At 60.8% G+C, this 57,671-nt stretch carries 47 protein-coding genes (2 of these 47 cut by a window edge); 36 read left to right on the top strand and 11 right to left on the bottom strand.

Annotated features, from left to right (window positions below):
• The 5 genes from tssI to F8N43_RS05505 all read left to right on the top strand — a co-directional run.
• Nucleotides 1–1,291, top strand: partial view of a type VI secretion system tip protein TssI/VgrG gene (tssI, locus tag F8N43_RS05525; RefSeq protein ID WP_150653350.1) — the 3' portion only. It extends 710 nt beyond the left edge of the window; only the last 1,291 of its 2,001 coding nucleotides appear in the window; its start codon lies beyond the left edge, outside the window; its stop codon occupies nt 1,289–1,291.
• Nucleotides 1,288–2,154 (top strand): DUF4123 domain-containing protein, encoded by an 867-nt coding sequence (locus F8N43_RS05520; RefSeq protein WP_150653349.1) that lies wholly within the window; start codon nt 1,288–1,290, stop codon nt 2,152–2,154. The genes tssI and F8N43_RS05520 overlap by 4 nt, the downstream gene beginning before the upstream one ends.
• Complete coding sequence (locus F8N43_RS05515; RefSeq protein WP_150653348.1) at nt 2,151–5,786, top strand: toxin VasX; 3,636 nt, start codon at nt 2,151–2,153, stop codon at nt 5,784–5,786. Before F8N43_RS05520 ends, F8N43_RS05515 begins: the two co-directional genes overlap by 4 nt.
• Nucleotides 5,787–6,150: 364 nt before the next feature.
• Complete coding sequence (locus F8N43_RS05510; protein ID WP_224787785.1) at nt 6,151–6,909, top strand: hypothetical protein; 759 nt, start codon at nt 6,151–6,153, stop codon at nt 6,907–6,909.
• Nucleotides 6,910–7,003: 94 nt separating this feature from the next.
• Entirely contained in the window at nt 7,004–7,564 is a 561-nt protein-coding gene (locus F8N43_RS05505; protein ID WP_150634345.1) for a GNAT family N-acetyltransferase, read from the top strand.
• On the opposite strand, the gene F8N43_RS05500 is transcribed toward F8N43_RS05505, so the two are convergent.
• Nucleotides 7,509–8,480, bottom strand: coding sequence for a LysR family transcriptional regulator (locus tag F8N43_RS05500; protein ID WP_150634344.1), 972 nt, complete (start codon nt 8,478–8,480; stop codon nt 7,509–7,511). The two genes, F8N43_RS05505 and F8N43_RS05500, sit on opposite strands and share 56 nt — an antisense overlap.
• Before the next feature lie 307 nt (nt 8,481–8,787).
• Here F8N43_RS05500 and argH point away from each other — a divergent pair, with 307 nt between their 5' ends.
• From argH to F8N43_RS05445, 11 genes are all read left to right on the top strand, one after another.
• Nucleotides 8,788–10,215, top strand: a complete 1,428-nt coding sequence (argH, locus tag F8N43_RS05495) for an argininosuccinate lyase (protein WP_150653346.1) — start codon at nt 8,788–8,790, stop codon at nt 10,213–10,215.
• A gap of 149 nt (nt 10,216–10,364) precedes the next feature.
• A complete protein-coding gene (locus tag F8N43_RS05490; RefSeq protein WP_150634342.1) occupies nt 10,365–11,243 on the top strand; it encodes an amino acid ABC transporter permease in 879 nt (292 codons plus the stop codon).
• Between the two features lie 10 nt (nt 11,244–11,253).
• Nucleotides 11,254–12,018: an amino acid ABC transporter ATP-binding protein gene (locus F8N43_RS05485; protein ID WP_150634341.1), complete on the top strand. Its 765-nt coding sequence runs from the start codon at nt 11,254–11,256 to the stop codon at nt 12,016–12,018.
• Nucleotides 12,019–12,056: 38 nt separating this feature from the next.
• On the top strand, nt 12,057–12,881 hold the full coding sequence (locus F8N43_RS05480; protein WP_150653345.1) for an ABC transporter substrate-binding protein: 825 nt from the start codon (nt 12,057–12,059) through the stop codon (nt 12,879–12,881).
• Nucleotides 12,882–13,092: 211 nt separating this feature from the next.
• Entirely contained in the window at nt 13,093–13,941 is an 849-nt protein-coding gene (locus F8N43_RS05475; RefSeq protein ID WP_150653344.1) for a polysaccharide deacetylase family protein, read from the top strand.
• Complete coding sequence (locus F8N43_RS05470; protein ID WP_150634338.1) at nt 13,934–14,821, top strand: polysaccharide deacetylase family protein; 888 nt, start codon at nt 13,934–13,936, stop codon at nt 14,819–14,821. Before F8N43_RS05475 ends, F8N43_RS05470 begins: the two co-directional genes overlap by 8 nt.
• Nucleotides 14,818–16,167: an MmgE/PrpD family protein gene (locus F8N43_RS05465; protein ID WP_150653343.1), complete on the top strand. Its 1,350-nt coding sequence runs from the start codon at nt 14,818–14,820 to the stop codon at nt 16,165–16,167. The genes F8N43_RS05470 and F8N43_RS05465 overlap by 4 nt, the downstream gene beginning before the upstream one ends.
• Nucleotides 16,168–16,322: 155 nt before the next feature.
• Nucleotides 16,323–17,501, top strand: coding sequence for an MFS transporter (locus F8N43_RS05460; protein WP_150653342.1), 1,179 nt, complete (start codon nt 16,323–16,325; stop codon nt 17,499–17,501).
• A gap of 159 nt (nt 17,502–17,660) precedes the next feature.
• Nucleotides 17,661–18,368, top strand: coding sequence for an HPP family protein (locus F8N43_RS05455; protein ID WP_150653341.1), 708 nt, complete (start codon nt 17,661–17,663; stop codon nt 18,366–18,368).
• Between the two features lie 149 nt (nt 18,369–18,517).
• On the top strand, nt 18,518–19,624 hold the full coding sequence (locus F8N43_RS05450; RefSeq protein WP_150634334.1) for an enoyl-CoA hydratase/isomerase family protein: 1,107 nt from the start codon (nt 18,518–18,520) through the stop codon (nt 19,622–19,624).
• Nucleotides 19,625–19,627: 3 nt separating this feature from the next.
• Nucleotides 19,628–20,779: an acyl-CoA dehydrogenase family protein gene (locus tag F8N43_RS05445; protein WP_150653340.1), complete on the top strand. Its 1,152-nt coding sequence runs from the start codon at nt 19,628–19,630 to the stop codon at nt 20,777–20,779.
• Nucleotides 20,780–21,423: 644 nt separating this feature from the next.
• Here F8N43_RS05445 and F8N43_RS05440 read toward each other — a convergent pair.
• The 6 genes from F8N43_RS05440 to F8N43_RS05415 all read right to left on the bottom strand — a co-directional run bounded on the left by F8N43_RS05440 (nt 21,424) and on the right by F8N43_RS05415 (nt 28,419).
• Nucleotides 21,424–22,197: an enoyl-CoA hydratase gene (locus F8N43_RS05440; RefSeq protein ID WP_150634332.1), complete on the bottom strand. Its 774-nt coding sequence runs from the start codon at nt 22,195–22,197 to the stop codon at nt 21,424–21,426.
• A gap of 14 nt (nt 22,198–22,211) precedes the next feature.
• Complete coding sequence (locus F8N43_RS05435; protein ID WP_150634331.1) at nt 22,212–23,339, bottom strand: acyl-CoA dehydrogenase; 1,128 nt, start codon at nt 23,337–23,339, stop codon at nt 22,212–22,214.
• Between the two features lie 139 nt (nt 23,340–23,478).
• Complete coding sequence (locus tag F8N43_RS05430; protein WP_150653339.1) at nt 23,479–24,672, bottom strand: acetyl-CoA C-acyltransferase; 1,194 nt, start codon at nt 24,670–24,672, stop codon at nt 23,479–23,481.
• Nucleotides 24,673–24,684: 12 nt separating this feature from the next.
• Nucleotides 24,685–25,446 carry an SDR family NAD(P)-dependent oxidoreductase gene (locus F8N43_RS05425; protein ID WP_150634329.1) on the bottom strand — a complete coding sequence of 254 codons (762 nt, stop codon included), beginning with the start codon at nt 25,444–25,446 and terminating at the stop codon, nt 24,685–24,687.
• 16 nt (nt 25,447–25,462) lie between these two features.
• Nucleotides 25,463–27,127: an AMP-binding protein gene (locus tag F8N43_RS05420; protein WP_150634328.1), complete on the bottom strand. Its 1,665-nt coding sequence runs from the start codon at nt 27,125–27,127 to the stop codon at nt 25,463–25,465.
• Nucleotides 27,128–27,402: 275 nt separating this feature from the next.
• Nucleotides 27,403–28,419, bottom strand: coding sequence for an AraC family transcriptional regulator (locus tag F8N43_RS05415; RefSeq protein ID WP_150653338.1), 1,017 nt, complete (start codon nt 28,417–28,419; stop codon nt 27,403–27,405).
• 285 nt (nt 28,420–28,704) lie between these two features.
• Between F8N43_RS05415 and efeU the strand changes: the two genes are divergently transcribed.
• The 5 genes from efeU (at nt 28,705) to F8N43_RS05390 (ending at nt 34,280) form a co-directional block, all read left to right on the top strand.
• Nucleotides 28,705–29,544, top strand: coding sequence for an iron uptake transporter permease EfeU (gene efeU, locus F8N43_RS05410; protein ID WP_150653337.1), 840 nt, complete (start codon nt 28,705–28,707; stop codon nt 29,542–29,544).
• A gap of 8 nt (nt 29,545–29,552) precedes the next feature.
• Nucleotides 29,553–30,752, top strand: a complete 1,200-nt coding sequence (gene efeO / locus F8N43_RS05405; protein WP_150653336.1) for an iron uptake system protein EfeO — start codon at nt 29,553–29,555, stop codon at nt 30,750–30,752.
• Nucleotides 30,753–30,771: 19 nt separating this feature from the next.
• Nucleotides 30,772–32,070, top strand: coding sequence for an iron uptake transporter deferrochelatase/peroxidase subunit (gene efeB / locus F8N43_RS05400; protein WP_150653335.1), 1,299 nt, complete (start codon nt 30,772–30,774; stop codon nt 32,068–32,070).
• A gap of 26 nt (nt 32,071–32,096) precedes the next feature.
• Nucleotides 32,097–32,921 (top strand): iron uptake system protein EfeO, encoded by an 825-nt coding sequence (gene efeO / locus F8N43_RS05395; protein ID WP_150653334.1) that lies wholly within the window; start codon nt 32,097–32,099, stop codon nt 32,919–32,921.
• 186 nt (nt 32,922–33,107) lie between these two features.
• Complete coding sequence (locus tag F8N43_RS05390; protein WP_150653333.1) at nt 33,108–34,280, top strand: MFS transporter; 1,173 nt, start codon at nt 33,108–33,110, stop codon at nt 34,278–34,280.
• Here F8N43_RS05390 and pssA read toward each other — a convergent pair.
• On the bottom strand, nt 34,275–35,618 hold the full coding sequence (gene pssA / locus F8N43_RS05385; RefSeq protein WP_150634321.1) for a CDP-diacylglycerol--serine O-phosphatidyltransferase: 1,344 nt from the start codon (nt 35,616–35,618) through the stop codon (nt 34,275–34,277). The genes F8N43_RS05390 and pssA overlap by 6 nt on opposite strands.
• A gap of 217 nt (nt 35,619–35,835) precedes the next feature.
• On the opposite strand from pssA, the gene F8N43_RS05380 reads away from it, so the two are divergent.
• Nucleotides 35,836–36,399, top strand: coding sequence for a TetR/AcrR family transcriptional regulator (locus F8N43_RS05380; RefSeq protein ID WP_150634320.1), 564 nt, complete (start codon nt 35,836–35,838; stop codon nt 36,397–36,399).
• A 56-nt stretch (nt 36,400–36,455) separates the two neighbouring features.
• A complete protein-coding gene (locus F8N43_RS05375; RefSeq protein ID WP_010460010.1) occupies nt 36,456–36,932 on the top strand; it encodes a DUF1348 family protein in 477 nt (158 codons plus the stop codon).
• Nucleotides 36,933–37,072: 140 nt separating this feature from the next.
• On the opposite strand, the gene sfnG is transcribed toward F8N43_RS05375, so the two are convergent.
• Entirely contained in the window at nt 37,073–38,164 is a 1,092-nt protein-coding gene (sfnG, locus tag F8N43_RS05370; protein ID WP_150653332.1) for a dimethylsulfone monooxygenase SfnG, read from the bottom strand.
• Between the two features lie 344 nt (nt 38,165–38,508).
• On the opposite strand from sfnG, the gene F8N43_RS05365 reads away from it, so the two are divergent.
• Both F8N43_RS05365 and F8N43_RS05360 read left to right on the top strand, forming a co-directional pair.
• Nucleotides 38,509–39,747: an acyl-CoA dehydrogenase family protein gene (locus tag F8N43_RS05365; RefSeq protein ID WP_150653331.1), complete on the top strand. Its 1,239-nt coding sequence runs from the start codon at nt 38,509–38,511 to the stop codon at nt 39,745–39,747.
• A 205-nt stretch (nt 39,748–39,952) separates the two neighbouring features.
• Entirely contained in the window at nt 39,953–40,732 is a 780-nt protein-coding gene (locus tag F8N43_RS05360; RefSeq protein WP_150633673.1) for a TSUP family transporter, read from the top strand.
• On the opposite strand, the gene nudC is transcribed toward F8N43_RS05360, so the two are convergent.
• Nucleotides 40,700–41,530, bottom strand: a complete 831-nt coding sequence (gene nudC, locus F8N43_RS05355; protein WP_150639155.1) for an NAD(+) diphosphatase — start codon at nt 41,528–41,530, stop codon at nt 40,700–40,702. The two genes, F8N43_RS05360 and nudC, sit on opposite strands and share 33 nt — an antisense overlap.
• A gap of 7 nt (nt 41,531–41,537) precedes the next feature.
• Nucleotides 41,538–42,350 (bottom strand): crotonase/enoyl-CoA hydratase family protein, encoded by an 813-nt coding sequence (locus tag F8N43_RS05350; RefSeq protein WP_150633671.1) that lies wholly within the window; start codon nt 42,348–42,350, stop codon nt 41,538–41,540.
• Nucleotides 42,351–42,905: 555 nt separating this feature from the next.
• Between F8N43_RS05350 and glgA the strand changes: the two genes are divergently transcribed.
• The 11 genes from glgA to F8N43_RS05295 all read left to right on the top strand — a co-directional run.
• Nucleotides 42,906–44,492: a glycogen synthase GlgA gene (gene glgA, locus F8N43_RS05345; protein WP_150633670.1), complete on the top strand. Its 1,587-nt coding sequence runs from the start codon at nt 42,906–42,908 to the stop codon at nt 44,490–44,492.
• Between the two features lie 14 nt (nt 44,493–44,506).
• On the top strand, nt 44,507–46,303 hold the full coding sequence (gene treZ / locus F8N43_RS05340; RefSeq protein WP_150633669.1) for a malto-oligosyltrehalose trehalohydrolase: 1,797 nt from the start codon (nt 44,507–44,509) through the stop codon (nt 46,301–46,303).
• Nucleotides 46,300–48,378 carry a 4-alpha-glucanotransferase gene (gene malQ, locus F8N43_RS05335; RefSeq protein ID WP_150639157.1) on the top strand — a complete coding sequence of 693 codons (2,079 nt, stop codon included), beginning with the start codon at nt 46,300–46,302 and terminating at the stop codon, nt 48,376–48,378. The genes treZ and malQ overlap by 4 nt, the downstream gene beginning before the upstream one ends.
• Complete coding sequence (locus F8N43_RS05330; RefSeq protein ID WP_150653330.1) at nt 48,375–51,161, top strand: malto-oligosyltrehalose synthase; 2,787 nt, start codon at nt 48,375–48,377, stop codon at nt 51,159–51,161. Before malQ ends, F8N43_RS05330 begins: the two co-directional genes overlap by 4 nt.
• Before the next feature lie 2 nt (nt 51,162–51,163).
• A complete protein-coding gene (locus F8N43_RS05325) occupies nt 51,164–51,490 on the top strand; it encodes a DUF2934 domain-containing protein (protein WP_150633666.1) in 327 nt (108 codons plus the stop codon).
• A gap of 258 nt (nt 51,491–51,748) precedes the next feature.
• The gene (gene glgX, locus F8N43_RS05320; RefSeq protein WP_150633665.1) at nt 51,749–53,908 is read left to right on the top strand and encodes a glycogen debranching protein GlgX; all 2,160 of its coding nucleotides are present in this window, start codon (nt 51,749–51,751) and stop codon (nt 53,906–53,908) included.
• A 1-nt stretch (nt 53,909) separates the two neighbouring features.
• Nucleotides 53,910–54,899, top strand: a complete 990-nt coding sequence (locus tag F8N43_RS05315; protein WP_150633675.1) for an acyl-CoA dehydrogenase — start codon at nt 53,910–53,912, stop codon at nt 54,897–54,899.
• Nucleotides 54,896–55,654: a PIG-L deacetylase family protein gene (locus tag F8N43_RS05310; RefSeq protein WP_150633664.1), complete on the top strand. Its 759-nt coding sequence runs from the start codon at nt 54,896–54,898 to the stop codon at nt 55,652–55,654. The genes F8N43_RS05315 and F8N43_RS05310 overlap by 4 nt, the downstream gene beginning before the upstream one ends.
• Nucleotides 55,651–56,250 (top strand): SAM-dependent methyltransferase, encoded by a 600-nt coding sequence (locus tag F8N43_RS05305; RefSeq protein ID WP_150633663.1) that lies wholly within the window; start codon nt 55,651–55,653, stop codon nt 56,248–56,250. The genes F8N43_RS05310 and F8N43_RS05305 overlap by 4 nt, the downstream gene beginning before the upstream one ends.
• On the top strand, nt 56,247–56,906 hold the full coding sequence (locus F8N43_RS05300) for a glycosyltransferase (RefSeq protein WP_150633662.1): 660 nt from the start codon (nt 56,247–56,249) through the stop codon (nt 56,904–56,906). Before F8N43_RS05305 ends, F8N43_RS05300 begins: the two co-directional genes overlap by 4 nt.
• Before the next feature lie 122 nt (nt 56,907–57,028).
• Nucleotides 57,029–57,671, top strand: partial view of a PIG-L deacetylase family protein gene (locus F8N43_RS05295; RefSeq protein ID WP_150633661.1) — the 5' portion only. The gene runs 116 nt beyond the window's last position; the window shows 643 of its 759 coding nt (coding positions 1–643); its start codon is at nt 57,029–57,031; its stop codon lies beyond the right edge, outside the window.

Raw genomic sequence — 57,671 nt, 5'->3', positions numbered from 1 at the left:
CGACAGCGAGTCTGAAAACCCTCTGCTGCCGCACCTTGAGGACTACGCATTTCCAGGGCAATTCATCCATCGTGACCGCGGCCAACAGCTCACCCATCAGGCACTTGAGCGCCACCGCGCCGATTACCAGGTGGCCAACGGCCGCAGTGACCAAAGCGCCCTGCGCAGCGGCCACTTTGTCGAGATGACGGAGCACCCATGCCCTGAACGAAATGGCCTGTGGTTGTTGACGCAGGTCGAGCATGTCGGCTTGCAACCCCAAGTGCTGGAAGAGCAGACGAGCGACGTTACTGCGCAGGATGGTTTCAGTCAGGGCTACCGTAACCACTTCGTCGCCACACCCTGGGACGTGATATTCCGACCAGCCCTTGAACACCCCAAGCCCCATATGAAGGGCAACCAGCACGCCGTCGTCACCGGTCCACCCGGTGAAGAGATTTATTGCGATCAGTACGGTCGAGTGAAAGTCCAGCTGCTATGGGACCGCGACGGCCAGCAAAACGAACAATCGAGCTGCTGGCTACGAGTCGCTACCGGCTGGGCTCATGACCGTTACGGCAGCGTGCAGATCCCACGCGTCGGCATGGAGGTGCAGGTAGGTTTTACCGATGGCGATCCGGACAAACCCTACGTCTTGTGCTGTCTGCCCAACGCCTCGACCCCGGTGCCACTGGATTTGCCCGCGGAACAGACCCGCAGCATTTTCCGCAGCCACAGCTGCCCCGGCGGTGGTGGTTACAACGAACTGCGCATCGAGGACAGAAAAGGCGCCGAGGAAATTGCCCTGCGTGCGCAGCGCGACTTCGTGCAGCACGTTCTGAACGATGAGCGCATTCAAGTCGACAACCAGCGCAACGTGGTGGTCGGTGGCATAAGCAGTCATGACCTGCGCGGCGAAGAGCGCCACTTGACCCATGGCAACCGCCTGACCGAACTCAAACAGGATGACCACCTGTTGGTCCTTGGCGATCAGCATGTGCGCGTCGCCAATCAACGACTCAGCGCCACACAACAGCTCCACTTCAGCGCCGTTCAACAAGTCGCCATCAGTGGCGGGACGTACCTGGCGCTCATGGGCGGCGGACAATGGCTAACGCTGGGGCCGGAAGGCATTTTCAGCAGCGTGCCGATTCTGGTGGGCGGCGCTCCGCCCGTGAGCTTGCCGGCGGAGCCGCTGATGCCGGGCGCCCTGCCCTTGCTGAAAGTGACGTTTGATGCGGCCCAACAACGTCATGCGCTGATTTCAACCCGCGCCTCGCGTTGCCTGATTTGCGAGGCTGCCCAAGCATGAAACTCTCGACTTCCCTTCCTGAAAACCTGCCGTGGAGTGAGCAGCACGCGTTCCTGTTATTGGACGGCGCGACCCTGAGCGATTTGCCGCAGCGCCTGAAGACACTGAGCCCCGGCGCCAGCATCCTCGCCCTGTATGACAGCACGCCCTTCAATGCGCTGCGCGATATCTCACCGCTGCTGGTGGCGATGGAACAACCTGACGCGGATTTTTTTCAGTTCTTTGTGCAACGCGCGCAGGAAGAATGGGGCGTGCTGTTGTTCAGCCCCAAACCGGCGCATGAGGTGGCGCAGCACTTGCGCAAACTGCTGACCGTTGAGTTACCAGACGGGTTGCAGGTTTTCCTGCGACTGGCCGATGCCGCCGTCGCGAAGGCTTTGTTCAGCAGCAACGATCAGCGCTTGTTCGGCCCGTTGTCCTGTGTGGTGACTGCCGATAGCGTCGGCGCCACATGGCATCGTCATCAGCCTCGCCAGCCGGAATGCCCGGACTTGCCAATACCCTATCGTCTGAGTGCTGAGCAGAGCTTGGCGCTGGATCTGGTTGACCGTCGACGCGTACTGCTCGAACTCGACGCGCACCTGCTCAAGCACTTCCCCGAACGCCATGGCAGCGAAACTGTGGCCGAACGCTGGTCAATGCTGGAACAACTGGAAACCGAAGCCAGCGCCCTGGGCCTGGATAACCCGTCCGGGCTGTTCTATTACGCGAATGTCATGGCCCGGCTGGACGGGTCCCCCCTAGGCCAGCATCCCGAGATCAATCGACTGCTGCATAACCCTTCCCTGCAACCCGTCGGCGAGCGCATCGTGCTGGCCGCTGACCTGGCTCGCCAATGGGCCAATGAACGAGGCCGCCCATGAACAAGCCACACCCTGCCGACCTCGCTGCGGCTGCCGCGTCCAAATCGCCCATTGGCTCCCTTGGCGCCTGCCCTTTGCGACAAACCCACGTGCAGCTACTGCCCTTGCGTTACGGGCTGGTGGAAAAGCCCCTCGACCCGAGTGCCGAACTGAAGCTGCCGTATGCCCTGACAACCCGCCCGTTGGGCATTCGCATGCTGCGCGATGGCTGGCTGTACATCATCGACAGCGTGACCGGCCATCTGCACGAATATCAGGTGCTCAACGGACTGGTCAGCGCCTTGCTGCACAAGGGCGCCAAGGTTGATGGTGATCAGCGCACGGCCATCGAAGAGCGTCCGGCGCTTATTTTTTCAAGGCGCAGCACCCTGCATGTGACCTTCGCCGAAGTGCAGTGGACGGCGGCCAAATGCGCGCAAGTGCTCGACAGCCGCACCGAACGCGACCACTTCATGCAGGCCGTCGACCTCGGCCCGGTTCATTGCCAAACCGGTGGCGAGCATCTGCTGACAGTGGCGCAGGGCAAACAGTGGCTGGCAGAGATCGCGACCGCTCCGGTCCAGCAGGCGCAAGCCGCACAAGACCGCGCGAAACATGAATCCGAGGCGCCGCCGCACGCCGTTCTATTGCCGCCGGTGCACGTCAGCGATGCACCCGCGCACGAACGTGAACCCTATCTGTGGGAGCAGCCGCGGCGCTTTCGCGAGGCGCACATTGGCGAGTTGCTCGGGCGGGTGCGCCCGGCTTATCAGGACGACACGTTGTTCCTCGTGGTGCAGGACGACCTCGGCGTGCTGCGCGATCTGGCCGAGTATCAAGACACCGTGGTCGGCTGGGTCGATGACTGGAGCAATGCCGACACCAACGAACGCGATTACCTGTTGGCCTGCTACATCGAGTCCCTGAGCCGGCTCAGTGCCGAGGATATCGGCAACCTGGCCGATGCCAGCGACGATCCGCGAGTCCAGGCGCTTTTTGGCGATCTGCAACAGTTGCCCGAACCGGATCAGGAGCAGACCCGCAACGCCTTGCTCGACTACCTGAACAAGGGCGGCAAGGTCGAGCCACCGGACGGGCCCGTGCCAGCGGCGCTGGAGCAGTTGCGCAAAGAAGCCCATGCCGAAGCGTTCAAATTCGCCAAGTACCAGGGTGGCACACCCGACTTCACCGCCCACAGCCGCGCCAGTGACGAGGCCGACCACCGCTACTATGCTCGACAACATTTCAAGGTCGCCCCCGATGATTTCGTCGAGCGTCACCTCGACACCTTGGTAAAACTCGGCCAAGCGCAAAACAAACGCATCGTCGATGTGCTCGAAGGCTCCAGCTTCAGTGGTAAGCGCGGGGTCAATGATTTCATCGACCGGCCTGCCATGGACAGCGCGCTGTTGCAGCATCGCGACGACCTTGGCCGCTGGAACCGGATGCTGGATCGCATCACCACCGACCGCATCATGCTGGTGGGTGCCGGTCGTTTCCATCGTTCGGCCTGGTACTACGACGCGCAGGATCAACAGCAACACCACCAGGCCCTCACCACCGAATACGCCTGCCTCAAGGACCTCTGCCGCAGCGATTACGCCAGCGAAATCCTCCTCGGTTATCTGGAAAAACACCCCGAACTGACCCGGCCACTGTTCTACACCTTGCCCCTGCGCCTACAGCCAGAACGGGCGGCGCAATACGCCACGTTGTTCAACGCCGGCATGGGCGTGTTCAACAACCTGCCGCACTGGCTGGGCGAGTTGCAGAAAATCGAACCGCCCCTGCCGTCCCTCGACGATCTGCCCGAACACACCCGCGCCGTGGCCGACGCGGCCCAGCACAGCCTCAGCCCGGCGCTGAACCTCGGCCTGAGCCGGGCCTTGGAAGGTTTCGATCTGGCGAGCGAGAAAATCCCCGACCTCGATGAACTGTTCCGGCGCCTGCCCAAGGCGTTACCGGCCCGGATTCTCGACGCAGCAAAAACCACCGGGGTGACCTTCACCGTCGCCAGCCCGGCGGAACACGCGGCGCTGCAAAACAACCTCAAGGACCTGCTCAGTGAGCGCGACTACCTGAAAACCCTGACCCGCGAACGCAACCAGATCACCCACAACAAAAATCGCCAGGGGCACAGGACAGCACGGGCGTTGGAATTGCAGGGTGAGATCGTTCGGGTCCGGGCAGAGTTGACGCAACTCGAAGGTCGCTTGGCCGGGGCGTTGAGCCCGATTGCGGAACTGCCGGATCAGTCGGCGCGCCTGTATGGCGCGACACCTGCTCGGGCGGGGGTGACGGTGGTGTTTCCACCGGCGCAGCAGTTGGAGGTGAGGAGTTTGCTGAAGGATATTCGGCTGGGGGTTAGCTCGGTGCCGAATGGGAAGTTGATTAGAAGCGAGGGGATGGGGTTGTTGGTGTTTTTGGTGCAGGGGGTGAATTTGGTTTCGGTGTATCGAGAGATGCAGGGTCAAACCGGTAATAAGCGAACATGGGCTCCCTTGGCCAATGCGCTGGCAGCTACCGGAGCTGCGGGATTCACTGCGGCGCAGAGTCTGGCCGATACGGCACTGAAAGCTCGCAGCGCTGAACTCGTCGCGAGTCTTCAGCATCATGCTTTGCAGAATGTACATGTACAGATGGGGAAGCTGCATGTCGGGCTTGGTATTTTTACCTACGGCTTCGGTCTTATATCTTCAATGGTAAGTTTCAATATCCAGCAGCAAAAATGGCAACAAGCCATACGTAGCGGAGATCATTTGGCACAGGGTAGTGCAGCGCTTGCCACATTGGGTGCAGGTGGAATGACAGCCGCAAACGCCTATGGCCTAAATCATACCGTCCGCTCTACGTTTAAAGTGCTGACGGCACGGACTGCCGCTACGCGAACGGCTGCCTGGGCCGCGGCGGGTACGCGTCTATCCACGGTATTCTTCCGCTTCAATCTGGCCGGTGCCCTGTTCACCATTTTGGAATTGGGCGGAACCTGGCTATACAACCGCTACAACATCAGCGCCCATGACAAATGGCTGAAAACCACACCCTGGAGCCTGGACACCGATCATCGCGGCGACCATACCCTGGATGAATATCAGCATTACTTGGGTTATTTGCTCAACGCTCCGTATGCGCAACTAGGCCCGAATGAACATGACTCCTGGTTGAAAAACTTCCTGCTAAAAGCCAAACCCAGCGACATTCACTTGGTGCTGCCAAGGCTCAAACTCAGTGATTTGCAGCCACCGTTGAGTGGACAACCGGCTCATCGCCTGGGGATCGGCGCCCACCGTCTGTCCGTTCCCCTCCACAGTCGTGGTGTACCGCGCGAGCGCAAGGACGTCATCAGCGAGGAAATCACGGACAACCTGCGCATCGTGCAAGCAGAGCCAGATCGTCTGGTGTTATGCCTGCAGTATCCCGTGGACCCAGACTCTGAATTTACCCCAGCGTCCGAAACTCTGGAGCTGGCCGTCTGTGTACAAACCTTGAACGCCAAGGGGGTGTGGGAGTCGCGGACTGAGGTCATTCACCTCAACCCGCGCGGTAAAGGACATTTTCCTTCGTTGCCCCGTCAATCCGTTACCGAGCATCCACCATTGTTGCTGGTTGAAACCCATCTGCTGGAGCTGGCCGACCATGCCCACCAAGATTGATGTGCCTCTGCCGCCCCAGCACCTAGAGCAATCCGGAAAAGCCGGAGACGTTGAGCCGTTTCCAAGTGGGAAAATCACTTATCTCGCGCCGTTGCCATTACCGACAACGTTGCCGCCGCTTGGCCCCCATATCGGAGAGCTCAATGAGGTGTATATGGACTTCGGGCTGGGATCACCGCAGATATTTTCATGGCAGGTCATACTAGGCGGACCATTCAGTGTTGCCTTCTCGGTTGCATTTCTATTCCCGTTAGTCGGGGGCTTCCTTGGATTCGTTCTTGGATATAGTTGGGAAGATACTAGTGACTCCATAGAAGGGATCTTCCATGAATCCTATGGACTAGCCTTAAAAGGCGGTTTTTTCATGCTACTCATCGGCCTCTGTACTTGGCACCACAACCACAAAAAACGCCTCTACATCATCCCCACCCGCTTCAACCGCCAACGCCGCGAAGTCTGCTTCATGCCCGAAGACGCCACCGAACCGCTCTTCGTCCCCTGGGAATCCCTCTCGGCCTGGGTCATCGAAGCCCAAGGCGCCACCCAATACGGCATCCACCGCCAGTACGGCATGGGCATCGGTTTCCAGCACGGCGAGACCCTGACCAGCGTCGAATTTCCCTGCTTCGGTCTTTCGCTGGCCATCAGCCACTGGGAAGCCATTCGCGGTTACATGGAATACGAAATCCACGACCTCAAATCCATTCAGGACCTGCAAGACCTGCAAGACCTGCAAGGCCCGAACGACCCGCCCCACGAAGGCCTGCACACTTTTCACAACGCCCGTGCACGCATGCACCAGCAAATCCGCGACGGCCAACGCGGTCGGGTATCGGGATTTTTCTGGTACCTGTACCACGTCATGACCCTGTGGACGATTCCCAACCACCTGACAGAATGGGAAATCCGCCGCCTCCAGAAAATGGCCCCGCAGGCCATGCCCGAAGTGATGCGCCAATGGTCCGAGCCGTTGCCGAAAGAGCAGTGGGCAAAACCAAGTGAAGAACTCGTTCGGATGAGCCTACAGGTCCGCGCATTACACAAACGCCAACCACGACGACCGATTACCGAAATTTTTTCCGAGGTGCAGCGCTTGAATCCGACCGACAAACGTCGCGCATGAACGTTGACAAACGTGATGAGGACCATTTCCAATCGTTGCCCGCCAACCCATCACCGAACGTGGCCCGAACCTTCGGCAGCCCCCCTTGAGATACATGACGATCATTGTTCGCCGCGCTTTGGTTACCGACGCCCCCGCCCTCCCCGTCATCGAACGTTGCGCTGCTCAATTGTTTCGCGGCGACCCGTCATTGGCCTGGCTGGCCGACAGCCCTGTACCCGATGCCGAACACCATCAACGGGCAATCGAGACAGAGCTGGTTTGGGTTGCGCAATCGGCGGAAGGTGCACTTGCAGGGTTTCTCGCTGCGCGGGAAATCGCCAACCAACTGCATATTCAGGAACTGTCCGTCAGCCAGCCATTTCAGGGCCGGGGCATTGGTCGAAAGTTGCTGTTAGCCGCAGTTTCATACGCTCGCGGACAAGAACTCGCCGGTCTGACTTTGACCACGTTCCGTGACTTGTCATGGAATGAACTGTTTTATCGGCGCATGGGCTTCGTAACATTGAGCCCCGCTGAAACAGGCCCGCGATTAACCCAGGTGTTAAACGACGAAATCGCCCACGGCTTACCCGGTGAGCGCCGTTGTGCGATGCGCTTCAGCCTTGAACCGGCGCCTTCAAATCCACCCCCAATGCCTGGGCGAACGCCTTGACCAGCGGACTGCGCACGGTGTTGTGTCGCAGGATCAGATTGAACGGCGTGACGATGTTGATCAGGTCCGGACGCACGGCGCGAAATTGCCCTTGGGCGACCAGGTTTGCGGCGTAGTGCTGGGGCAGAAAACCCACGAAACGCCCGGTCTTGATCAACAGCGCCACAGCTTCCACTTGGGTGGCGGAGGCGGAAAAGCTGTCGTAATGGGCAAAATTCAGTTTGTCGCGATGGATCGCGTAGCGGTGGTTGATGCACTCGTAATCCTTGAGTACGTTGCTGCCGATTTCTGCGTCCGGCACCGAAAATAAAGGGTGACCGTCCGCGCAGTAAACCTCTGAGAGTTCTTCATACAACGCGTAATAATCGAACTCTTCACGTTTCTGATAAACCGGCACGATGCCGGCCACTAACCTTCCCTCTACAACGCCTCTTTCCACCTCATCCAGTTGCGACGCCTGAAGTTGAAACCTTACTTTCGGTGACGCTTCATTGATTCGTTTAAGCGCTGCAACTAACGGTGAATTAACATCGGAAATCGTATTATCAATAACACCCACACCAAGATCGCCGATAAGTTCATTTTGCGCTGAACTAAGCCGGTCACGAAAGTTGTCGACCGACGCAAATAAATCAATCGACGCCTGATACACCAGTCGGCCTTCTTCGGTCAGATGAAAGCCCTCGCGGCCTCGGGTACACAAGCGCATGCCGATGCGAATTTCCAAGTCGGAAATCTGTTTGCTGATGGCGGCCAGCCCCACATTCAGCTCGTTCTGCGCCGCACTGAAACCGCCGGCCTCGACCACGGCCTTGAACACTTTGAGCAGTTTGAAATCCAGTCCGCTGAGGGCCAGCGGTGCCCGTTGCACCGGTTTTGGCGCGGGGTTTCCGGAATTGGAAAGTGGGGTTTCCATAATGCTTATTTACCTCTGGTGCGCTATTCAACAACCTGTGCCCAACAACAAAAACATAGCTGGCCAATAATAATGAACACAGAAAACCAGGCTTGGCAACCGCTAATAATCTCCGTACTTCAGTGCCAACTCACTGATTTCGAACCATTAAAAGCTGACACTTCGATCAGCTCTCGCAACGACGTAACTGCGCTTTTCCCCTGCCCTTGAATATTGAATAGGCCGAAACACGCCCAATTGATTTGCGGCGGACGTTTCCGACCTGGCACACCGATTTCAGTTCGCTTTACCGACGAGGAAAACAACAATGTCTCAAACCACCGACCGTCTCTGGGGTGCCCGCTTCAAAAGTGGCCCATCCAAAGCCTTGGCGGCCCTCTCCCGTTGCCCCGAGCGCTACTTTCGCCTGACCCCGTACGACCTCGCCGGTTCCAAGGCCCATGCCCGTGAACTGCAGCGCGCCGGACTGTTGAGCGAGCAGGAAACCCTGACGATGCTCGACGCGCTGGAAGGTATCGGTGCTGACTTTAGCGCCGGCAATATCGCGCCAACGCTGGATGACGAAGACGTCCACACCTTCATCGAACGTTTGCTGACCGAACGCCTCGGCCCATTGGGCGGCAAGCTGCGCGCCGGCCGTTCGCGCAACGACCAGACCGCCAACGACCTGCGTCTGTTCCTGCGGGACCACGTGCGCACCCTGGCCGTTGAAGTACTGGCCCTGCAACAAGCGCTGGTGGATCAGGCCGAACAACACATCGAAAGCATCTGCCCCGGTTTCACTCACTTGCAACAGGCTCAGCCGATCGTCTTCGCTCACCACTTGCTCGCTCACGCCCAATCGATGCTGCGTGACGTGCAACGGCTGGTGGACTGGGATGTTCGCACCTCGTTGTCGCCCCTCGGGGCTGCCGCCATGGCCGGTTCCGCCATCGCCCGCCTGCCGCAACAGTCGGCCAGGGAAATGGGCTACAGCGGCGTCTGCGAAAACTCCATCGACGCCGTGGCCAGCCGCGATCACGTCGCCGAGTTCCTGTTTATCGCCAGCATGCTCGGGATCAACATTTCCCGCCTCGCCGAAGAATTCTGCCTGTGGTCGTCGCGGCAGTTTCGCTGGGTTGCGCTGGACGATGCCTACGCCACCGGCAGCTCGATCATGCCGCAGAAGAAAAACCCGGACATCGCCGAACTGGCTCGGGGCAAGGCGGGTCGCCTGATCGGCAACCTCACCGGCCTGCTCTCCACCTTGAAATCGCTGCCGCTGTCGTACAACCGAGACCTGAGCGAAGACAAGAACGGCGTGCTCGACAGCGTCGACACCTTGCTGCTGGTGCTGCCAGCGATGGCCGGAATGGTCGCGACCATGAAGGTCAACGTCGAAGAACTGCGCCGCCAGGCACCGCTCGGTTTCACCCTCGCCACTGAAGTCGCTGACTGGTTGGCAGTACGCGGCGTGCCGTTCAAGGAAGCTCATGAAATCACCGGCGCGTTGGTTCAGGCCTGTGAGAAGCACGACATTGAACTGTGGGAAGCGTCCCCGGCGCTGCTGGCCGAGATTGATCCTCGCCTGACCCCGGAAGTGCGCGACAGCCTGACCCTCGAAGCCGCCATCGCCGCTCGCAGTGGCTGGGGCGGTACCGCACCGCAGCAGGTGCGCGAGCAGATCGGCCGGTTGAAAACCGCCCTTGCGGCGCAGCAAGAATGGACCGAAAACTATCAGGGTTTCCGCCTTTAACGGCCGCCACGCATAACCCTGTGGGAGCTAGCCTGCTAGCGATTTGGCTCTGTCTGACAACCACTCGCTGATTGACACACCGCAATCGCTAGCAGGCTAGCCCCACAAGGATCTGTGTTGGATTTGAAAGAACAGTTCGGAGAAACAACATGAGCCAGACTCAGGCAGAACGACTCCAGGCGGAGCGCAAACTGGCGGAAAACCAGTTCGATATCACCCAGTACGAACACGTGCCACGGCGATATTACGGGCGGATTTTTTTCGCCACCGTGATCGTGATCGCAATCATCGGCCTGGTGCGGGCCTTCGCCGAAGGCAAGATCGAGTGGTCGTACATCGGTCAGTTCCTCACCTCCCAAGCGATCATGTGGGGCTTGCTCAATACCATTGTCATGGCCGTGCTGGCCATGGGACTGGGCATTGTGTTCGGGGTGATCACGGCGATCATGCGCATGTCGGCCAACCCGATCCTGCGCTACGTGGCGGTGACCTACACCTGGCTGTTCCGCGGCACGCCGCTGATTCTGCAACTGCTGTTGTGGTTCAACCTGGCGCTGATCTTCCCCACCATCGGCATCCCCGGCCTGTTCGAAATGGACACCGTGAGCCTGATGACGCCGTTCGTGGCCGCCCTCCTCGGTTTGAGCATCAACCAGGGCGCCTATACCGCCGAAGTGGTGCGCGCCGGTCTGTTGTCGGTGGACACCGGGCAGTACGAAGCCGCCAAGTCAATCGGCATGCCACGCCTGCAAGCGCTGCGCCGGATCATCCTGCCGCAGGCGATGCGGATCATCATTCCGCCGGTCGGCAACGAGTTCATCGGCATGGTGAAAATGACCTCGCTGGCGAGCGTCATCCAGTACTCGGAACTGCTCTACAACGCCCAGAACATCTACTACGCCAACGCCCGGGTGATGGAGCTGCTGATCGTCGCGGGTATCTGGTACCTGGCCACGGTCACCGTGCTGTCTTTTGGTCAAAGTCGTCTGGAGCGTCGTTTCGCTCGCGGCGCCGGCAAGCGTTCTTGAGGAGCCCCACATGAGAAGCATCGTCAAGGCCGTGAGCCTGAACAAGTACTACGACCAGTTCCACGCACTCAAAGACGTCAACATCGAAGTCGAGCAAGGCGAAGTGCTGTGCATCATCGGCCCGTCCGGCTCCGGCAAAAGTACCTTGCTGCGTTGCGTCAACCAACTGGAAAAAATCGACAAGGGCGGCCTGTGGGTCGATGGCGAGCTGGTGGGCTATCGCATCGTCGGCAACAAACTGCATGAACTCAACGAGTCGCAGATCGCCCGTCAACGCCTGGCCACCGGCATGGTGTTTCAGCGTTTCAACCTGTTTCCGCACATGACTGTGCTGCAAAACATCATCGAAGGGCCGTGCCAGGTGCTCAAGCGTTCGCCCAAAGAGGCGCACGAAGAAGCCGTGGAACTGCTCGCCCGCGTCGGCCTCGCCGACAAGCGCAACAGCTACCCGATCGAGCTTTCGGGTGGTCAGCAGCAACGTGTCGCCATTGCACGCGCATTGGCCATGCGCCCCAAGTTGATGCTGTTCGATGAACCCACTTCGGCACTCGACCCGGAACTGGTCGGTGAGGTGCTGTCGGTGATGCGCGACCTCGCGCAATCCGGCATGACCATGATCGTCGTCACCCATGAACTGGGCTTCGCCCGTGAGGTTTCCAACCGCATGGTGTTCATGGACGGCGGGCAGATCGTGGAGGCAGGAAGCCCCGAAGAAATACTAATAAGTCCGCAAAACCCGCGCACCCAAAGCTTCATTTCTGCCGTTCGAACCTAAGCGCCGGTTGGCGTAACAACACTCATAAGAGAACGACCATGAAGAACTTCGTTATCCCCGCAGTACTCGCAGGCCTGATCGCCTCCAGCGTCAGTTTCGCCGCCGAATTGCCGGCCAGCATCAAGGAAAAAGGCGAGATCGTCGTCGCGATCATGCCGAACTACCCGCCGATGGATTTCAAGGACCCGGCCACCAATACCCTCACCGGTGTGGACGTTGATCTGGGCAATGCCCTGGCCGAACGTCTGGGCGTGAAGATCAAATGGCAGGAAACCGGCTTCGAGCAAATGATCAACGCCCTGACCACCGACCGCGTCGACATGGTGCTGTCGGGCATGACCGACACCAAAGAGCGTCAGGCCAGCGTGACCTTCGTCGACTATTTCACCAGCGGTCCGCAGTTCTACACCCTGCAGAAGAACAAGGACTTCAACGAAATCACCGACCTGTGCGGCAAGAAAGTCGGCACCAGCCGCCGCACCACGTTCCCGGCGGAAATCGCTGAATACAGCAAGGCCCACTGTGAAGCCGCCGGCAAACCGGCCATCGTCGTGATCGGCACCGAAGGCTCGGCGGATGCCCGCGCGCAACTGCGTCAGAGCCGTATCGATGCGGCGATGCAAGGCAGCGAGACGTTGTCGTACCTGAAGACTCAGGAAAAGGACATGTACAAAACCGTCGGCCAGCCGATTTCCGTGCAGTTCTCCGGCATGGGCCTGAGCAAGAAAAAGCCTGAGCTGAGCGAAGCGGTGAAGGTGGCGTTGCAGAGCATGATCGATGACGGCACCTATCAGACCATCCTGAAAAAATGGGACCTGGAGTTGGGCGCGATCAAGACAGCGACCATCAACGCCGGCAAGTAATCAGGCAGACGATCCGCATCCATTATGGGTCTGGGTCGATCACGATTATTTGGCCAACCGATAAGCCTGTGGGAGCAGCGGTGCGACGATTCGACTTGCCCGCGATGACGGCGGCACATTCAACAGGGATGTCGCCTGCCATGCCGCTATCGCGGGCAAGCCCGCTCCCGCAGGGTCTTGTGTCTGATGCATAAATAGTTGGAGCACCACGATGTCCTCCTCACCCCAACCCACCTGGCCCGACCAGCACAAGGCCTGCCTCGCCCTGGCCTTCGACCTCGACGGCCCCACCGGCGATGCGATGCTCAACGGCTCGATCTGGCACAAGCCCGAGTACTTCGGCTTCGGTGGTTACGGCCCTTACCGGGCACTGCCGCGGATTCTCGATCTGCTCGATGAATTCCGGATACCGACCACCTTCTTCGTCCCGGCCTGGGTCGTGGAGAACTGGCCGAAACAGTGCCAGGCGATCGTCGAGCGCGGGCATGAGGTGGCGTATCACGGCTACAAACACGAATCCTTTTACGCCCTGACGCTGGAACAGCAAAAGGACGTGATAAAGAAATCCCGCGAGGTGTTCTGGAAACACCTGAACATCCGCGCCGAAGGTTTCCGCACGCCGTCCGGCGACTGGCGCGCCGAGACGCCGGCGATGCTGGTGGAAGCCGGCGTGACCTATTCCAGCAGCATGCGCGGCGACGACCGGCCCTATCTGGTCAACGTCCCAGGCTTCGAAACGCCACTGGTGGAAATCCCCGGTCGCTGGGAAATGGATGACTACGCCTCCCTCGCCTACACCCGTGCACCCGACTTTCCTTCGGGGCTGGACCGCACCGCCAGCTACGAGCTGACCCTGGACAACTGGTGCCGCGAGTACGACGGCGCCATGAATGAAGGGTTGTGCCTGACCACCCTGTTTCACCCCAAGATCACCGGCAAACCGGGGCGCATCCTGTTGCTGGAAAAACTCTTCGAACACATGCGTCAGCGCGACGACGTGTGGTTCGCCACTTGCCGCGACGTCGCCCAGTGGTGGCTGAAGGAGCATCACCATGGCTGATTCCAACGTCTGGCCTGACGGCTATCGCTGCGCGGTGGTGTTGACCGTCGATTACAACGACATTCACGGGATTCTCACCCAGGCGCCGGAAGTCGCCGGGCGCGACAAGACGCTGTCAGTCTGGCGTTACGGCACACAACGGGGTGTCGACCGCTTGCTGGGTCTGTTCGAAGAACTGGGTGTACGCAGCAGTTGGTTTGTCCCCGGCATCGTTGCCGAGGAAAACCCGGAACACATCCGGGCGATTCAGGCGGGCGGGCATGAGATTGCCTGCGCCGGGTATCGCCACCAGAACTACGACACCCTCGATCTGCAGCAGCAAAACGCCGAGATCGACCGTGGCTGCAAAGCGCTGGAAGCGCTGACAGGTCAACGCCCTACCGGGTTTCGCATTCCCGCCGGCAACGGTGCGCCGGGTTTCATCGAGGCATTACGGGATCAAGGCATTCGCTGGTCTTCCTCGTGGCGTGGCGACGATTTGCCGTTCGCTCACCCCACGGCGCCCGGCGTGATCGAGCTACCATTGCATTACGAACTGGAAGACGAACCCTACTTCGCCTTCAACCTGAGCCCGGCGGTGCCGCCGGCGCAATCGCGGATCGCCTCTTACAGCCACACGCTGGGCAACCTGCAAATGGACTTCGCCGGGTTTCACCGCTTCGGGCTGTGTTACGTGCTGCGTTTGCACCCGGAAATCATTGCCACACCGGGACGGATTGGCGTGTTGCGCGAATTGCTCCAGGGCATCCAGCAACACAACGACGTGTGGATCGCCACCGGAGCCGAAGTCGCTCAATGGTGGGCCGATACTGCGCAGCCTGTGACCGAGGATCACCCGGCGTCGGTGTACGAGCGGCATTATCGGGACTACCTCCTATGACCGAACGCTTGCAACGGCTGACGCAGTTTTGCGTCGACACACGATTTGAAGACTTGCCCCCGGCACTGGTGGCGCAAGCCACGCGGCACATCCTCGACACCTTTGGCGCGTCGCTGGCCGGGGCTGGCAGCGACGTGGCAAAGCAGGCGCGTCAGGTGTTCGAGGGTGAAGGCGGAACCACGCTGGTCTGGGGCACGGAGGTGCGGGTCGGCGCCGCTCAGGCCGCCATGCTCAACGGCGTCGCCGCCCATGCGCTGGAATTGGACGACACCGGTGGCTGCGATCATTCCGGCGCGGTGGTGCTGCCGGCGGTGATGGCTGCGGTGTCGATGTGCACAAGGCCTGTCAGCGGTCGCGAGTTGATCACCGCCGTGGTCATCGGCTACGACGTAGGCCGCCGCGTGCTCGAAGCCTGTGGTGGTTATTCGGCACACAACGGCGCCGGCTGGCACTCCACGGCGACCTGCGGGATATTCGGCGCGGCGGCCGCGAGTGGGCTCATTCTGGGGTTGAACGCCGAACAAATGGTGTCGGCACTCGGCATCGCCGGCAGTTTCAGCGGCGGCTTGTGGGCCTTCATCCACGACGGCTCGCAAAGCAAAAAACTGCACAGCGGTCGTGCGGCCGAGGGTGGACTGCTCGCGGCGCGGTTTGCCCAGCAAGGCATCAGCGGACCCGCGAAGTTGTTCGATGACGTCTGGGGCGGTTTTCTGCCAACCCTGGCCGGCGAAACGGCACAACCTGAGGCGCTGGATGCCGATCTGGGTGTCGTGTGGAAACTCGCCCGCTGTTCGATCAAGCCGTACGCCTCATGCCGAGGAACGCATTCGGCCATCGACGCGTTGGGGCTGTTGCTGGAACAGCTGCAGGTCAACATCGATCAGGTCGAGGACATTCAGGTGTCGCTGTGCGGTTTCCTGCAGGACATGTGCGGGGGGCAGGAGGTGAGCACGCTGGCGGCGGCGCAGATGAGCCTGCCGTACGCCCTTGCCGCCCGGTTGGTGCAGGGTCACTGCCGACTGGAAGCCTATGACGATGAACAGCGGTGCGATCCACGGATAGCTCAGTGGATGTCGCGCATTCGCCTTGAAGTGGACCCGCAACTGTCAGAGGATGGCGAGCCTGTTGTCAGCGTGCTGACCGTGGACGGTCGGCGGGCGAGTCTGTGTGTCGACCCGCCATTGGGGGCACCGGGTAATCCGTTGAGTGACAAGGCGCTGGAGGATAAGTTTTTCAGTCTGGCCGGGCGAGTGATGCCGAGGTCGCAGGCTGAGGAATTGATCGGGCAGTTGTGGCAGCTGGAAGCACTGGAATCGACTCGGTCGCTGGATCGGTGGCTGACTTGAGCTTTGTGTTGCCTGATCCGGCCTCATCGCGAGCAGGCTCGCTCCCACAGGGGAACGCATTTCAAATGTTGGAGCGAGACCGGCTTGCCGGCGATAGCCGCGACACGGTACATCGACGAACACCATGAAATCTGAATAAGGACATTTGCCCCACCGTGGCCACTTACTCGCTTGTTATCCGCCGGTTGATGATCGTTTCGCTGACCATCGTCGTCAGCCGCGCCATCACCAGCCCGTTGCTCACATTGTTCCTGAGCAACAAACTGGGCCTCAACCAACAGGACGTTGGCTTGCTGCTGGGCATCGCGGTGTTCATCGCCACCTTGCTGGCGCTCTACGGCGGCTACATCATCGACCGCCTCGAAAAGCGCCGGCTGCTGATCCTCGCCATGCTCTCCAGCGCTATCGGCTTCGTGCTGCTGACCTTCGCCGAAAACCTCTACCTGACCACCCTGACCCTGGTGATCACCGAAACCGCTTCAGCGCTGTTCCTGATCGGCTCGAAGGCGATCCTCAGCGAAAACCTGCCCGTGGGCCAGCGCGCCAAGGCCTTTTCCCTGCGCTACACCCTGACCAACATCGGTTACGCCACGGGGCCGATGCTCGGCGTGGTGATCGCGGGTGTCTATCCGATTGCACCGTTCCTGATTGCCGGTGGCATTGCATTTTTCAGCATCTTCCTGATGAGCGGGATCCCGAAAGATTCGAGTCAGACACCGGCGATTGGCCAGCCGCAAAGCTTTCTGAAAACCCTGATCACGCTGAAAAACGACCGCACGCTGATCATGTTTACCTGCGGCTGTCTGCTCAGCACCGTGGTCCATGGCCGTTTCACCTTGTACCTGTCGCAATACCTGCTGGTAACCCACGATTCCAAACGCGCTCTGGAAACCATGGCCACCCTGCTTGCCTGCAACGCCATCAGCGTGATCCTGCTGCAGTACCAGATCGGTCGTTTCCTCAAGCGTGAACAACTGCGCTACTGGATCGCCGGTGGCACCAGCCTGTTCATCGTCGGCCTGATCGGCTTCAGCCTGGCGGATAGCCTGGTGTCGTGGTGCATCGCCATGTTCATCTTCACCCTCGGCGAAATGATCATTTACCCCGCCGAATTCTTGTTCGTCGACACCCTGGCCCCGGAAGAATTGCGCGGCAGTTACTACGGCGCACAAAATCTGGCGGCCCTCGGCGGTGCCCTGAGCCCGGTGATTTGCGGTTTCCTGCTGATGCACACCCCGGCGCCGACGATGTTTTACGCCCTCAGCGCGCTGACCGCCATGGGCGGTTTCCTGTGTTTCATGAGCGGCCGCCGGGTGGCTTTACATCAAAATTAATGCACTGAAGCTGCATTAATATGAATTTGTCTCTGTCTGGAATGAGCGGCACACTGTGCCTCGTTCCTCCCCCAATAGTTGGAACAACTTCAAGGGCTTTCTGGGTATCCCAGCTAAGCCTTTTTTTTGCCTCGATTTTTACACCGGACTGTCTAACTCATGTTCGCTCGCTGGTTACCTTCTGCCATCAACACTCGACCGTCTGAATGGAGCCGCGCCGCCATCGGCATGGCCCTCGGTACGCTGTTCAGCGTCTGGCTCTGCTCCGAGGTTTTCGGCATCGAAGTGGCGCAGCACCTGATCGGTCCGCTGGGCGCCTCGGCGGTGCTTTTGTTTGCGGTGTCCTCCGGGGCGCTGGCGCAACCCTGGTCGATTCTCGGCGGCTACCTGAGTGCGGGGGTGATCGCATTGCTCGTCGCTCACGTGCTCGGGCGAACCCTTGGCAGCGCTTGCCTCGCCGCAGGCATGGCGCTGATGCTGATGTGCTGGCTGCGTTGCCTGCACCCGCCGGCCGGCGCATTGGCATTGTTATTGGTACTGGCCGACCCCGCGACCATCGCGCTGGACTGGAAAGCCCTCGGCCCGGTGATGCTCGGTGCCGCGACCATGCTGCTCAGCGCCCTCGTGTACAACAACCTGACGCGCATTCGCTACCCCAGACGTGCCAGTGAGCCGGTAGCGGTCGTGCCGGCCGATCATCCGCCAATCGACAGCCAGGCGATTACTGCCCAGGACCTGAAACACGCGCTGGCGGATATGGAGGCTTTCTTTGACGTCACGCCTGAAGACCTTGAGCAGTTGATTCAGGCCAGTGAGCTGCATGCCAAGCGCCGCAGTATTGGTGAAGTCCTGAGCCGTAGAACCTGACATCACACAAATGCTTGCAGAGGCACTGCAAAAATGCAGACAGCACCTGCATTTATCCCGGTTGTACATCACAAATTTGCACTGTTACGATCCTGCATCGCTCGCGCGCGAGCTTCTCTATAAAGAACAATAAAAGCAGGGAGTTAGTGATGACTGCTCAGGTTTCATCGAAGGACGCTTCGTCCATGGATGCCACGCAAATCGAGGTGCTGGCCGAGGTCCGCAACCACATCGGTCACCTGACCCTCAACCGCCCCGCCGGTCTCAACGCGATCACCCTGGACATGGTCCGTCAACTGCAGCACCAACTCGACGTTTGGGCACAGGATCCTCAGGTGCATGCCGTGGTGCTGCGCGGTGCTGGCGAAAAAGCCTTCTGCGCCGGTGGCGACATCCGTTCGCTCTACAACAGTTTCAAAAGCGGTGGCTCGCTGCACGAAGATTTCTTCGTCGAGGAATACGCCCTCGACCTCGCTATCCATCATTACCGCAAACCCGTACTGGCCTTGATGGACGGTTTCGTCCTGGGCGGCGGCATGGGCCTGGTGCAAGGCGCCGACTTGCGGGTGGTCACCGAGAAAAGTCGTCTGGCAATGCCGGAAGTGGCGATCGGTTACTTCCCGGATGTGGGCGGCAGTCACTTCCTGCCGCGCATCCCCGGTGAACTGGGGATCTATCTGGGCGTCAGCGGCGTGCAGATCCGTGCGGCAGATGCGCTCTATTGCGGCCTGGCCGATTGGTATCTGGACAGTGACAAGCTCAGCGTACTGGACGAACAACTCGATCAGCTCGAATGGCACGACACACCACTCAAGGACCTGCAAGGCTTGCTGGCCCAACTCGCCGTGCAGCAACTGCCCGATGCGCCATTGGAAGCGCTACGCCCGGCCATCGATCACTTCTTCGCCCTGCCTGACGTGCCGAGTATTGTTGAGCAACTGCGCGAAGTCACGGTTGCCGACAGTCATGAATGGGCGACGACCACCGCCGACCTGCTGCAAAGCCGTTCACCGCTGGCCATGGGTGTGACTCTGGAAATGCTGCGGCGCGGTCGGCATCTGAGTCTGGAAGACTGCTTTGCCCTGGAACTGCATCTGGACCGTCAGTGGTTCGAGCGCGGCGACCTGATCGAAGGTGTGCGCGCATTGCTGATCGACAAAGACAAAGCCCCGCGCTGGAACCCGCCGACCTTGCAGGCGCTGGACGCCGAGCACGTCGCGAGTTTTTTCACAGGGTTTGACCGGAGCGGGAGCTGAGCCATGCACGATATCGAATTGAGCGAAGAGCAAGTCATGATCCGCGACATGGCCCGGGACTTTGCCCGCGGCGAAATCGCGCCCCACGCGCAAGCCTGGGAAAAGGCCGGCTGGATTGATGATGGCCTGGTCGCGAAGATGGGCGAACTGGGGCTGTTGGGCATGGTGGTGCCCGAGGAATGGGGCGGCACGTATGTCGATTACGTCGCCTACGCCCTGGCAGTGGAAGAGATTTCCGCCGGCGACGGCGCCACGGGCGCACTGATGAGCATCCACAATTCCGTGGGTTGCGGACCGGTTCTGAATTACGGCACTGAAGAACAGAAACAGACCTGGTTGCCGGATCTGGCCAGCGGCAAGGCCATCGGCTGCTTCTGCCTGACCGAACCGCAAGCCGGCTCCGAAGCGCACAACCTGCGCACCCGCGCCGAACTGCGCGACGGCCAGTGGGTGATCAACGGCGCCAAGCAATTCGTCAGCAACGGCAAACGGGCAAAATTGGCGATCGTGTTTGCCGTGACCGATCCGGAACTGGGCAAACGCGGTATTTCTGCGTTTCTGGTGCCAACCGATACCGCCGGCTTCATCGTTGATCGCACCGAACACAAGATGGGCATTCGCGCCTCCGATACCTGCGCAGTGACCCTGAGCAACTGCACCATTGCCGAAGCCAATCTGTTGGGTGAGCGCGGTAAAGGCCTGGCCATCGCCCTCTCGAACCTCGAAGGCGGACGCATCGGCATCGCCGCGCAGGCGCTGGGCATCGCCCGTGCCGCGTTCGAAGCCGCGCTGGCCTATTCCCGTGATCGCGTGCAGTTCGACAAGCCGATCATCGAGCACCAGAGCATCGCCAATATGCTGGCCGACATGCACACGCGCCTGAATGCTGCACGGTTGCTGATCCTGCATGCCGCACGGTTGCGCAGTGCGGGCAAGCCGTGTTTGTCGGAGGCTTCGCAGGCCAAGCTATTTGCGTCGGAAATGGCCGAAAAGGTCTGCTCGTCGGCGATGCAGATTCATGGCGGGTATGGGTATCTGGAGGATTACCCGGTGGAGCGTTATTACCGGGATGCGCGGATTACACAGATTTATGAAGGGTCGAGCGAGATACAGCGGATGGTCATTGCGCGGGAACTCAAGCACTACCTGGTTTGAACCCAAGACGCGTTTTTTGCTGAAGCCCGCTTCCGTATCAATTCTGGAAGCGGACGCTTCGCCCCGAGTTATTCGGGGACTTCCTGCTTATCGCGCCAACACACCCGTGATGGCCTCTTCCTCTTCCGCGGGAAGCTCATCAACTTTGAAAAGAACCGATATGACATCGTCATTTTCGTCAAAGATGATGGTGCGTTGTTTCACTAAAACAGCCTTCCCTTTGTTTCTCGACCAGTAAACGACATCGCCTACATTGGGTTCTCGGTGCAGAAAGATACCCTGCGGCGCATCCTGTATCGGGGTGCAGCAAGCAGCGTGTACGAAATGACAATTGGCCAGGGAAACCTCTGAATATCGGTGATTGTTTGGCCTTGGAAAGTTGGCTTCATCCTGAAGCCTCGGGTCGCGTCCAGGCACTTTCACGATAGTTGATGAGCGTGGAGGTCGAATACGGGCGAAGTAGTGGCCTTAACCCCTTCATATTATTCGGAATGTTTCTTCCGGTATAAATGCTCACCAAGGAGTGATCGACCAAACGCATCGCGAGCAAGCCCGCCCTCGCATTTGACCGCATTCCTCATGAAGGAACGCGATTGAATGTGTGGAGCGGGCTTGCTCGCGAAGGCGTCGGTGAAAACGCTACGTTACTTACCGACGAACTCCGCTTCACGCTTGGCAATAAACGCCGCCATCCCTTCCTTCTGATCCTGCGTCGCAAACGCCGCATGGAACACCCGACGCTCAAAGCGCACGCCTTCCGACAGGCTCACTTCAAATGCACGGTTGACGCTTTCCTTGACCATCATCGCAATCGGCAGCGACTTCTTGGCGATCAACGCGGCGACTTTCAGCGCTTCGTCCAGCAATTCGTCCGCCGGTACGATCCGCGCCACGATCCCGCAACGCTCCGCTTCCACCGCATCGATCAAACGCCCGCTGAGGCACATTTCCATCGCTTTGGCCTTACCCACCGCGCGGGTCAGGCGTTGGGTGCCACCCATGCCCGGCAACACGCCGAGGTTGATTTCCGGTTGGCCGAACCGGGCGTTGTCGCCGGCCAGGATGAAGTCGCACATCAGCGCCAGTTCACAGCCACCGCCCAAGGCAAAACCGTTGACCGCGGCGATGATCGGCTTGCGGCGGTTGGCCACGCGATCACTGTCGCTGAACAGGTCGTCGAGATAGATCTGCGGGTAGGTCAGCTCAGCCATTTCCTTGATGTCGGCACCAGCGGCGAAGGCTTTCTTCGAGCCGGTCAGTACGATGCAACCGATGTTGGAATCGGCTTCCAGGCCATCGAGGGCGTGGTTGAGTTCGCTGACGATCTGCGCGTTCAACGCGTTCAGCGCCTGCGGACGGTTCAGGGTGATCAGGCCGACACGGCCGTGGGTTTCCAGCAAAATCGTTTCGTAACTCACAAGGGTGCTCCTTCTTAAAGACTGCGCGAAATGACCATGCGTTGAATATCGCTGGTGCCTTCATAAATCTGGCAAACCCGCACGTCGCGGTAGATCCGCTCCAGCGGGAAGTCGTTCAGGTAACCGTAACCGCCGAGGGTTTGCAATGCGGCGGAGCAGACCTTTTCGGCCATTTCCGAGGCGAACAGTTTGGCCATGGATGCTTCGACCAGCGCAGGTTTACCACTGTCTCGCAGCGCCGCGGCGTAATGCACCATCTGCCGGGCGACGGCGATCTGGGTCGCCATGTCCGCGAGGCGAAACGCGACGGCCTGATGCTCGATGATCGGTTTGCCGAAGCTCTCGCGCTCACGGGCATAATCCCGGGCGGCTTCGAACGCAGCGCGGGCCATGCCGACCGATTGCGAAGCGATGCCGACGCGGCCGCCTTCGAGGTTGGCCAGGGCAATTCGATAGCCTTCACCCTCCTCGCCGAGTCGATTGGCGACCGGGACTTTGACGTCTTCGAACAAAATCTGGCAGGTGTCGGACGCATGCTGGCCAAGCTTGTCTTCGACGCGGGCAACTTTATAGCCCGGTGAATCGGTGGGCACGATCAGCGCGGTAATCCCGCGTTTGCCGGCGCTTGGGTCCGTCACCGCAAACACAATCACCACCCCGGCGTTCTGCCCGGAGGTGATGAATTGCTTGCAGCCGTTGAGCACGTAGTGATCGCCTTCCAGACGCGCACGGGTTTTCAGGCCACTGGCGTCGGAGCCGGCCTGCGGTTCGGTCAGGGCAAAGGCGCCGAGCATCGCACCGCTGGCCAGCGGTTTGAGAAAACGTTCTTTCTGGTCGTCGTTGCCGTAGTTGAGGATCGGCACGCAACCCACGGAATTGTGCACGCTCATGATGGTCGAGCAGGCGCCGTCGCCGGCGGCGATTTCTTCCAGGGCCATGGCGTAGGCCAGGTAACCGGTGTCACAACCGCCCCACTGCTCCGGCACCAGCATGCCGAAGAAGCCCAGCTCGGCCATTTCGCCGATGGCTTCCTTGGGGAAGCGGTGCTCACGGTCCCATTCGGCGGCGAACGGTTTCAGCCGTTCCTCGGCGAATTGCCGGGCCATGTCGCGGATCTGTTGTTGGTCGTCATTGGGAATCATGGTGAATCCTTTAAATCCGGGTACGACATAGAACTCTGTGGGAGCTAGCCTGCTGGCGATAGCGTCATGTCAGTTAATCTCTACTTTTATGACACACCGTCATCGCCAGCAGGCTGGCTCCCACAGGGGGGAAGTTGGCCTAGTACAGGCATTCCACGGCCATGGCCGTGGCTTCACCGCCGCCGATGCAGATCGCCGCAACGCCGCGTTTCAGGCCTTTCTGGCGCAGGGCCGAGAGCAAGGTCACGAGAATCCGCGCTCCGGACGCACCGATCGGGTGACCCAGTGCGCAAGCACCGCCGTGCACATTGAGTTTCTCGTGGGGGATTTCCAGGTGAGTCATCGCCGCCATGCCGACCACGGCGAAGGCTTCGTTGACTTCGACCAGATCGACGTCATTCAGCGACCAGCCGGTTTTTTTCATCAGCCGTTTGATCGCGCCGATCGGTGCCACCGGGAACAGGCCCGGCGTGTCGGCGAATGCCGCGTGCCCATGGATCACCGCCAGCGGTTTCAAGCCGCGTTTCTCAGCTTCGGAACGGCGCATCAGCACCAGTGCCGCCGCGCCGTCGGAAATCGAACTGGAGTTCGCCGCCGTAACGGTGCCGCCTTCACGGAACGCCGGTTTCAGCGAGGCAATCTTGTCCAGTCGGGCTTTCGGCGGCTGCTCGTCATTGCTGATCAGCACCTGCTCTTTGCCGACGGTCACGGTCAGCGGCACGATCTCGTCCTTGAAGCTGCCGTCCTTGATCGCTTGCTGCGCGCGGGTGGTCGAAGCGATGGCAAACGCGTCCTGCGCTTCGCGGCTGAAGCTGTTGGTTTCGGCGCAATCTTCAGCGAAAGTGCCCATCAGGCGGCCTTTATCGTAGGCGTCTTCCAAACCGTCGAGGAACATGGAATCAAGCACACGACCATGGCCCATGCGGTAACCGCTGCGGGCGCGGTCGAGCAGGTACGGCGCGTTGGACATGCTTTCCATACCGCCGGCGACGACAACATCGGCGCTGCCGGCGACCAGCATGTCGTGGGCCAGAATCGCCGCTTCCATACCGGACCCGCACATTTTGTTCAGGGTGGTGCAGCGGGTCGATTTATCCAGCCCGGCACCCAGTGCAGCCTGACGGGCCGGGGCCTGGCCGAGGCCGGCGGGCAGCACGCAGCCGAACAGCACTTCTTCAACGGCGTCCGGCGCCACACCGGCGCGCTCAACGGCAGCGCGAATCGCGGCAGCGCCCAGTTGTGGCGCGGTCAGACTTTTCAGTTCGCCCTGGAAACCACCCATCGGGGTGCGGACGGCGCTGACGATAACAATCGGATCGTTGGAAAGGGTCATGACAAATCCTCCTTACTTGGCGGCCATGCGCAAGGCACCGTCGAGACGGATCACCTCGCCATTGAGCATGCTGTTTTCAATGATATGCCTGACCAGCGCGGCATACTCGCCCGGTTTGCCCAAACGTGGCGGAAACGGCACGCCAGCGGCAAGGGAATCGCGGACTTCCGGGGTCATGCCGGCCATCATCGGCGTCTCGAAAATGCCCGGAGCGATGGTCATCACGCGGATACCGAAGCGCGCCAGCTCACGAGCCGCCGGCAAGGTCAGGCTGACGATCGCACCTTTGGACGCGGCATAAGCCGCCTGGCCGATCTGACCATCGTAAGCCGCAGCCGACGCGGTGTTGATGATCACCCCGCGCTCGCCATCGGCATCCGGCTCGGTTTCGGCAATGGCCGCCGACGCCAGACGCAGCATGTTGAAGCTGCCGATCAGGTTGACGTTGATTACCTGGCTGAAGCTGGCCAGTGCATGCGGACCGTTTTTGCCGAGGATCTTCTCGCCACGCACGATGCCGGCGCAGTTGACCAGACCGTTGAGGCCACCGAAGGCTTTGACCGTGGCCTGGACGGCTGCTTCAGCCGCCGCTTCGTTGCTGATGTCCGCGACCACGCTGTGCGCGCCGAGACGTTCAGCCTGGGCCGCAACGGCGTCGGCGTTCATGTCCACCAGCATCACTTTGGCGCCGGCCGCGATCAGCATTTCAGCGGTGGCCGCACCGAGCCCGGAGGCACCGCCGGTGACCAGAAAAACCTTGTTTTCGATCTGCATCATTGTTTCCTTGGGTTCAAGCTGAAACGTTCTTCGCTGCGGCCTCTTGAGCCTTGGCGATTTCCTGGTTGCGCAAGATAAAGCGCTGCAATTTGCCGCTTGGGGTTTTCGGCAACTCGCTGACAAATTCGATTTCACGCGGATAAGAGTGCGCGGCCAGACGCTTGCGCACGTGTTGGCGCAGTTCTTCGGCCAACTCCGGCGCCGCGCGGTATTGCGCGCTGAGCACGACGAACGCTTTGACCAGCTCGGTGCGTTCCGGATCGGGCTTACCGACCACCGCGGCTTCGACGACGGCCGGGTGCTCGATCAATGCACTTTCGACGTCGAATGGCCCGACGCGATAGCCGGAGGTGGTGATCACGTCATCACTTCGCCCGACGAAGCTGATGCTGCCGTCCGGGTTCCACTCGACGGTGTCGCCGCTCAGGTAATAGTTGCCGACGAAGGCCTTGGTCGGTGCGCCTTCGTAACCGGCGAACCAGCACATCGGCGACTGAGTGCGGTCGACGGCGAGGATGCCGGGTTGGCCGACGCCCAGTTCCTTGTACTCGTCGTCCAGCACCACGATACGGTGGCCTGGCGAGGCAAAACCGGCGGCGCCCATGTGGATCGGGTGCTCGAGGCCGTGGTGGTTGCACAGGACCATGCCCAATTCGGTCTGGCCATAATGGTCATGAATCACCACACCGAGGTTATCGGCGAACCAACGGATCACTTCCGGGTTCAACGGCTCGCCGGCGCTGCTGACGATGCGCAGTTTGCCCTTGATCGATTTCGCGAACTCGTCGCCACCGGCAATCAGTAGACGGTAGGCGGTCGGTGAACCGGTGAGGTTGGTGATGCCGTACTTGTTGATCACCCGGCAGGTGCTTTCGAGGGTGAACGGGCCATCGTAAAAGGTAATCGGATGCCCCATCGCCATCGGTCCGGTGACGCCGAAATAAATGCCGTAGGCCCAGCCCGGGTCGGCGACGTTCCAGAACGCATCTTCAGGGCGCAGGTCCACGGCGTCACGGGTGTAACTCTGGAAGGCGACGATTGCCTTGAGCGGTACCGACAGCGCTTTCGACGGGCCAGTAGTGCCGGAGGTGAACATCAGCAGGAACGGGTCTTCGCCGGTCAGCAGCACCGGTTCGCAATCAGCGGAAAAATTGGCCAGTTCGGCCCAGAAACTGAAATCGCCACGGACAATGCCCTGGCCTTTGGCACCGCCGACGGTGACGGTGGTCGGGCAGTCGGCGACTTCAGCGAGTTTGGAGCGGTTGACCGCGTCGGTCACCACCACTTTGGCGCCGGAACTGCTCAGGCGATGTTCGATGGCTTTGGGGCCGAACGCGGTGAACAGCGGCTGATACACCGCGCCGATGCGCCAGGTGGCGAACACGGTGATCAACAATTCGATGTTGCGCGGCAACAGGCCGGCGACCTTGTCGCCTTTCTTCACGCCCTGCGCCAGGAGGAAGTTGGCGAAACGCGCGGCTTTGTCCTGCAAGTCGCTGAACGTGTACATCGCGCTGGCGCCGTCGCGGCCTTCCCAGAAGAGCGCGATACGACCTGGCAACGCATGCCGGTCGCAACACTCGACACAGGCATTGAGGGCCGTCAGATCGCCCGCAAGTGCGGTGTCGACGGTGTGCTGATAATTGAACTGTGACGTGGCAGACAAGTAATCGCGCATTGCCAGAATCCCTGTGTATTTTTATTAGGTTGGGGGAACCGTAACCAACAGGGAAATACTCGCTCTGCGCGGGGGGTGGGGCAATGGTCAAAGCTATCAAGTTGTCTGACTGGTTTGGCCAAGGTTTGACAGATGTGGCGTCTGGGCGGCCGCCATCGCGGGCAAGCCCGCTCCCACAGGGTTCTGCGGCGAGCACAACAATTGTGATCACCGACAATCACTGTGGGAGCGGGCTTGCCCGCGATGGCGTCGGCACAATCACCAAAAAATCCGGATCAGTGGGCCTCGTTCAGAATCAAACTCCGGTAATGCCCCGGATTCGACCCCGACCATTTGCGAAACGCCTTGTAGAACGAGCTCGCATCGGCAAACCCCAACCGCGTGGCGATTTCGGCGAAGCTGATACTCGGCTCCGCCAGCCAGACGATGGCCAACTCCTTGCGCACGCTGTCCTTGAGGCCTTGATAAGTCTGCCCCTCTTCCGCCAGCCGCCGGCGCAAGGTTGATGCCGACATGCACAGTTGCTGTGCCAAGGGCTCGGTTTCCGGCCATTGCTCTGCGGGCAATTGCCGCAAATCCTGCTTGATCCGACTGGCCAGGCTTTCCGGGTCGCGATATTTCACCAGAATGTTTGCCGGCGCGTGGGCCAGGAACCGCTTGAGTTCTTCAGCACTACGCTTGATCGGCAGATCCAGGCACTCAGCCGAAAAAATCATCCGCGTGCGTGGTCGGTCAAAACGCAGGTTCTCGGAAAACATCACCTGGTAGTCGTCACAGAAATCCGGTTCCGGGCAGCGCAACTCGATGGCCAGAATCGGAATCCGCCGCCCCGCGAGCCAACAGGCAACGCCGTGAACGATCATCCAGTAAGTGAAATAAGTGAAGGCACGGCGCGGGTCCTGTTCGTCTTCCAGCAGGACGATTTCCGCGAGACTTTGCTGACGAACCAGTTGCGCAGGCAGGTGTTCGAGCATTAACGACAGAAACCCCAGCCCCGACGTCAGGCCCGCGGCAAGGCTCTGCTGGACCATCGAGCTGCGACACAGAAACTCCAGGCTGCCGGATTTGAGTTTGCGCGGGTCCATGCCAAAAAACTCATCGTCGCGACGCCGGGCCAGTAAACGCCACAGCCTGGCGTAGGCGGTGGCCGGGACGCGGGCATCGGCAGACTCCAGCAGCGCCGGATCGATGCCAACCTTGTGCAACACCTCGTCGGTGGCGGCGCCCGGAGCGCAACTTTGCAACAGCGCTTCACGCACCAGTTGAATGGAGATGGTGTCTTTTTCCGACATTGAGCGAGGTGTGCCGTGTTGTTGTTTGAGTGGTGGGCATATTAGCGCAGCCCGCCAGAGCAAAGGAGATCCTGTGGGAGCGGGCTTGCCCGCGATGGCGGCGTAACATTCGATAGTTATGCCATCTGACCCACCGTCATCGCGGGCAAGCCCGCTCCCACAGGGTTTAGGGTGATGCTGAGGGTTGTTCAGCTTAGGTTCAGGTAAATGTCAATGATTGCTATTTGGGAATGAGTGTCATTATGTTACAAATTAGCACCCTATCTAATCCCGCGACGGTGCTGAATGCTTGTTCCTTTTTTGATCATGCTGCGCGAAGGCATCGAGGCCGCATTGATCGTTGGCATCATCGCCAGCTACCTCAAGCAAACCGGGCGCGGCCAGTGGATGCCTGCCGTGTGGATCGGCGTGTTTCTCGCTGCTGCGCTGGCGTTGCTGGTGGGCGGTGGCCTGGAATTGGTCAGCGCCGAATTCCCGCAAAAACAGCAAGAACTGTTTGAAGGTGTGGTCGGTCTGGTCGCGGTCGGCATCCTCAGTTCCATGGTGTTCTGGATGCGCAAGGTCGCGCGATCGATCAAACATTCGCTGCACGTATCCCTCGATCAGGCGCTGACTGGCTCTAAACATCAGGTCACGGCGCTGATCGCCATGGTGTTTTTCGCCGTCGCCCGGGAAGGCCTGGAAACGGTGTTCTTCCTGCTCGCGGTGTTCCAGCAAAGCGAAGGCCCGGCGGCTCCGATTGGCGCCCTGCTCGGCCTGATCCTCGCGATCATCGTCGGCTTCCTGATCTACACCGGCAGCATGCGCTTGAACCTTGGCGCGTTTTTCCGCTGGACCGGCCTGTTCATCCTGGTGGTGGCCGCCGGCATTCTCGCCAATTCGGTGCAGGCACTGCATGAAGCCGGGCTGTGGAATCACCTGCAGACCGTGTTGTTCGACTTCAGCGCCACGCTGCCGATGGATGGCCCCCTGGGTTCAGTGCTCGCGGGGATGTTCGGCTACCAGGACGCGCCCACTGTCAGCACCCTCGGCGCTTATCTGATTTACCTGGTGGTGGCGCTGGTGATGTTTTTTCTCCCCGCGCCTGCTCCCGCTAAACAAGCTTCTTCCTTTTCCAGTCAATAAGGGCCTTCATGTCAACGCCTACTCCTCCCGTGGCCTCCCCTCCCCGCGCCTTGCGCTGGGCGGTGGCCGGTTCGGTGATCGTGATGATCGCCGCCGGTGGCCTGTTCTACTACGCGTCGAAAATGGCCGCAGCCAAGCGTCAGACCAACCACGACGAAGTGCTGGTAACCATTCACCCGCACAGCTGCGAGCCGAATGCGCTGACGGTTCCGGCCGGTCGCGCCAGTTTCCGCATCGTCAACCGCTCGGACCGCGCCGTTGAATGGGAAATCCTCGACGGCGTGCTGGTGGTCGAAGAGCGGGAAAACATCGCCCCCGGCCTGAGTCAGGTGATCAACGCCAACCTGTTGCCCGGCGACTACGCGATCACCTGCGGCCTGCTGAGCAACCCGCGCGGCACGCTGCATGTGACGTCTACCGCGGCGTCCGATGCCGCGGCCAAGGCCAAGCCGTCGATGGTCGCTTTCATCGGGCCGTTGTCGGAGTTTCGCGTTTACCTGAGCAGCCAGAGCACCGCACTGATCAAAGCCGTCACCGCGCTTGAGCAAGCCATCGAAGCCCGTGACCTGAGCCAGGCACAAGCCTTGTACGTCCCCGCGCGCAGCGCCTATCAACGCATTGCCCCGGCCGCACAGCGTCTCGCAGAACTGGACAACGCCATTAATGCCCAGGCCGATTACTTCGAGAAACGCGAGCAGGACCCAGGCTTCAGCGGTTTCCATCGCCTCGAATATGCGCTGTTCCAGCAACGCAACCTCGACGGCCTGGCACCGCTGGCCCAGCGGCTGCTGACCGACGTCACCACGCTCAAGCAACAACTGCTCGCGCAATCGCTGCCGCCGGAACAACTGGTCGGCATCGTGGTGCGCAACCTCAACAACCTCGGTGATGTGCGCGCCAGCAGTGGTGAAGAAGAACGCTACAGTCATACCGACTTGAACGGTTTCGCCGGCAACCTCTTTGCTGCCCGCAAAGTCGTCGACTTGCTGCGTCCGCTGCTGACCAAATCCGCCGCCGAACGGCTGCCGGCCATTGACAGCGCCATCGCCAGCCTGGATGCCGAACTCAACGGCTTCAAGGTCAAGGACGGCTACGCGAGCTACGACACGGTCAACGCCGAGCAGCGCAAACAGATCTCCGACAAGGCCAAGGCCCTGGCCGACGCACTCGACGGAATCGACCCCGCCCTTGGCCTTTCAGGCCTGTAAACAGAAGACGACCTTTCAGATGAACGACTCAGAGCAATTCAACCTCCAGCGTCGCCGGGTATTGATGGGCATGGGCGCTGCCGGTGTGGCACTGGCCGGTTCGGCATTGAGCTGCCCGGCCATGGCCGCCAGCCCCGCGCAAGTCACCGAAGCGCCAAGCAGCGACAAGACCGAAGACCGCCACGCCTTCCACGGCCAGCACCAGAGCGGCATCGTCACCCCACGCCCGGCGTCGGGCATGCTGGTGTCGTTTGATGTGTTGGCCAGCGATCGCGAAGACCTCGAGCGACTGTTCCGCACCCTCAGTGAGCGCATCGCGTTCCTGATGAAGGGCGGCCCGGTGGCGCAGGTCGATCCGAAACTGCCGCCGTTGGATTCAGGGATTCTCGGCCCGGTGGTCACGCCGGACAACCTGACCATTACCGTATCGGTGGGTGAATCCTTGTTCGACGAACGCTTTGGTCTGGCCCACGCCAAACCGAAACGGCTGAGCCGCATGGTCGGTTTTCCCAACGATGCGTTGGAAGTCGATTGCTGCCACGGCGACCTGAGTGTGCAGTTCTGCGCCAACACCACCGACACCAATATCCACGCCCTGCGCGACATCGTGAAAAACCTGCCGGACTTGCTGTTGGTACGTTGGAAACAGGAAGGCAGCGTGCCGCCCCAAGCCCCGGTGAAACCCGGTATGCCGGCGCAGAGTGCGCGCAACTTTCTGGGCTTTCGCGACGGTTCGGCCAACCCCGACTCCAACGACGCCAAGGCCATGGATCGCATCGTCTGGGTCCAGCCCGGCAGCGACGAGCCGGCGTGGGCCGTCAATGGCAGTTATCAAGCGGTGCGGATCATCCGCAACTTCGTGGAGCGCTGGGACCGCACGCCGCTGCAGGAGCAGGAAAGCATTCTCGGCCGGGTCAAAAGCACCGGCGCCCCCCTGGGCGGCACCCATGAAACCGAAGTGCCGGACTATGCCAAAGACCCGGAAGGCAAGCTGACCAAGCTCGACGCCCACATCCGCCTGGCCAACCCGCGCACCGCCGCGAGCCAGGCCAACCTGATCCTGCGCCGGCCGTTCAACTACTCCAACGGCGTCAACAAAAACGGTCAGCTGGACATGGGATTGCTGTTCATCTGCTACCAGGCCGACCTGGAAAAAGGCTTCATCGCCGTGCAAACCCGCCTCAACGGCGAACCACTCGAGGAATACCTCAAGCCGGTCGGTGGAGGGTACTACTTCACCCTGCCAGGTATTACGGACGACCAGGACTTCATCGGTCGCTCACTGCTCAACGCGGCCCAAACAAAAGCCACCGCCTAACCAACCTCCCACCACGGAACCGTCTCATGAAAAAGTCGCCTCTCGCGTTACTGCTGACCCTCGGTTTGCTCAACTCCCCGCTTTCGGCTTTCGCGGCGACGGCGCCGTTGGAATTGGTGGGGCCGGTTTCGGACTACAAGATCTACGTCACCGAGCAGCTGGACGAGCTGGCCAGCCACACTCAGCAATTCACCGACGCGGTGAAAAAAGGCGACCTCGCCACCGCGCAGAAACTCTACGCGCCGACCCGGGTTTACTACGAATCAATCGAACCGATTGCCGAGTTGTTCAGTGACCTCGACGCGTCCATCGACTCCCGTGTGGACGACCACGAAAAAGGCGTGAAAGCCGAAGACTTCACCGGGTTCCACCGCATCGAGTACTCGTTGTTTTCCGAGAAGAGCACCGAGGGCCTGGGCGAGCTGGCCGATGGTTTGAACAAAGACGTCCAGGACCTGCAATCGCGCGTGGCCGGGCTGACCTTCCCGCCTGAAAAAGTGGTCGGTGGCGCGGCTTCGCTGCTCGAAGAAGTCGCCGCGACCAAGATCTCCGGTGAAGAGGATCGTTACAGCCACACCGACCTGTATGACTTCCAGGGCAACATCGACGGCGCGAAGAAAATCGTCGACCTGTTCCGTCCGCAGATCGAGAAACAAGACCCGGCGTTCATTGCCAAGGTCGACAAGAACTTTGCGACGGTGAACAAGACGCTGGCGAAATACAAAACCAGGGACGGTGGTTTCGAGACTTATGACAAGGTGAAAGAGAACGACCGTAAGGCGCTGGTCGGCCCGGTGAATACGTTGGCTGAGGATTTGTCGATGTTGCGTGGCAAGCTTGGGTTGAACTGAGTTTTGTAGCGTCTGAGCGGGCCTCATCGCGAGCAAGCCGGTAGGGGATCTGTGCCGACCACAAGTCCAATGTGGGAGCGAGCCCGCTCGCGATGGCTTTCTCACCGGCGACGCATTTTGCTGATGGATTGCACAGGCCGCGCTAACATCCCCCGCCAATAACAAAAGTTCACGGAAGACTCACCCATGTCCGCTTCAACCTTCGACCTGCGCCCGCTAATGGCCGCCAACATGGCCTGCACCATGGCGATGATGGCGTTCGTCTCTTTGATCGGGCCGATCGCCCGGGTATTGGGCCTGGCCACCTGGCAGGCCGGTGCGGCGGTGACGGTGTCGGGGGTGATCTGGATGGTGCTGGCGCGTCCCTGGGGTCAGGCCAGCGACCGTTTCGGGCGACGGCGCATTCTGTTGCTCGGCACCGCAGGCTTCACGCTCGCCTATTGGGCCTTGTGCCTGTTCATCGACACGTCTTTACGCTTCCTGCCTTCAGCAGCGCTGGCGTTTATCGGGCTCATGCTCGGACGCGGGCTGATCGGCGTGTTCTATGCGGCGATCCCGGTGGGCTGCAATGCGTTGATTGCCGACAACGTCGAACCGCAACACCGCGCCAAAGCCATGGCCGCGTTGGGTGCGGCCAACGCCTGCGGGCTAGTGATCGGTCCGGCGATCGCCGCCCTGTTGTCGCGCTACAGTCTGAGCCTGCCGTTCTACGCCATGGCGGTTTTACCGTTGTTGGCATTCCTCGTGCTGCGTTACAAACTCAAGGGTCAGGAACTGCATCTGCGCCAGGCACCGCGCAAGGTTCATTTGAATGATCCACGGCTGCGCCGGCCCATGGCAGTCGCATTCGTAGCGATGCTCTGTGTGTCCATCGCGCAAATCACCGTTGGCTTTTTCGCCCTCGACCGACTCGGCATGAGCCCGGCCGACGCCGCGCAAACCGCCGGGATCGCCCTGACCATGGTCGGGTTCGCGTTGATCTGTTCGCAGTTGATGGTGCGTCGACTGGAATGGCCGCCGCTGCGGTTGATTCGGGTCGGCGCAATAGTGGCTGCACTGGGCTTTTCCGGCACTATCATTGCCGGCACCGCGTGGGGCTTGTGGTTGTGCTTCTTTGTCTCGGCGGGTGGCATGGGCCTGATTTTCCCGTCCTTCGCCGCGCTTGCCGCCAATGCGGTCGAGGCCTCGGAGCAAGGCGCGACCGCCGGGTCCATCGGCGCCGCCCAAGGGTTTGGCGTAGTGATCGGGCCGTTGACTGCCACGCTGATCTACGGCATCGAGCCGCGCTTGCCGTATCTGGTGGCCGCCGCGTTGCTGCTGCTGGTGGCCCTCTGGCCAGGGCCCCGGCACGCTTTATAGAATGCGATAGAGCAAGCGTTCAATGCGCACGCGACTGACACGCTTGAGGAACTTGGCCACGCCCGCCGGATAATCCGGCAGGGTTTCCAGGTCCTGATACCGCTCGATGCGCGTGGTGTGCTGGAAGATCTCGGCCAGCTCACTGCGACGCGGCGCCAGCAACTCGCCTTTGGGGTCATCTATCAGCAGCGCGTTTTCCAGATCGAGACGGAAAGCGCGCGGATTGAGGTTGTTGCCGGTCAGCAAGGTGTAGCGCTGATCGATCCACATGCCTTTGAGGTGATAGGTGTTGTCGCCGTCCTTCCACAGGTGCAGGTTCAGCTGACCGCTGTCGACGCTGCGATGATGACGCTTGGCGAAACGGCGCAGGCTGATCTCATAGAGGTATGGCAATGCGGCGATCACTTTGAACGGCTCGCTCGGCGGGATGTAGAAATCGTTGGCGGTTTTGTCGCCGACCACAATGTCGATCTTCACACCCCGGGCCAACGCCCGGTTGATCTCCCGGGTCACCGCCAATGGCAGGTTGAAATACGGCGTGCAGATCGTCAGTTGATGCTGAGCACTGGCGATCAACTCGCAAATCACCCGGCTCAACGGGTTGTTCTTGCCAACCCCGAGCAATGGGCTGACCGACAAACCGTCTTTCGCCGTGCTGCCCGTCGTAGTGTCGTATGTCGCGTGTTTCAGGCGGCTGCGCAGGTCGCCGATGTCATTGCGCAGGCTGCGGGTGGTCGGCAGGTTCGGCAAATCGAGGCGATGCACCGCTTTCGAGGCGACCAGGCCGTGCTGAACCAGGTGCTGCATCGAATCGGCCAGGGCGCCGTTCTGCAGCAGGTGATAACGGTCGTAGCGGTATTTGTCGAACTTGTGCAGATAAACGTTGTTCAGACTCGCGCCGCTGTAGATCACGCAGTCGTCGATCACGAAGCCTTTCAAATGCAGCACGCCGAACAGCTCGCGGGTCTGCACCGGCACGCCGTACACCGGGACTACGCTTGCGTGGGTTCGGGTGGTTTCCTGATACCACGCCGAATTGCCCGGCTGCTTGCCGGCACCGATCAGGCCACGCTGGGCGCGCAGCCAGTCGACGACGACCACGACATCCAGTTCCGGACGCGCCAGTTTGGCGGCGTGCAAGGCATCGAGAATTTCCTGGCCGGCTTCATCCTGTTGCAGGTACAGCGCGACGATATAGATGCGCCGGGTCGCTGTGGCGATTTTTTCCAGCAGGCAACGACGGAACTCGGCAGCGCCAGAGAGGATGGTGACGGCATCGGCGGTCAGCGGAAAACTGCGCAGTTTGGGCAGCAGAGAGCGTTTGAAAAGCGACGGCATAGGGCTCGCAAATGGGTCGAATCTGGAGAGTTTGAGAGCTTACACCATGGAGGGGTTTGGGTCTTGCTGGAGTCTGTGCCGCCCCTCATCGCTAGCAGGCTAGCTCCCACAGGGGAATGCATTTCAAATATGGGAGCTAGCCTGCTAGCGATGGCCATCCAATCAACAATAAAATATTCGCTTGACCATGGAGAACGATCGTTCTACTGTTCGTCGCATGAACGAAATCACAAGCAACGACACACGCGACATCATTCTGGATGTCACCGAAAAGTTGATCTATAAAAGTGGCATCGCTGCCACGGGCATGGATCTTCTGGTGAAAACCGCCGGCGTCTCCAGAAAAAGCATTTACCGCTACTTCGCCAACAAGGAGGAGTTGACCGTCGCCGCCCTGCAACGCCGCGACGTGCGCTGGATGCTCTGGTACAGAAATGCGGTCGACCAGGCCGAAACTCCAGCCGACCGGTTGCTCAACCTGTTTACCGTGCTCAAGGCCTGGTTTGCCTCCGAAGGCTTCCGTGGCTGCGCTTTCATCAACACCAGCGGCGAAACCGGAAACCCGCAAGATCCAGTCCGGCGGGTCGCCAAAGAACACAAACAGAAGCTGCTCGACTACGTGCGCGAGCTCTGCACCGAACATGGCGCCACCGACCCGGAGATGCTGGCCAAACAGCTGCTGATCCTGATCGACGGCGCCATTACCGTGGCGCTTGTCATGGGTGATCACAGTGCCGCCGATAATGCGCAATGCATGGCGCGAAAGTTATTGGACCTGTAACACTTTAACCAAGCCCGACAACTTGCTTGAACTTGTATTTGAGAGGGAGACTTTAAATGTCTAACGCTGAAGTTCGTCCGCCATTGCCGCCATTTACCCGTGAATCGGCCATTGAAAAAGTTCGCCTGGCCGAAGATGGCTGGAACTCCCGCGACCCGGAGCGCGTGTCGCTGGCCTACACACTGGACACGAAATGGCGCAACCGCGCCGAATTCGCCTACAACCGTGAAGAAGCCAAAGGCTTCCTGACGCGCAAGTGGGCCAAGGAACTGGACTATCGGCTGATCAAGGAACTCTGGGCGTTCACCGGCAACCGCATCGCTGTGCGTTATGCCTATGAGTGGCACGACGACTCGGGCAACTGGTTCCGTTCCTACGGCAACGAAAACTGGGAGTTCGACGAGAACGGCCTGATGGCCAATCGGTTCGCCTGCATCAACGACATGCCGATCAAGGAAAGCGACCGCAAGTTCCACTGGCCGCTTGGTCGTCGCCCGGATGATCACCCAAGTTTGTCCGACCTCGGTCTATAATTCAGATTCACAATTCACAATTCACATCAAACCCTGTGGGAGCGGGCTTGCCCGCGATAGCGGAAATGTCAGTCAACGAATGTGTTGAATGTGACGCCGCCATCGCGGGCAAGCCCGCTCCCACACTGGTTTTGTGGTGGTCAGGCGACTGCGGCTTGTTGTACAGCAGCCTCGGCTTCCAGCTCCCGCACCAACGGCAACACCCGCTTGCCGAAATACTCCACCTCTTCCTGAAAGTGCAGGAACCCCGCCAGCACCAGATCAACCCCCACCGCTTTCAACGCCACAATCCGCTCGGCAATTTGTTGCGGCGTGCCGATCAGATTGGTCTTGAAGCCATCGTTGTACTGCACCAGATCCTCGAACGTCGATTTGGCCCAATTGCCCTCGCCTTCCGGTGACGCCCTGCCCGCCTGTTTCGCCGCATCGCCAAAGGCATTCACCGCCTCGGGGTCGGCCTGATCGATGATCTGCGCGAGTACCGCGCGCGCCTCTTCTTCGGTGTCGCGAGCGATCACAAACGCATTCACCCCGACTTTCACCGAGTGATTATTCGCGGCAGCCTTGGTGCGGATGTCATCCACCTGGGCCTTGATACCTTCCGGTGTGTTGCCGTTAGTGAAGTACCAGTCCGATACACGTGCCGCCATGTCCCGCGCCGCACGGGAGCTGCCGCCCTGGAAGATTTCCGGCTGGCCGAGCGGTTTCGGTTTGAGGCTGTAGTTGTCGAATCGGTAGAAGTCACCACGGAAGGTGAAATTGTCCTGGCTCCAGATGCCTTTGAGCGAGCGGATGAATTCTTCGGAGCGGCGATAACGCTCGTCGTGCTCCAGCCAGTGTTCGCCGATGGCCTGGAACTCGCCTTTGAACCAGCCGCTGACGATGTTCACGGCCACCCGGCCATTGGTCAGTTGATCGATCGTCGCCAGTTGCTTGGCGGCCAGCGCCGGCTGCCAGGGACCGGGCAGGATCGCGGCGATCACTTTCAACGTTGTCGTGGCAGCCAGAAGTGCGTGACTGAAGGCGACCGACTCATGCTGGTACTCGGCGCCGTAACCGGCGGTGAAGCGAATCTGCGTCAAGGCATATTCAAACCCCGCTTCCTCGGCCAGTTGTGCCAGTTTGCGGTTGTAGTCGATGCCCCAGTGGGTGCGTTGCTCGATCTTGCTGACCACCAGCCCGCCGCTGACGTTCGGCACCCAGTAGGCAAATTTGACGGCTTGCTGACTCATTGGCATATCCTCGGGACGTTAGGAAGTCCTTGGGTGAGAGCAGCAACCGTGCCAGCCGGGCGAAACGACTATCTTGAGCCCGGCGAGAACCCCTGTGGGAGCGGGCTCGCCCGCGATAGCGGAATGTCAGTCAATGGATGTGTTGAAAGTGACGCCGCCATCGCAGGCAAGCCCGTTCCCACAGGGTGCTGGGCGTGGCAGGGCAATTTGCTGTTGCGCTGTTGGTACGGCAACAGTTCAAGCGGCATCTGAATCCAAGCCCCTAGCAAAACCTGGCTGTTTCTACCCGGCACGGACCCTGCAATCCCCCTCGGCACTAACTGCCGATCCAAGGAGCTGCCCCCATGACCGAACACCAGGTAATCAATCCACTGTCCATTGGCACTGACTATGAAGCGCTGGCCGCGAGATTCCGCCCGATTTTCCAGCGCATCGCCGCCGGAGCGGTCGAGCGCGAACAGTCCCGCAGCCTGCCCCACGAGCCCATTCAGTGGCTGAAGGAAGCCGGCTTCGGCGCCGTGCGTGTGCCGGTTGAATACGGTGGCGGCGGCGCGTCCCTGCCGCAACTGTTTGAGTTGCTGATCGAACTGGCCGAAGCCGACTCCAACGTTCCGCAAGCCCTGCGCGGGCATTTCGCGTTTGCCGAGGACCGCTTGAACGCCACTGCGGGGCCGGCCCGGGACCTGTGGTTCAAACGTTTCGTCGACGGTGACATCGTCGGTTGCGCGTGGACGGAAATCGGCAGTGTGGCCATTGGCGATGTGATCACCAACGTCTCGCCCCATGGCGAAAAGTGGCGCCTCAACGGTGAAAAGTTCTACAGCACCGGCAGCCTGTTTTCCGACTGGATCGACGTCTACGCCCAGCGCAGCGACAACGGTGGCGACGTGATTGCCGCTGTACGCACACGCCAACCGGGGATCGTGCAAAGCGATGACTGGGACGGATTCGGTCAGCGCACCACGGGCAGCGGCACGTCGCGGTTTATCGACGCCGAGGTGGACGCAGAAAACATCATCGACTTCGCCACCCGCTTCAAGTATCAGACGGCGTTCTATCAGCTTGTGCTGTTGGCCACGCTGGCCGGGATCGGTCGTGCTGCGTTGCATGATGTGGCGCATCAGGTGCGTGAGCGCAAACGTATTTACAGCCATGGCAATGCCCAACGCGTCAGCGAGGATTCGCAAGTTCAGCAAGTGGTCGGTGAGGTGGCGGCGTGGGTGTATGCCGCTGAAGCCAGTGCCTTGAAGGCGGCGCAACCGGCACAGCGGGCGTATCTGGCACGGTTTTCTGGCGACGAGGGGCTGGAGCGGGCGGCAAATGTTGCGGCGGAGCTCGAATCGGCGAAAGCGCAGGTGGTGGTGTCGGAACTGATTCAGCGGGCGACCACCGAGCTGTTCAATGCGCTGGGGGCTTCGGATGTGCGTCAGGGGAAATCGCTGGACCGGCATTGGCGCAATGCGCGGACCGTGTCGTCGCATAATCCGGTGATCTACAAGGCGCGGATTGTCGGGGATTGGGAGATTAACGGGACTGAGCCGCCGTTTGTGTGGCAGATCGGGAATGGGCCTGCCTCGAAGTGATGTAGTGCCTGAAAGTCAGTCTTCGCGGGCAAACCCGCTCCCACAGGGCCCCGGGTGAACACACATATGTGAACACCCTCAATCCTTGTGGGAGCGGGCTTGCCCGCGATGAGGCCAGACCAGTCGCAGCAGAAGTTGGATCTAGGTAAGATATCGGCCCTTCCCCGCAGCCACTGGCTGCACCCCGCCGAATAAGCCCATTTCCATGCCTTTCGAACTCAGCGTTGACCTCACCACCCTGGCCATCCTCGCCGTGGTTGCCTTCATTGCCGGTTTCATCGACGCCATTGCCGGCGGCGGCGGTCTGTTGACCACCCCGGCGCTGTTGACCGCTGGCCTGCCGCCGCACCTGGTGCTAGGCACCAACAAACTCAGTTCGACCTTCGGCTCGGCCACCGCCAGTTTCACCTTCTATCGACGCAAACTTTTCCATCCCCGGCAGTGGGTGCACGCCATTGTCGGCACCCTGGTCGGCGCGTTGACCGGTGCCGTGGTCGCGCATTACCTGCCCGCCGAGTGGCTGAACAAGATGCTGCCGGTGATCGTGTTCGCCTGCGGCCTCTACCTGTTGTTCGGTGGCACGCCGAAAGCACCGCTGGACAACGACGCGCCGATCAAGAAAAAGTGGCAATCGACCCAAGGCTTCAGCCTCGGTTTCTACGACGGCGTGGCCGGCCCCGGCACCGGTGCGTTCTGGACCGTGAGCAGCATGCTGATGTATCCCATCGACCTGGTGAAGGCCAGCGGCGTGGCGCGCAGCATGAACTTCGTCAGCAACATTGCGGCGCTGTCGGTGTTCATCTTTTCCGGGCAAGTGGACTGGATCATCGGCCTGAGCATGGGCCTGTCGGTGATGGTCGGTGCATTCTTCGGCGCGCGCTCCGCCATCAGCGGCGGAGCCAAGTTCATTCGTCCGGTGTTCATCACCGTGGTGCTGGGCTTGACCGTGCGGCTAGCCTGGCAACACTGGTTCAGCGTGGCCTAAGCGCCGGGCCACATAGACGTCGATCAGGTAACGGGCTATCGAGCGTGACGCCGGCAACGGCGGCAGCTCGTACACGTTGAACCACTGGGCGTCCTCGATCTCGTCTTCCTGACAGACAATCTCGCCGCCGGCGTACTCGGCGTGGAAGCCGAGCATCATCGAGTGCGGGAACGGCCAGCACTGACTGCCCATGTACTGGATGTTCTTGACTTCGATCTGCACCTCTTCACGCACCTCGCGAATCAGGCAGTCTTCGGCCGACTCGCCCGGCTCGGCGAAGCCCGCCAGCGTGCTGTAGACCCCGGTGACAAAGCGCGGTGAACGCGCCAGCAGGATTTCATCGCCACGGGTGATCAGCACAATCATGCTCGGCGAAATGCGCGGGTAGTAACGCAGACCGCATGGCTCGCAGTACATCGCCCGTTCCCGGATGACTTGCTTCGTGGCCTGTCCGCAATTGCCGCAAAACCGGTGCTCGCGGGCCCAGGTGCCGATCTGCGCGGCGTAACCCAGCACCTTGTAAACGGCGTGATCGCCGTCGAGCATGAACGCCCGCAAACCTTTCCAGTTGCAGCCCGGCACTTCGCTGTGACTGCGCAGCTCCAGCAGATAGACCGGTTCGCCGTCCAGATGACCGATGCCATGTTCGGCAAGAATCGTCAGGTCCTGGCGCTTGAGCCATTCACGCGGGAACAGCGCGCCATTGTCGTCGAACAGGAAGCCTTCAGGGCTGCGCGCGACGGCCCAGCCGCCCGGTTGATCGGTGTCCAGTACTGCAGTGGTCCAGCGTGAAGTCATTTTTCAATCAATCCAGAAATTCGGGTTTCTGTTTGCTCATATGGGCGGCCATGGCCACGCGCAAGTCAGTGGATTGCAGCATGGCGGCGTTCCACGTGGCGACGTATTCGAGGCCGTCATCGATGCGATGGTCGCGCATGTAGCTGATCATCTCCTTGGTGCCGGTTATGGCAATCGGCGACTTGCCGGCAATGTCTCGGGCAAGGCCCATGACGCCGTCCAACAGGCTGGCGGCGTCGCTGTAGACGCGATTGACCAGACCGATGCTGCGCGCTTCCTCGGCACCAAACGAGCGACCAGTGTAAGCCAGTTCACGCAGCATGCCGTCACCGATGATCCGCGGCAAGCGTTGCAAGGTGCCTACATCGGCCGCCATGCCGATGTCGATTTCCTTGATCGAGAATTGCGCGTCTTCGGCGGCGTAACGCATGTCGCAGGCGGCAATCAGGTCGATCGCACCGCCCAGGCAATAACCCTGAATAGCTGCCAGTACAGGCTTGCGGCAGTTGTCGACAGCATTGAAGGACGCTTGCAGTGCGAGGATCTTGCGGCGCAGCAGACGCGCATTGCGGCCAACGTCCTTGCCCAACTCATTGGCCACTCCGGCCAGCATCATCAGGTCGATACCGGAAGAAAAATGTTTGCCGGCACCACTGAGCACAACCACCCGAACTTCGTCGGTGTCATCGATCCACTGGAAGATCTCGATGATCTCGCTCCAGAACGCGGCGTTCATCGAATTGATCTTTTCCGGACGATTGATCTGCACATGGGCAATTTTATCGGCCAGTTCGACGGTGAACGCAGTGTACTGAGACATGGCAGTGATCCTTTACCGGGCAAAAAAAGAGGCCCGAACTATACCAAGGCAACCCTCGCCGCAGTAAGGCAGCGGTTCGGCCAAAAGCGGGACCTGGGAGCGCACCACAACAGTGCGCCGGTGTAATCGCCCTCGCACATCCATGTGACTGCCAGGTTACTTTTTGGGGCCTGATCGCAAAAAAACATGCCCTTCGTCGGAGCGTTCGACTCTCTATCCGGCACGTCCGTACCGCTTTGAACCGATTGTCGAACAATTTTGCCATCTGGCCTTCACCGCTCTAAGTTCTGGCCTAGACTCATTTTCGCGGGGCAAAACCGGCCGGTCACAAAGTGTCAAAAAAATCGAAACTTTTGCCATTCATGGTCGGTCCTCTGAAAGGTAGGTGCGTTGCTACTGGTGCAATCCTTGCAACGGCCACTCCAGCCATTCTGCTTTAACGCATGGGCAGCGTTTGCTCGCCGATGCGTAGCGCGTTTGCGCCCGGCCACAGGATTTGGCCACGAAACACCGTTTGCCAGACCTAGAATTAGATCAACAACACGGGAGATTCATATGATCAGTGCGGCTTTAGATATTCAGGGAGAACGTGCTCATCAGCAGGTCGGCGAAACGAGCGCCGTGAGCGCCCCAAGTGCCCAATCCATCAGCGTCCCGGGCACGAAGACGCTCACACCGGTGGTCAAGCAGAATCCCAATCGAAAGAAAGTGTTGTTCGTGACCTCGGAAATCGCCGACCTGGTGAAGACCGGCGGTCTGGGCGACGTTTCCGCAGCGCTGCCCCGGGCCATGGCTTTATTGCACGACGTACGTGTGCTGATCCCCGGTTACCCGCAGGTGCTGCACAGTGAAAACCCGATTCACATTATTGGCGAACTCGGCGGCCATGCCGCACTGCCTCCCTGCAAGATCGGGCGCATGGACATGCCTGACGGTCTGGTCATTTACGTGTTGATCTGCCCTGAACTCTACGAGCGCGAAGGTTCTCCCTACGGCGCCAATAACGGCCGCGACTGGCCGGACAACCATATCCGTTTCGCCCGCCTGGGCCTGGCGGCTGCCGATATCGCCGCCAACCTCGCACAAATCCACTGGTGCCCGGACCTGGTGCACGCCCATGACTGGCCTGCAGGCCTGGCCCCCGCCTACATGCACTGGCGCGGTCAGCGCACGCCGACGCTGTTCACCATTCATAACCTCGCTTACCAAGGCGTGACCAGCCTGGGCTCGTGCCCGGAGCTGGGCATTCCCAATCATGCGCTGCAACAGGAAGGCATGGAGTTTTACGGCAAGATGTCGTTCCTCAAGGCCGGCATGGCTTACTCAAGCCACATCACCACCGTCAGCGCCACCTACGCCCAGGAAATCACCACGCCGGCCTTCGGCTGCGGCCTCGACGGTTTTCTGGCCGCCAAGACCCAGCAAGGCCTGCTCAGCGGTATTCCCAATGGCATCGATGAGAGCTGGGACGCGGCCACCGATCCGCACCTGTTCTGCCCCTTCAGCATCGGTGACTGGGACGGCAAAGCGGTCAACGCGGCGCACGTGCGCGAACTGTTCGGGCTGGACGATTCCGAAGGGCCGCTGTTCGCCGTGGTCTCGCGCCTGGTCTATCAGAAAGGTCTGGACCTGACGGAGGCGGTGTCCGAATACATCGTCGAATCCGGTGGCCAGATCGCAATCATCGGCCGTGGCGAGCCCGAAGAAGAACAAGCGATGCGTGAACTGGCCCTGCGGTTTCCGGGGCAGATCGGTGTGCGCATCGGCTTCAACGAAACCGACGCCCGCCGCATGTTCGCCGGCAGCGATTTCCTGCTGATGCCCTCGCGTTATGAACCTTGCGGTTTGAGCCAGATGTACGCCCAGCGCTTTGGTTCGTTGCCAGTGGCGCGCAACACCGGCGGCCTGGCCGACACCATCGAAAATGGCGTAACCGGTTTCCTGTTCGACGAATCCACGGTCGAGAGCTATCAGGAAGCCCTGAGCCGCGCCTTCAAGGTATTCGCCTTCCCCGGCCTGCTCAATGCCATGCGTTGCCGGGCCATGGCCGCACCGTTCAACTGGTGCAAAGCCGTCGAACCCTATGCCGAACTCTACGAACAACTGGTGGCTAAAGCGCTGGGGAAATCGAACAAACAGTAAGAGGTTTTTGAACAATGCCGTTACGGACCCTTGAGACCTGGCCCCACGGCGCAATCATGCTGGACGCAGAGCACACGCGTTTTGCCTTGTGGGCGCCAGATGCGTTTTTTGTCAGTGTCGAACTGGAAGATGGACAATCCTTGCCGCTACTGCCTCAGGCCGATGGCTGGTTCGTGATCGAAACGCGCTGTCCTGCGGGTACGCGTTACCGCTACAACATTGATGGCGAGCTGGAGGTGCCCGACCCGGCCTCCCGCGCTCAGGCCGGTGACATTCATCGGCACAGCGTGGTGGTCGATCCTCTCGCCTACACCTGGCGACACCGCGACTGGCTGGGGCGGCCATGGAACGAGGCGGTGATCTACGAGCTGCACGTGGGTGCGCTGGGCGGTTTCGTTGAGGTCGAGCAGCACTTGGCGCGGCTTGCCGAACTGGGCATTACCGCCATCGAACTGATGCCACTGGCGCAGTTCCCAGGTGATCGCAATTGGGGCTACGACGGGGTTCTGCCCTACGCGCCCCAAGCCTCCTACGGCACGCCCGAACAACTCAAGCACCTGATCGACACCGCTCACGGCCATGGCCTCGCGGTGATGCTCGACGTGGTCTACAACCACTTCGGCCCGGACGGCAATTACCTGCACCGCTACGCCAAGGCGTTCTTCAATGAAGACAAGCACACGCCCTGGGGCGCGGCCATCGACTTCCGGCGGCGCGAGGTGCGCGACTTCTTTATCGACAATGCGTTGATGTGGTTGCTGGAATACCGCTTTGACGGGTTGCGCTTCGACGCGGTGCACGCGATCAAAAGCCCGGACTTTCTACAAGAACTGGCGCAACGCATCCGGCAGCAGACCGACCCGGCGAGGCACGTGTGGTTGACCGTCGAAAACGAACACAACCAGGCCAGCTTGCTGCAGGAAGGTTACGACGCACAGTGGAACGACGACGGCCACAACGCCTTGCACGTGCTGCTGACCGGTGAAACCGACGCCTATTACGCAGACTACGCCGACAATCCCACCGAACAATTGGCCCGCTGCCTGAGCCAGGGTTTCGTGTTCCAGGGTCACACCGATCGGCACGGCGAAGCCCGAGGGGAGCCCAGCGGTCACTTGCCGCCCACGGCGTTCGTGCTGTTCTTGCAGAATCATGACCAGATCGGTAATCGCGCGTTCGGCGAACGACTGCACCAACTCGCCCAGCCCGACGCATTGAAAGCGGCGACAGTGTTGTTGCTGTTGTCGCCGATGATCCCGCTGATGTTCATGGGCGACGAGTTTGCCGCCGAGCAACCGTTCCTGTTTTTCACCAGCCATCACGGCGAACTGGCGGAACTCGTTCGCGAAGGTCGACGTAACGAGTTCTCCGCGTTCGCCGCATTTGCCGATCCGGACAAGCGTGAACAGATTCCCGACCCGAACGCGCAGCAGACCTTCGAAGACTCCCGACCGAACTTGACGGCGAGCGGGCAGTCGGCCATTTACGCGTTGTATCGCCAACTGTTGCAAATCCGCCATGAGCAGATCATCCCGCGCCTGCCCGGTGCGCACCCGTTGGGGGCTGAGGTACTGGCGCCGGGCGCGGTGACCGCGCGCTGGCAATTGGGCGATGGCAGTCTGCTGCGCATTGACCTGAACCTCAGCGACACGCCGGTGGTCCACTCCCCACAGGCCGACACTTCGTTGTTGTTCGAACACCCGCCGAAGTCTGCCGACCTGTTGAATCAGGGCACCCTTGCCCCGTATTGCGCGCTAGTCAGCCTCACGGCCGCAGCCCCTTTGCTACCCCCGGATGGAGAGCGCCAATGAGTGATGCGCAATTGGAAATACTGGCCAGCCGAGCTGGCCTGGCCGTCGACTGGATCGATGCCAACGGCCGCCCACAGAAAGTCGCACCATCGGTGTTACGCAATGTCCTGACCGGGCTCGGCCATCCGGCCGGCAGCGCCCAGGAAATCGATGCCAGCCTGCTCGAACTGCAGCAGGTGCAGCAAACCCGGCATCTGCCGCCACTGCTGACCGCGGACTTTGGCGTGGGCCTCAGCCTGGCGCATTATTTCGAGCCGCAAACACCCTGCGAGATCCACCTTGAAGACGGCTCGCGACTCACGATGAAACTGGATGCCGAGGCCATGTTGCCCGGTCTGATCCCGGTCGGTTATCAGCACGTCAGTATCGACGGCCAATCGTTTACGCTGGCCGTGGCACCGACACGCTGCTACAGCGTCGGCGATGCGGTCGACAGCCCGATCCCTCGCGCCTGGGGGCTGAGCGTGCAGTTGTACTCGCTGCGCCGTCCCGGCGACGGTGGTTTTGGTGACACCCAGGCGCTGGAAGATCTCGCCCGTGTGGCCGGTGAGCGCGGTGCCGAAGCGCTGGCGATCAGCCCGCTGCACGCGATGTTCAGCAGCGACACCCAGCGCTACAGCCCTTATTCGCCGTCCAGCCGTTTGTTCCTCAACAGCCTGTACGCAGCGCCCGGCGCGATCCTTGGCGAACGCGCGATGCGCACGGCGATTGACGCCACCGGGCTCGCTGCCGAGCTCAAGCATCTGGAACAACAGACGCTGGTCGACTGGCCTGTCGCGGCCGAAGCCAAGCACCGCCTGTTGCAGGCGTTGTACGAAGGCTTTGTCCAGGGCGAACACCCGTTGCACGCTGACTTCAGCAGCTTTCGCCACGCGGCGGGCGAAGCATTGGAAAACCACTGTCGCTTTGAAGCCATTCAGGAAGCCCGCGCCGCCAAGGGTGAAAACCTCGACTGGCGCGAATGGCCCGAACAATGGCGCGACCCGCGCAGCGCTGCGCTGGCTGAATTTGCCGAAGAGAACGCCGGACGCATTGGCTTCTTTGCCTTCTGCCAGTGGCTGATTACCCGATGCCTGGAACGCGCACAAACCGCCGCCCGCAGCAGCGGCATGAGCATTGGCCTGATCGCCGATCTGGCGGTCGGTGCCGACGGTGGTGGCAGTCAGGCCTGGAGTCGCCAGGACGAATTGCTCGCCTCGCTGACGGTGGGCGCGCCGCCGGACATTCTCAATCGCACCGGCCAGGGCTGGGGCATTTCCGCGTTCTCGCCCGAGGGCCTGGTGCGCCACGGCTTTCGCGCCTTCATCGAAATGCTCCGGGCCAACTTCGCCCATGCCGGCGGCCTGCGCATCGATCACGTCATGGGCCTGCAGCGTCTGTGGGTGATCCCCAACGGCGCGTCACCCGCCGATGGCGCGTATCTGTACTACCCGGTGGACGATCTGCTGCGACTGCTGACCCTTGAGTCCCATCGGCATCAGGCCATCGTGCTCGGCGAAGACCTCGGCACGGTACCGGACGGGCTACGGGAAAAACTCATCGCCCGTTCGATTCTCGGCATGCGCGTGTTGCTGTTTGAACAGGACAACGCCCACTTCAAGCCGATCCTCGACTGGCCGGACAACGCACTGGCCACCACCAGCACCCACGATTTGCCGACGCTCAATGGCTGGTGGCATGGCCGCGATATCGACTGGAACGCCCGACTGAGCCTGGTCGACGCCACGGGTGAAATCGAGTGGCGACGTCACCGTGAGCACGAGCGCGAAGGCCTGCGCCGGGTGTTAAGCGAGGACCCACAGAACTTCCGCGAAGAGTCCCATGAGACCGATCAGATACTCGACGCAGCCATCCGCTTCCTCGGCCATACCCGCGCGCCGCTGGTGTTGCTGCCGCTGGAGGACGCCCTGGGTGTCGAACAGCAATCCAACCTGCCCGGCACCATCGACACCCATCCGAATTGGTCGCGCCGTTTGCCCGGTGCCAGCGAAACCTTGCTCGATGTCCCGGACGCTGCCCGGCGCCTGGAATTGCTCGCCTGCGCGCGGCTTCAGGCGGCCGAGCGTGACCGATGAATCAACAACGCCTTCAACCGCTGCGGGCAACCCTGCGCCTACAGTTTCATAAAGACTTCACCCTCGACGATGCGGTGCCGTTGGTGCCGTATTTCGCCCGCCTCGGCATCAGCCATGTTTATGCCTCGCCGCTACTGAGCGCACGCGCCGGTTCAATGCACGGCTATGACGTGGTGGACCCGACCACGGTCAATCCGGAACTGGGCGGCGAAGCGGCATTACGCCGTTTGGTCAGCGCGTTGCGCGAGCAGAACATGGGGCTGATCCTCGACATTGTCTCCAACCACATGGCCGTGGGCGGGGGCGATAATCCCTGGTGGCAGGACTTGCTGGAATGGGGGCGCTTGAGCCCGTACGGCGAATTTTTCGACATTCAGTGGCATTCACCCGATCCGTTGATGGAGGGTCAGCTATTGCTGCCGTTCCTGGGCAGTGATTACGGGGTTGCATTGCAAGATGGCACCCTGACCTTGCGCTTTGATGCGCAGCACGGTGCTTTTTACGTCGAGCACTACGACCATCATTTCCCGATTTGCCCGATGAACTACGGCGAATTGCTCAAGGACGATACCGAGCGATTCAAATCACTGGCCGACCGTTTCAGCACCTTGAGTTACCAGACAGACGCCCACCGCCTGGCGAAGCCGTTGAAAGACGAACTGCGCGAACTGGCCAGCAATCCGACCCTGCTTCACCTCATTGAGCAGAATCTGCAAGCCTACGATTCGCTTACGCCCGAAGGTTTCCAGCGCCTGCACCAGTTGCTGGAACGTCAAAGCTATCGTCTCGCCAGTTGGCGCACGGCAGCGGATGACATCAACTGGCGGCGCTTTTTCGATGTCAACGAACTGGGCGGTCTGCGCGTGGAGCGCCCGGCCGTGTTCGAAGCGACTCACGCAAAGATCTTCGAACTGATCGCCGAGGGCCTGATCGATGGCCTGCGTATCGACCACATCGATGGCCTCGCCGATCCGCGCGGTTACTGCCGCAAACTGCGGCGTCGGGTCGATAGCCTGGCGCCGGGGCGACACCTGCCGATCTACGTCGAGAAAATACTGGGTGAAGGCGAAACCCTGCACCGTGACTGGTCGGTGGATGGCACCACCGGTTATGAATTCATGAATCAGTTGTCATTGCTCCAGCATGATCCCGCCGGAGCGCAAACCCTCGGCGAAGTGTGGAACCGTTACAGCGAAAGGCCCGCCGACTTCCGTCAGGAAGCACAACTGGCCCGTCAGCAAATTCTCAACGGTTCGCTTGCCGGCGATTTCGAAAGCGTCGCCCAGGCCCTGCTGCAAGTGGCCCGGGATGATCTGATGACCCGCGACCTGACTCTCGGCGCGATTCGTCGGGCGTTACAGGAATTGATCGTGCACTTCCCGGTGTATCGCACCTACATCAGCCCTCGTGGGCGCTCCGCTGAGGACGATGTGTTTTTTCAGCAAGCCATGGACGGAGCGCGGCAAACCCTGGGCGAAGCGGATTGGCCCGTGCTCGATTGCCTGGCCCTTTGGCTCGGCGGCGAACCCTGGCGCAAACGCCCGGTGGGCCGCGCGCGCAAGATGCTCAAGCATGCTTGCGTGCGCTTTCAGCAACTGACTTCACCGGCGGCGGCGAAGGCGGTCGAGGACACCGCGTTTTATCGCTCGGCGGTATTGCTGTCGCGCAATGACGTGGGGTTTAGCACCGAGCAATTCAGCGCATCGGTGGCCGACTTTCATGCTGCGTGCCTCAATCGGCTCGACGAATTCCCCGACAACCTGCTGGCCACCGCGACACACGACCATAAACGCGGCGAAGACACTCGCGCACGGCTGGCGGTGTTGAGCGAATGCAGCACGTGGTTCGCCGAGCAGGTCGCGCTCTGGCAGACGCTGGCCCGGCCGTTGCGCGACGACGATGTGATGCCCTCGGCGGGCGATGAATTGATTCTGTATCAGGCGATTCTTGGCAGCTGGCCGCTGGAACTGCGCGGCGACGATCAGCCCGCGCTCGAGGACTACGTCAAACGTCTGTGGCAGTGGCAGCAGAAAGCCTTGCGGGAAGCCAAGCTGCAAAGCAGCTGGAGCGCACCGAACGATGCGTATGAACGTGCCACCCAGGTGTTTATCGAACGCCTGCTGCTGAGCCCTGACGGTGAATTGCTGCGCGCGGCGCTGGGCAAAGCGGTGCAGACCATTGCCATTGCCGGGGCACTGAACGGATTGGCGCAAACCTTGCTGCGCATGACTGTGCCGGGCATTCCCGACCTTTATCAAGGCAACGAATACTGGGACTTCTCGCTGGTCGATCCGGACAACCGTCGCCCGGTGGATTACCCGAGTCGCCAACAGGCCCTGCAACGTCCGCCGGAACTGGCAAACCTGCTGGCCAACTGGCGTGACGGACGCATCAAACAAACCCTGATCGCGCGCACGTTAAACCTGCGTGCCGAACAGGCCGAGCTGTTTCAGCGCGGGACGTATCAAGCGCTGGAAGTGGTCGGCAGCGAGGCACACCGGGTGCTGGCATTTGCGCGCTCGTACAACCAAAAGCGGGCCATCGTGATCGTTCCGATACGTTGTGCAGGCCTGCTGAAAAACAGTGCCAATCCCCATGTCGGCGTGCCGCAGTGGGGCGATACGCGAGTCAAATTACCGTTCACCACCCCTGCCGAAAATCTGAAGGGACTTTTTTCCAGCGTCGCAGTCACAGAACACAAGGAGCTGATGATTGGCGCCGCGCTGGGGGATTTCCCGGTCAATCTCTTTATCCAAAACTTTGAGTTCAGTTCAGGAGCATAGCGATGAGTACCGACGATAAACGCATCCGCGAATTTGCCTATCAGATCTGGGAATCGGAAGGAAAACCCGAGGGTCATGAAGCCCGGCACTGGGAGATGGCTCGCAAACTGGCGGAAGCCGAAGCTTTGGCCCCCAGTAAATCGCCCAAGGCGGCCGGCAGCAAAACGGCAGGCACCAAACCTGCCGTCAGCAAAACCGCCAACGGCAAGGCTGGCGAGCCGAAAACCAAAGCCAAGGCAAAACCCGTCGCGGCGGCAAAGGTGATCCCGCCCGGGGAGAAATCCACCGAGAAGAAACCTCGCGCAGCGCGTAAACCGCCTGCGGTCTGACACTTCCCGGCACTGTCCTGACTGAAACTCGTGGCGAGTCCCCTCTCGCCACCGTGGGCTCGCTTGCCCACGATAATCTGCTCTTGTGGGAGCGAGCCTGCTCGCGATGGACGTTAACGACAACGCGTTTTTTACTGATTGAACGCATCGCTCTTGAGTCCATCGCGAGCAGGCTCGCTCCCACAAAGTGCGAAGCAGCTATCGGATAACTGACTGGCCCTGGCCACGCAGCGTCCCCCCCTTTTTGCAGGAGCATCTATGACCAGTCCCAAAAAAGCCGCGCCAGAACCTCAAGCCGAGGCATCGCGAATCCGTGAAGGTCTGCCCTTCCCGCTGGGCGCCACCTGGGATGGCCTGGGGGTCAACTTCGCTTTGTTTTCCGCCAACGCCACCAAGGTCGAACTGTGCATTTTCGATGATGCCGGCGAAGTTGAACTGGAGCGCATCGAACTGCCGGAATACACCGACGAGATCTACCACGGCTACCTGCCCGACGCCCATCCGGGGATGATTTACGGCTATCGTGTCTATGGCGCCTATGACCCGAAAAACGGTCATCGTTTCAACCACAACAAACTGCTGATCGACCCCTACGCCAAACAACTGGTCGGCCAGTTGAAATGGTCCGAAGCACTGTTCGGCTACACCATCGGCCACCCCGACGCCGACCTCAGTTTCGACGAACGCGACAGTGCGCCGTTCGTGCCCAAATGCAAGGTGATCGACCCGGCACACACCTGGGGCCACGACCATCGCGTCAGCGTGCCGTGGGACAAGACGATCATTTACGAAACGCATGTGCGCGGCATCAGCATGCGTCACCCGTCCGTCCCCGAGAACGTGCGTGGCACCTTCGCCGGGTTGATGGTCGATGACGTGCTGGAACACATCCGCAAGCTCGGGGTGTCGAGTGTGGAGTTGCTGCCGATTCACGCGTTTGTGAATGACCAGCACTTGCTGCACAAAGGCATGACCAATTACTGGGGTTACAACAGCATTGCGTTTTTCGCGCCCGACCCGCGCTACCTGGCCAGCGGCAAGATCGCCGAGTTCAAGGAGATGGTCGCGCACCTGCACGAGGCCAATCTGGAAGTGATCCTCGACGTGGTCTACAACCACACCGCCGAGGGCAACGAACAAGGCCCGACGCTGTCCATGCGCGGCATCGACAACGCCTCCTACTACCGCTTGATGCCCGACGACAAGCGTTTCTACATCAACGATTCCGGCACCGGCAACACCCTGGACCTGAGTCACCCGTGCGTGCTGCAAATGGTCACTGACTCCCTGCGCTACTGGGCCACGGAAATGCATGTCGACGGTTTCCGCTTTGACCTGGCGACCATTCTCGGGCGCTACCACGACGGGTTCGACGAACGTCACAGTTTCCTCGTTGCCTGCCGCCAGGACCCGGTGCTGCGCCAGGTAAAAATGATTGCCGAGCCATGGGACTGCGGTCCCGGTGGTTATCAGGTCGGTGGCTTTCCGCCGGGTTGGGTCGAGTGGAACGACAAGTTCCGCGACACGGTGCGCGCGTTCTGGAAAGGCGATGACGGCCAACTCGCCGACTTCGCCAGCCGCATGACCGCTTCCGGCGAGATGTTCAACCAGCGCGGTCGGCGCCCGTATGCGTCGATGAACTTTATCACCGCCCACGACGGTTTCACCCTCAATGACCTGGTGTCGTACAACGACAAACACAACGAAGCCAACGACGAGAACAACCAGGACGGCAGCAACAACAACCTGTCCTGGAATCACGGCGTCGAAGGCCCGACCGACGACCCTGAGATCAACGCGCTACGCCAGCGGCAGATGCGCAACTTCTTCGCCACGCTGCTGCTGTCCCAGGGCACGCCAATGCTGGTGGCCGGTGACGAGTTTGCCCGCACTCAGGAGGGCAACAACAACGCCTATTGCCAGGACAGCGAGATCGGCTGGGTCAATTGGGACCTGAGCGAGGACGGCAAGGCCTTGCTGAAGTTCGTCAAGCGCCTGATCAAGTTGCGCCTGGCCTACCCGATCCTGCGTCGCGGACGCTTCCTGGTGGGCAATTACAACGAGGACATCGGGGTCAAGGACGTCACCTGGCTGGCGCCGGATGGCAGCGAAATGAGCATCGAACAATGGGAGGAAGCACACGGCAAATGCCTCGGCATGTTGCTCGATGGCCGCGCCCAGGAAACCGGGATTCGTCGCAAGGGCGGTGATGCCACCTTATTGTTGGTGGTCAACGCGCACCACGACATCGTCAACTTCACCCTGCCGGAAGTGCCGGATGGCGGGTTCTGGACCTGCATGATCGACACCAATCAACCGTCGATCCGCGGCCAGGAACGTTTTGAGTTCGGCCACGAATATTCGGTCACAGGCCGGTCGCTGCTGCTGTTCGAACTGCAGCATGAGGAAGAAGAGTGAAATGGACCTCGAGGCGTTTCTTCATCACCAGGCACCGGACTACACCGACACTCAGGCATTAGGTCGGTGCCTGCGGGCGTTGGTTGACGCAGGTCTCGATCAGCTGCCACTGCCTGGCAGCGGTCGGACGCTGGAACGGTTCCAGCGATTGGCCGACGTCGGCGGGCATGATCTGGGGTTGTGCAAGTTGTACGAAGGGCATACCGATGCCTTGGCGATCATTCAACAACTTGGCGGTTCGCCCACGCCTTCCAGCACGTGGGGGATGTGGGCCGCCGAACCGCCGGATGCGCGGGTGCGGGTCAGTTCTCAAGGTCAGAGGATTGAACTCAATGGCCGCAAGGCGTGGTGCTCGGGCGCGGCGGTGCTTAGCCACGCCTTGCTCACCGCGTGGGATGACCGGGATCGTCAGCAATTGGTGGCAGTGGCGCTGGATCAGCCGGGCGTGATCGTCACTGGTCACGGTTGGCAAGCCGTGGGTATGGGCGCGACCGGCAGCGTCGAGGTGCTGTTTGAAGGCGCCGAAGCACAGGCCATCGGCAATCCCGGCGACTACCTGCACCGCCCCGGTTTCTGGCAAGGCGGGATCGGCATTGCGGCGTGCTGGTATGGCGCGGCACAAAGCCTCGCAGAGCGATTGCGCGGTCACTGCGCGCATCACCAGGAACCGCATGCCCTCGCCCACTTGGGCGCCGTTGACAGCGCGTTACAGGCCGCTGCGGCAGTTTTGCGCATCAGCGCGTTGACCCTTGATGCCGCGCCACTCGACGATGCCGAACTGCTGGCTCGCCGCACCCGCGCGGTGGTCGAGAACAGCGTCGAACAGGTGATTCAGCATGTGGGCCACGCCCTCGGTGCTGGCGCTTATTGCAAGGATCGGCAGTTCGCCCGACTGATCGCCGACCTGCCGGTGTTTCTGCGCCAGAGCCACGCCGAACGCGACCTCGCGGCCCTCGGCGAACAGGTCATTAACGGAACATGGACGTTATGAAAACCAACCCCATCGTCGGCCAGGGCACGCCGTTGCATCTGTGGCAAACCTCCAGGCAGCTGGCGCAATTACCGGCGATCGACATTCTGGATCTGGTGCCTGAGGGCTCCCGTGCGGTGATCATCGCCCCTCACCCGGACGACGAAGTGCTCGGCTGCGGCGGTTTTCTGCAATTGCTCGCCGCTGCCGGCCGCCCGCTGCAACTGATCTCGGTCACCGACGGCAGCGCCAGTCATCCCGGCTCTCGACGCTGGCCGGTCGAGCGCCTGAGCGCGGTCCGTCCGCAGGAGTCGGTCGAAGCGCTGCGTCGCCTCGGTATGCCCTTGCACAGCCTGAAATGGCTGCGCGGCGGGTTCGCCGACAGTCGCGTCGCGGCGCGGGAAAGCGCATTGATCGAATTCATAGAACGTCATCTGCGCGCCAACGACGTGGTCTTCACCACGTGGCGCGAAGACGGTCATTGCGACCATGAGGCGGTCGGTCGTGCCAGCGCCGAGGCGGCGAAACGCGTCGGCGCGCGCGTGCATGAGCTACCGGTCTGGACGTGGCACTGGGCAACCCCTGAAGACAGTTCCCTGCCCTGGCACCGGGCGCGGAAGATTCTGTTGAGTCCGCCACTGGTCGCGCGAAAGCGGCACGCGATTCACGCCTTCGCCAGCCAGTTGGAAGGCGACCCGCGCATTGGCTTGCCGCCGGTGCTGGCGCCGTATGTGCTGGAACGTTTGCTGCAACCCTTCGAAGTGGTGTTTCTATGAGTGTCGAGGATCGTTATTTCGACGGATTGTTTGCCGGGAATGATGACCCCTGGGCCTTTCGTCAGCGCTGGTACGAACAACGCAAACGCGCAATCACCCTCGCCGCGTTACCCCGGCCTCGCTATCGTGCGATCTTCGAGCCCGGTTGCGCCAACGGCGAACTCAGCGCCGAGCTGGCCACCCGCTGCGATCGTCTGTTGTGTTGCGACACCGCAATGGCTGCCGTATCGCTGGCGCGCACGCGCCTGAGCCTGTTCGAGCACGCAGAAGTCCGCCAAAGCCGCTTGCCGGACGATTGGCCAAACGAACAGTTCGACCTGATTGTGCTCAGCGAGGTCGGCTATTACCTGGATGCCGACGACCTCAAACACCTGATCGAGCACATCACACAATCACTGACCGCTGACGGCCAATTGCTCTCCTGCCACTGGCGCCCGCCGATCGAAGGCTGTCCGCTGAATGCCCGTCAGGTCCATGACTTGCTCCACGAGCATTTGCACCTGCCGCGCCTGGTCCTGCATCAGGAAGCCGATTTTCTGCTGGAGCTGTGGAGCCGCGAACCGCGCTCCGTGGCGGCTCTGGAGGGTTTGCGATGATTGGCATTCTGATCCCGGCGCACAACGAAGAAGCCTTGCTCGAAGACTGCCTGCAAGCCGCCCTGCGCGCCGCGCAACATGAGCTGTTGGGCGGTGAAACGGTCGAGGTGCTGGTGGTGCTCGACAGTTGCACCGATCGATCGTCAGACATCGTTGGCCGTTACCCGGTCCACTGCCTGCACATCGACGCGCGCAATGTCGGTCAGGCCCGCGCCGCCGGGGCGCGATTTCTGCTGGATCGCGGGGTGCGCTGGATATCCTGCTCCGACGCCGACAGCCGGGTGGCCCACGACTGGCTGGTGGCGCAACTGTCGCTCGATGCCGACGCGGTGTGCGGCACTGTCACCGTGGACGCGTGGCATGAGTCGTTCGATGAGTCGGCGCAGATTCGCTATCACCAACACTATCAGGCCCGTGACGGCCATCGGCATGTGCACGGCGCCAATCTGGGCATCAGCGCCGAGGCCTATAGGCGTGCCGGTGGTTTTAATCCGTTGGCGTGCAATGAAGACGTGCAACTGGTGCGGCAACTGGAACGTTGCGGCGCGACGATCGCCTGGAGCCACCGACCACAGGTGCTGACCAGCGCCAGGCTCGACAGTCGGGCGCGAGGCGGTTTCGGTGACTATTTGCGCGATTTGGCTCAACCTGGATAAAAATGAGCACCGGTGGGAACATCGACGCGACGAATAGCGTGACTTGAGCAATACTCTGTTCGCGGCAATCCAGGGTTCGGAGAGCGGCACATTGCTATCAACCAGAACAAGGACGTAGCCCGATGAAACCTGTTTCCATCAGCGACAACAGCCTGGCAGCGCAGATCTGGAACAACGCGCCTCAGCTGGACAACATTCCCGTCATCAACACCCAGACCCTGGTCCCGCCCGGCGCGCGCGCCGTGGTGATCGCGCCGCATCCCGGCGATGAAGTCGTGACCTGCGGCGGACTCCTGCAATTACTCAGCACGCTGGGCCATCCCCTGCAATTGATCTCGATCACCGACGGCAGCGCCAGCCATCCGGGGTCGCAGCAGTGGTCGGAGAAACGCCTCAGTGTGTTTCGTCCCCAGGAAAGCGTTGAAGCCTTGCGCCGCCTCGGTTTGCCGATGCACAGCCTGAAGTGGATTCGCGGAGGTTTCACCGACAACGCCTTGGCCGAGCGCGAGCTTCAAGTGACTCAATTCATCGCACGGTACTTGCGGCCCGGTGACGTGGTGTTCAGCACCTGGTGCGAGGACGGCAATGTCGACCACGACGCTGTCGGCCGCGCCAGTGCCAAAGCCGCCGCCTCGGTCGGTGTGGCATTTAACGAAGTGCCCGTCTGGGCATGGCACTGGCCCGCGCGTGATCGAGGACTGATCCCGTGGCATCGCGCCCGCAAGATCCGCCTCGACACCTGGACCGTCGCACGCAAAAGCCACG

Origin of the sequence: Pseudomonas fluorescens (assembly GCF_902498065.1) — a bacterium.
GTDB classification, from domain to species: Bacteria; Pseudomonadota; Gammaproteobacteria; order Pseudomonadales; family Pseudomonadaceae; genus Aquipseudomonas; species Aquipseudomonas fluorescens_BJ.
The sequence above is the reverse complement of the archived record's forward strand: the minus strand, read 5'-3'. Positions and strand labels throughout refer to the sequence as shown.

Bases quoted from the DNA above. Each gene is read 5' to 3' on its own strand.
- F8N43_RS05520 (WP_150653349.1), top strand. From the start codon at position 1,288: ATGAAACTCTCGACTTCCCTTCCTGAAAACCTGCCGTGGAGTGAGCAG.
- F8N43_RS05515 (WP_150653348.1), top strand. From the start codon at position 2,151: ATGAACAAGCCACACCCTGCCGACCTCGCTGCGGCTGCCGCGTCCAAA.
- F8N43_RS05510 (WP_224787785.1), top strand. From the start codon at position 6,151: ATGCTACTCATCGGCCTCTGTACTTGGCACCACAACCACAAAAAACGC.
- F8N43_RS05505 (WP_150634345.1), top strand. From the start codon at position 7,004: ATGACGATCATTGTTCGCCGCGCTTTGGTTACCGACGCCCCCGCCCTC.
- F8N43_RS05500 (WP_150634344.1), bottom strand. From the start codon at position 8,480: ATGGAAACCCCACTTTCCAATTCCGGAAACCCCGCGCCAAAACCGGTG.
- argH (WP_150653346.1), top strand. From the start codon at position 8,788: ATGTCTCAAACCACCGACCGTCTCTGGGGTGCCCGCTTCAAAAGTGGC.
- F8N43_RS05490 (WP_150634342.1), top strand. From the start codon at position 10,365: ATGAGCCAGACTCAGGCAGAACGACTCCAGGCGGAGCGCAAACTGGCG.
- F8N43_RS05485 (WP_150634341.1), top strand. From the start codon at position 11,254: ATGAGAAGCATCGTCAAGGCCGTGAGCCTGAACAAGTACTACGACCAG.
- F8N43_RS05480 (WP_150653345.1), top strand. From the start codon at position 12,057: ATGAAGAACTTCGTTATCCCCGCAGTACTCGCAGGCCTGATCGCCTCC.
- F8N43_RS05475 (WP_150653344.1), top strand. From the start codon at position 13,093: ATGTCCTCCTCACCCCAACCCACCTGGCCCGACCAGCACAAGGCCTGC.
- F8N43_RS05470 (WP_150634338.1), top strand. From the start codon at position 13,934: ATGGCTGATTCCAACGTCTGGCCTGACGGCTATCGCTGCGCGGTGGTG.
- F8N43_RS05465 (WP_150653343.1), top strand. From the start codon at position 14,818: ATGACCGAACGCTTGCAACGGCTGACGCAGTTTTGCGTCGACACACGA.
- F8N43_RS05455 (WP_150653341.1), top strand. From the start codon at position 17,661: ATGTTCGCTCGCTGGTTACCTTCTGCCATCAACACTCGACCGTCTGAA.
- F8N43_RS05450 (WP_150634334.1), top strand. From the start codon at position 18,518: ATGACTGCTCAGGTTTCATCGAAGGACGCTTCGTCCATGGATGCCACG.
- F8N43_RS05445 (WP_150653340.1), top strand. From the start codon at position 19,628: ATGCACGATATCGAATTGAGCGAAGAGCAAGTCATGATCCGCGACATG.
- F8N43_RS05435 (WP_150634331.1), bottom strand. From the start codon at position 23,339: ATGATTCCCAATGACGACCAACAACAGATCCGCGACATGGCCCGGCAA.
- F8N43_RS05430 (WP_150653339.1), bottom strand. From the start codon at position 24,672: ATGACCCTTTCCAACGATCCGATTGTTATCGTCAGCGCCGTCCGCACC.
- F8N43_RS05425 (WP_150634329.1), bottom strand. From the start codon at position 25,446: ATGCAGATCGAAAACAAGGTTTTTCTGGTCACCGGCGGTGCCTCCGGG.
- F8N43_RS05420 (WP_150634328.1), bottom strand. From the start codon at position 27,127: ATGCGCGATTACTTGTCTGCCACGTCACAGTTCAATTATCAGCACACC.
- F8N43_RS05415 (WP_150653338.1), bottom strand. From the start codon at position 28,419: ATGTCGGAAAAAGACACCATCTCCATTCAACTGGTGCGTGAAGCGCTG.
- efeU (WP_150653337.1), top strand. From the start codon at position 28,705: ATGCTTGTTCCTTTTTTGATCATGCTGCGCGAAGGCATCGAGGCCGCA.
- efeO (WP_150653336.1), top strand. From the start codon at position 29,553: ATGTCAACGCCTACTCCTCCCGTGGCCTCCCCTCCCCGCGCCTTGCGC.
- efeB (WP_150653335.1), top strand. From the start codon at position 30,772: ATGAACGACTCAGAGCAATTCAACCTCCAGCGTCGCCGGGTATTGATG.
- efeO (WP_150653334.1), top strand. From the start codon at position 32,097: ATGAAAAAGTCGCCTCTCGCGTTACTGCTGACCCTCGGTTTGCTCAAC.
- F8N43_RS05390 (WP_150653333.1), top strand. From the start codon at position 33,108: ATGTCCGCTTCAACCTTCGACCTGCGCCCGCTAATGGCCGCCAACATG.
- pssA (WP_150634321.1), bottom strand. From the start codon at position 35,618: ATGCCGTCGCTTTTCAAACGCTCTCTGCTGCCCAAACTGCGCAGTTTT.
- F8N43_RS05380 (WP_150634320.1), top strand. From the start codon at position 35,836: ATGAACGAAATCACAAGCAACGACACACGCGACATCATTCTGGATGTC.
- F8N43_RS05375 (WP_010460010.1), top strand. From the start codon at position 36,456: ATGTCTAACGCTGAAGTTCGTCCGCCATTGCCGCCATTTACCCGTGAA.
- sfnG (WP_150653332.1), bottom strand. From the start codon at position 38,164: ATGAGTCAGCAAGCCGTCAAATTTGCCTACTGGGTGCCGAACGTCAGC.
- F8N43_RS05365 (WP_150653331.1), top strand. From the start codon at position 38,509: ATGACCGAACACCAGGTAATCAATCCACTGTCCATTGGCACTGACTAT.
- F8N43_RS05360 (WP_150633673.1), top strand. From the start codon at position 39,953: ATGCCTTTCGAACTCAGCGTTGACCTCACCACCCTGGCCATCCTCGCC.
- nudC (WP_150639155.1), bottom strand. From the start codon at position 41,530: ATGACTTCACGCTGGACCACTGCAGTACTGGACACCGATCAACCGGGC.
- F8N43_RS05350 (WP_150633671.1), bottom strand. From the start codon at position 42,350: ATGTCTCAGTACACTGCGTTCACCGTCGAACTGGCCGATAAAATTGCC.
- glgA (WP_150633670.1), top strand. From the start codon at position 42,906: ATGATCAGTGCGGCTTTAGATATTCAGGGAGAACGTGCTCATCAGCAG.
- treZ (WP_150633669.1), top strand. From the start codon at position 44,507: ATGCCGTTACGGACCCTTGAGACCTGGCCCCACGGCGCAATCATGCTG.
- malQ (WP_150639157.1), top strand. From the start codon at position 46,300: ATGAGTGATGCGCAATTGGAAATACTGGCCAGCCGAGCTGGCCTGGCC.
- F8N43_RS05330 (WP_150653330.1), top strand. From the start codon at position 48,375: ATGAATCAACAACGCCTTCAACCGCTGCGGGCAACCCTGCGCCTACAG.
- F8N43_RS05325 (WP_150633666.1), top strand. From the start codon at position 51,164: ATGAGTACCGACGATAAACGCATCCGCGAATTTGCCTATCAGATCTGG.
- glgX (WP_150633665.1), top strand. From the start codon at position 51,749: ATGACCAGTCCCAAAAAAGCCGCGCCAGAACCTCAAGCCGAGGCATCG.
- F8N43_RS05315 (WP_150633675.1), top strand. From the start codon at position 53,910: ATGGACCTCGAGGCGTTTCTTCATCACCAGGCACCGGACTACACCGAC.
- F8N43_RS05310 (WP_150633664.1), top strand. From the start codon at position 54,896: ATGAAAACCAACCCCATCGTCGGCCAGGGCACGCCGTTGCATCTGTGG.
- F8N43_RS05305 (WP_150633663.1), top strand. From the start codon at position 55,651: ATGAGTGTCGAGGATCGTTATTTCGACGGATTGTTTGCCGGGAATGAT.
- F8N43_RS05300 (WP_150633662.1), top strand. From the start codon at position 56,247: ATGATTGGCATTCTGATCCCGGCGCACAACGAAGAAGCCTTGCTCGAA.